Raw genomic sequence first — 56433 nt, 5'->3', positions numbered from 1 at the left:
CGTCACGGGTGGCTCGGGTGCGGGGAACCTTTTCGGAATGCTTGCCAACCACACTGCGGGTAATTTCACCATCACCGATTTCCGTGCTGCTGATAACAAGTTTTTCCTTTATTTTTATAGCCCTGCCAACCTGACTGCGGCTGCACAGAATATTCTGAATACCGCGACGATCTCGGGAGGCAATACCTCAGTGATGATCGACGGTGATGCGAAAATTACTTTCCTTGGTGTGACCGATCTGAAGGTCTCTGACTTTTCGATAAGTTAAGGGCAAGAGGGGTGAGAGCTTGCGGCTCTCATCCTTCCAGCCGCTGAAGGATAGATATGGGCCTCCGGTTCAGATAGATTTTAACCAAGGGCGTTCAGAATTATATCAGAAAGATGCATTGTTCTGGCGCGGCGATGCCGAATGATCTCGCTTTGAATGTGAGCGCCGTGCAAGTGTTACCCCTTTGGGGCGGCAGATCCTACTTGCTTGTGGAGTTCGTCGTACACCGCTCGATGGAAACTGGCGACGCTCAAACGACGCGATGATCGCGCGGTTTGTTCAGGCTGGGGCGATTATAAGCGAGCCGCGGGTGCAAAAATGTGACTGCTTTCTCAGAGCGAGAACGTTCTTTGCGACTTGTCGAGAGCAAAGTGGCGGAGAGAGTGGGATTCGAACCCACGGTACGCTATTAACGTACACACGCTTTCCAAGCGTGCGCCTTAAGCCGCTCGGCCATCTCTCCAGCGCGGGCGGACCATATCAGTTTCTCTCAGGTGCGCAAGTACCCACAGACGCGCTTCGGGCGTTTTTGATGAAGTTTCGAATCAGCTCTGGTGATTTCTGGCCCGGAGCAGTTTCCACCCCAGATGAAACATCCACAGCCTGTGCCCCGGAGGCAACGATGGCGTCGGCAACGCTCTCCGGGGTGAGGCCGCCTGCGAGCATCCATGGAGCGGGCGCCTGCCAGCTGCGCATCAGGCGCCAGTCAAGGGTCACCCCGTTACCGCCCGGGCGCGTCGCGCCCGCCGGTGGACGGGGTTCGATCACATATCCATCGATGTCGGCTTCGGTCGGCAGGTCCCCTGTGCCGCTCACGGCGCGGGACAGCCAGACGGGCAGAGAAAAGCGCTCGCGGATGCTGCGCGCGCGTTCAGGTGTGTCGTAGATCTGCAGGACCGAGAGGGGCATCTCGGTCAAAGTTGCGGCGATCTCTTCATCCGTTGCCTTGACGAAAAGTCCGACCGTCTCAGGTAAAGGGGTGGAGATCGAACTCACCAGGCGTGCCGCTTGGACAGGGGTCACAAAGCGTGGTGAGCGGGCAAAGAAGACGAAGCCAATCCATTCTGCCCTCTCGTCACAGGCGGCTCTGAGCCCCTGCACCTCGGTCAGGCCACAGATCTTGACGCCTCTTTTCACGCCAATGCCAGTTCCGCCTGAATGGCCGCGGCAGCCTTTGCGGGATCCGGGGCCTGTGTGATCGGGCGACCGACCACAATCCAGTCAGCGCCTGCCTGGGCTGCTTGCCTGGGTGTCATAATGCGCTTCTGGTCATCCGCGCTGCTTCCTGCTGGACGGATGCCGGGTACGACTAGAACGGGTGCCTCGCCCAGTGCGTCGCGCAGGGGCGCAATTTCCTCGGCCGAGCAGACAAGGCCATCAGCGCCAGCCGTCATCGCGAGGCGGCCAAGGCGTACGACCTGCTCACGTGGTGTCGCGGCGACACCGATCTCGTTCAGCGCTACGCTATCCAGGCTTGTCAGTACCGTGACGGCAAGAAGGATAGGACGGTGCAGGGGCGGATAGGCGGCGTCGATCGCCTGGCGCGCCGCCCGGATCATGGCGGAGCCTCCGCTGGCATGAATGGTCAGCAAAGATGCGCCGATTGGGGCGAGGCTCGCCAGCCCCTTGGCGACCGTGTTGGGGATATCGTGCAGCTTGAGATCGAGGAAGAGCGTCCTGTCACCGGCCACGTCCCTGATAGCGGACAAGCCTTGCGCATAGGTAAATTCCATCCCGAGCTTGATTGCATCGACCGATCCGTCCAGCGCGCGCGCCCAGTCTCGGGCCTGTCCAAGATTCTGTGTGTCGAGGGCGGCAATCAGACGGGTGCGTTTCATGAGGTCTCGATCGGTATTAGCTGAGGGGATCGTAGCGGTTGCGGCTTGCGGGAGCGACCTGCCGCTCAGACAGCGGGGGCTGAGGGAACGGGGGCTGTATCATAGGGAGCGCGGCTGGGATCCGTACCCACGGTCAGGCGGTCGATGCGCTGATGCAGATCGAGTACCTGGGTTTCGAGGGCGCGCACCTGCTGCTCTGCCTTGCGGGCGCGTGAGCGCTGCTTGAACTCGCCGATCAGCATAACAAATCCGCCAATCAGGAAGCTGGCCGCGCCGACGCCGAGTACCAGCATGCCGACCGAGAACTGCCAGCCATAGGAGACGATCCAAAGCGGCTGGGCGTCGGGATTGCTCAGGGCGAAGGTGATGAGGGCCACGAGAAACACGACGATAACAAGAAGGCGCACCATCAGGGTAGTCTCCGCAGAACGGGTTGTCGGCGCAAGGATCTCGTGCCGCAGATTGAGCGTATCGCCTTACATTGGGTTCCTGCAGGCAGCAAGGTTTGTTGCCAACCCTTGACGATACTGCCCGCAACGTGATCCGCTCGCTGGCACAGGAATGAATATCCGGGGGGCGGCGATCGATGTCTCAACTGCTGATGTTCCGACAGCCTCTGCCTGCGACCGACCGGCTCTGGGCGGTTATCGCCTGGCAGGGGCGCAAAAGCCGGATTGCCAATATCCATGCCAGCCATGAAGCTGCATGGGCAGATTGTGCGTGGCGTAGCCGGCAGGTTCAGGAATACAGGGCATTTCTGGCCGCTGAGCAAAAAGCGCCATTGCGTTATGATGTACGACAGATACGGCGTGCGGAGCTACCAAAGAGCTGGTCTCCGTTGCCCGCACTCGGGTTCATGCGCGGCCAGATCTTTTAGAATCTGTCTTTCCGGACTGTATTAAAGAATGAACGGAAGGCCTGTTTGTCCCCCCTTGGCTGGTCTTGAGCGGCAAGTCATGACAAAAGCGAGGCCTGTAAATGCTTTCTGAACAGTAAGCATTGGCGTGTTCAGGACAGCAAGAGGACGGGATATCATGTCAGAACAGGACGACCAGACAATAGCTGCCCCTGCCGAACGGACCGCCCCCGAGGCCGCCCTCGTCTGTGGAACGCAATATCTCAAAACCTCTGGAACGGTGTCATTCGGTGCCCCCGAGGTATTCTATACCCTGCCACCGCGCCCCCATATGGCGCTCCGGATCGACGTAACAGCGCGTCAGATTGCCGAGGATCAGCCGAATTTTGAGGTGAGCCTCGCAATCTCGGCCACGGGGTATCGGCAGGCGCCGACGCCCGATAATGCGGAGCCTGATCGGCTCTATCAGATCGATATGGTCTATGCCGGGCTGTTTGCCTTGCAGAATGTCCGTCAGGACAGGGTCGAGGCCTTGCTGCTCATTGAGGCGCCGCGTCTCCTGTTTCCTTCGGCGCGTCATCTCCTGCTAAGTTTGATCCGTGAATCGGGCTTCCCGGTCGTCAATATCCAACCAGTCGATTTCGGGGCGCTTCTGCAAAGCCGACGTGCCCAGTCCTGAGCCTGTCGTTCCGATTTCCGACGTCCTAAACCTGGCATAGCAGTCCCATGACCCTGATATCCGATATCGTCTGTGCGTACGGCCCCGGTGACGAGCCCAAGGCCCATACACCGCTTTGGGCGGTCTTCGATCCAGACTGGTACCGGTGGCGCTACCAGGCCTCGATCATCGAAATTGCGGGCAGCCTGCCGGAGGATGACAGGGGACTCTACGCGTTCTGGCAGCGCGACGGCGCGCGTCACGCCCATGCACCCAACCGGTATTTCGACGAAATGTGGTACCGACGGGTTCATCCCGATGTCGAGAACGGAATCCGTATGGGTGTGTTCGATTCCGGGTTCCAGCATTATTGCGAGACGGGCCACAGAGGGCGGTCTTGCCACTGGCTTTTCTCAGAGAGCAATTATTTCTGGCTCAACCAGGATCTGACACCCGCCTTGCTCAGAGAGATGGGCTACAGCAACGGGTTCGACCATTATCTTGCGGTCGGGCAGTCGGAGCGGCGGGTCAGTTCGTGTTTCTTCTCACCCGATGTGTTTCGTTCATCGCTCGTACAGCAGCGCCTTCCGCTCGATTCCGGGATGGGCGATTTCTCGCGGATGATCGATGATCCCGATGCACGGGCACTCCGCAGTTCCTGGTATTTTGACCCGTCCTGGTATCTCGAAACCTACCCGGAGGTTGCGGAGAAGATTGCTTCTCGCGAATTTGCCTCTCCGCTTCATCACTATCTCTCCAATGATGCCCCAACGGTTTTTTCTCCCAATCCCTGTTTCGACGAGAGCTGGTATCTGGAGGCTTATCCCGATGTGCATGACCTTGTGCGGCTTCGCGGATTCCGGAATGGCTACGATCACTTCGTACGCAACGGTCTTTTCGAAGGCAGGAGCCCGTCAGAGGGGGTGAGCCTGCCCGCGACAATGCGTGCGGGCGAAGCGCCGTCCTGGGGAGCTTTGAGCCAGAATGCGTTCCTCGAGCATGTGCGTCGTCTTGGGCAGGAAGTCCCGAAAACCACCGTTGAGACGCCGCATCTGACCCAGTACGAGCAGCTCCATGCGGCCAAGGTCGAGGCCATGCTGCCGCTCCTTGCGCGTACCCCGCTCGACTTCAGATATGTGGGCAGACCTGAGCTCAGCGTGCTGATCAGCGCGCGCGGCGGCGTCCAGCCTCTGCTCACCACGCTGGCCTCGTTGCATGAAGGCAATACGGGCGCGATGCAGGTCATCCTGATCGATGACGAGGCAGGGACGCATAGCGCCGAGATTGCCCGCTATACGCAGGGCATCGACAGGGTCATTACGTCTGAAGACATGCTCTCCAGACGCTGGCAGCGCGGTGGGGCACGCATTCTGGCGCCAGTTACTCTGGTTATCGAGCCGGGCGCGCATCTCTATTACGGGGCGCTCGCGTCAGCGATGAGCCGTCTGGATGCTCACGGCATCATTGGCGTGGCGCCTCAATGCCTTGGGCCGGATCTCAGGGTGATCGAGGCGGGGCTTTCAGTCTCGCGTGACGGAACCTGCCTCGCTCATGCGGTTGGAGCCGAAGCCTTCTCGGCGGAAACGGATTTCCTGCGTCCCTGTGACACCGTGGGTGGCGGTGCGCTCCTGTGCCGGACCGAAATCCTTCAGGCCGTGCCCATGAAGGAGGATGAGGGCGGCTCCCTGCGCAGCATTCTGCATGTCTGGGCGGTATTGGGGCTCAGCCTGCGTCAGGCGAAGCCGGAAGGGAGGATCCTTTATGATCCTTCCTTCCTGTTACGGGTCACGACTCCCGATGATCCTGCCGCGCATCGACGCGATGAGGAGGCGCTCGTCCTGCGTCGTCTCTTTTCTGATCTGCTGCGGGGCAATCCCTATAAGGGGGCGGCTCTGCGCGATACCGTTCATCGTTCCGCACGGTGGGGACGACGCGTCCTCGTGCTGATGGGGGAGTGGCCTGTCGGCCGGGAATGCCCAGCGCGCATCCGGACATTGAGCGATGTTCTGATCGATACCGGGGCGCAGGTGACTGTCTTCTCGCTGACCGGACAGACCCACTCCCAGGGAGCGGGCCAGGACCGCCCTGGCTCTTCCCTGCCTGAGACGGTGGAGTATCGGAGCGGATCGATCGAGCAGCTGGGCGGTCTGATCGAACGGCGTATGCGCGGATTCGATCATGTCTGGATTTGCGGGGGGCAGATTCTGAACCGGGTATTTCCGCTCATCAACGAGAAGGGTGCGCTTTTGCCTGAGGAGGGGTTCACCCTCGATCTGCGCGATATCGAGGCGTTTGGCCTGCTCAACGATCGCAGGCAGGTGGGAGACAGGCCCAGTGAGCAAGATAAAGCACTCTGCGCGGAACAGCTCGCCGACGAACTCCGTAATGCCTGGTTTTGCCAGAATGTAGTGGTAAGGGACAACGCGCAGAAGCAGGGTCTGCAAGAGGCTGGACTTGTCGATCTGACGGTTCTGGGCGATTGGCATGCGCCCTTGGCCGGGAGGCGCTATGAAGCGCGCCGCAACCTCCTTTTTGCGGCGCCCTCCGCAACGGGACAGAGTTACGGCCTGCGTTTCCTCAAATGGTTCGTGCGTGACGTGTTCCCCCGGATCGAGGGACGCGTGGATGGAGCGCCCAGACTGATCATCGGGTGTGACGGGCTGCAATCGATCGATCTCTCCATGATGACCCATTATCACGGGGTCGCGCCACTTCTGGACGGGCGTCATCCCCTGCCATCCCTTGCTGCGGAATGCCGCGTGCTGATCGTGCCTGATGACATGGACGGGGCCGTGGCCTCTCCCTGTTCATTGGCTGCGGCCTCTGCCTTGCCTTCGGTTCAGGGAGGGATGCTTGCGCAACCTGGTGTCGATGTCTCGCCCGTGGTGGCCGACCGGTTTGCAGAGGCGGTCATCAGGCTCTATCAGGACGAGAGCGCCTGGCAGCAGCTTTCGGATGAGGCTTCGGCAGGCGCCGCCGCGAGCAACGCACGGTATCGCGAGACGCTGGCAAGGCTGATGGGACAGGAACAGGTGAGGGAGAGCACACTTGACTGACAATACGGGAAAAGTTCTCGACCGGGTCGATCAGGATCTGGAACAGAGTCTCGAGCGCCTCTTTGCCCTTCTGCGCATTCCCAGCATCTCGGCCCAGCCAAAACATGCGGAGGATTGCCGCAAGGCTGCCGAGTGGTTGCGTACCGAACTGACCGCTCTGGGTTTCGATGCCAGCGTACGCGAGACACCGGGTCATCCGATGGTTGTGGGTCATGATGCGGGCGGGCAAAGCGGCCCGCATGTGCTGTTCTACGGACATTATGACGTGCAGCCTACCGATCCGCTCACGCTCTGGAAGAGCGATCCGTTCGCGCCCGTCATCACCACCGAGGGTGATGGACGTCGCATCATCGTCGCGCGTGGTGCGTCCGATGATAAGGGGCAGCTTCTGACCTTTATCGAGGCCTGTCGGGCCTGGAAAGCAGTGCATGGCACATTGCCGCTGAAGGTCTCGATCCTGATTGAAGGCGAGGAGGAAAGCGGCGGCGCCAATCTCATGCCCTTCCTCAAGGCCAATGCGTCGGAACTCAAGGCGGATGTCGCGCTGATCTGCGATACGGGTATGCCGGATCGTCGCACCCCGGCCATCACCACGGGCTTGCGCGGTCTGGTTGGTGAAGAGGTCGTGATCGAATGCGCAACGCATGATCTGCATTCGGGCATGTTCGGCAACGCCGCGCGCAATCCCATCGAGCTGCTCTGCAAGGCGCTTGGGAGTGTTCGCGATGCCCAGGGACGGGTGACGCTGCCTGGATTTTATGACGGCGTTAGCGTCCCTTCCGAGACAGTGCGCGCCCAATGGCGGGCAATCTTCCCAGATGACGCGCTCACCCTCGCGCCTGTCGGCCTCAGCAAGGCGGCCGGTGAGGAGGGCTTTACGGCGATCGAACAGATCTGGGCGCGTCCGAGCTACGAGATCAATGGCATTTCCGGCGGGTATGAAGGCGATGGATTCAAGACCGTCCTGCCTGCCCGCGCCATGGCCAAAGTCTCGTTCCGCCTCGTGCCGGGACAGGATCCGCAGGCTGTCCGCGATGCCTTCCGTGCCCATATACGTGCCGTTCTCCCCCCGGACGCGAGAGTCAGCTTCACGGAACACGGTGCCTCGACGGGATTTGCCGTGCCGGAGGATGGCCCGCTTCTGCGCACGGCGTTGGGAGCGCTTGGCGAGGAATGGGGGGTGCCAGCCGTCTCCATCGGGTGCGGCGGGTCGATTCCGGTTGTGGCCGAAGTCAAGGAGGCACTGGATATGGATTCCCTGCTCATCGGATTTGCGCAGGATGATGATCGTATCCATTCCCCCAACGAGCAATATGGCGTGGACTCCTTTCACAAGGGTATTCGCTCCTGGGTGCGTATCCTGGACGCCTTCGCTCGGTAACACGCCCGGGGGGCGGCTGTTTTTGCGCCCTGACATCTGATCGGGTCGATAGGAGGCTTCATGCTGCCTGCTCTGACGATGGGGGATCCTGCCGGTATAGGCCCGGATCTGACAATCAAGGCCTGGGAAACGCTCAGAGGACGAAACGAGGCTTTTCTCTGGATTGGCGACCCCGCGCTGCTCGAAGGGCGGGCGCCTTTTGCCGTGGTTGAAAATGTTGATCAGGCCTTGGCAGTTTTCGACGAGGCTCTCCCCGTTCTCCCCTGCCTTCTTCCCGGGAAGGTCATTCCGGGCCAGCCCGATACGGCGATGGCGGGGGCAGTCATCGCCTCCATCGAGCAGGCGACGCGTCTCGCCTTGCAGGGAGATGTGACTGCGGTCGTGACCAATCCGATCAGCAAGCTCGTGCTCAAGCAGGGCGGCTTCGGGTTTCCCGGCCATACCGAGTTTCTCGCCTCGCTCTGTGGCGTGCCGGGGGAGGAGATCATGATGCTTGCCTCCCCCCGCCTGCGCGTGGTTCCGGTCACGGTGCATGTGGGGCTGCGTGAGGCGCTCGATACGCTCTCGACGGTGCGTATTGTCGAGACCGGGCGTGCCCTGGCCCTGGCCTTGCGACGCGATTTCGGGATCACTTCCCCAAGACTCGCCGTGGCGGGGCTGAACCCTCATGCGGGAGAGGGCGGTGTGATGGGCAGCGAGGAGCAAACCCTGATCCAGCCGGCAATCGACCTGCTGCGAGCCGAAGGGATCGCAGCGACTGGGCCCTATCCACCGGACACGCTGTTTACCGATCTGGCGAGGCCGCTCTATGACGCAGCGCTATGCATGTATCATGATCAGGCGTTGATTCCGCTCAAGACGCTGGATATGGCCAGCGGTGTCAATGTGACGCTGGGCCTGCCGATCGTGCGGACATCGCCCGACCATGGAACGGCCTTTTCGATCGCAGGCACCGGAACCGCCGATCCGGCCAGCCTGCTCGCCGCGCTGCAGATGGCGCGCGATCTCGGCGCGAGACGCGCCATGAGCAAGGAGACCTCTTCATGATCCGATTGGGTGTGAATATCGACCATGTGGCGACTGTGAGGAATGCGCGCGGGGGTATGCATCCCGACCCCGTGGGCGCGGCGCTTCTGGCAGCATTGCATGGCGCAGATGGCATCACTGCGCATCTGCGCGAGGACAGACGGCATATTCGTGACGAGGACATGCTGCGCCTGCGCCGTGAGTTGACCGTGCCGCTGAATTTCGAGATGGGGGCCACAGAGGAAATGGTTGCGATGGCCTGTAGCCTGCGCCCTCACGCCTGCTGTCTGGTGCCTGAGCGGCGCGAAGAGGTCACGACCGAGGGCGGGCTGGATGTGCGCGCTCAGGAGGAAGATCTGCGCAGGAAAGTGGCCCGGTTGCGCGATGCCGGTATTCGCGTCTCACTCTTCGTCGATCCCGATCCGGCGCAGATAGAGGCTTCGGCCCGCATCGGCGGCCAGGTTGTCGAGTTGCATACCGGAGCCTACGCCCATGATCCGGGGGAGGCCGAGTTCGGGCGTCTCTATGCCGGAGCGCTGGCCGCGACCGCGCATGGGCTTGAACTTCACGCAGGTCATGGCCTGACCTTTGCCAATGTGGGGCGCGTGGCGGGTCTGCCGGAATTGACCGAGCTCAATATCGGTCACTTCCTGATCGGTGAGGCGATTTTTCTTGGACTCCCCGCTGCGATTGCCCGCATGAAGCAGGAAATCGCGACAGGGGCGCTGTTCAAGGTCTCGGGACGATAACCGGTTTGGTCGGGTCAGTGTAATTGGGCACTGTCTCGCCGGACTGCGTATTATAGGTCGCCGTCGTGCTCTGGTTCGGGGCGGCCGGCGAGTGGAAGGCCGAAACCGGTCCGAACGGGCCGCCGCTGACCTTGCGCATGCTGGCTTCAGGCTGACGGGCGCATCCACGGGTGATGATCGAGCAGATACCGTCCGATCCGATGATCTCGTCATCATCTCCCGTGTAATGGACTTCTGAAACACGGTCATGATCGAGGCGAATGACGGCTTTGCAGGTCGTCCCAGCTCCGCCAAGCGTCACCTGCGTCATGTTCAAGAGTTGTTGAACAGGGATGATCGTCGAGTCACTTGCCGTGGGCAGATTCATCGTTGCAGTATACTGATAGATCTGGGTCGTATTATTGAGAACCTTGGTCGAGGCAGGAATGCCGGCGCAGGCCTGGAGGTCGTTAGAGGTCATGCCGATCATGGCGATCTGGGCACGGTGGGCTTCACGCGAATCGAAATATCCACAGGCGGACAGACCTGCCAGAGGCAGGACGCCCAGGATGAGACGCAGGGTGGAAGTCAAAGATTTTCCTCGATGCGGAATTGGAAAGCACGACGTCCTGCAGGCAGGATTCATGATGCAAACAGAACGACGCGGGAATAGTTCTCTGTGCCTGCTCTTTCCGATCGATTCAACGTCAGGAATGTAACCGTAATGCCTTGAGGCATGATTCGCGTTGCAAGGCGTAAACGATGTCATGGGTGGCCATGACGCCCGGTCCTACCTGATGTTTCCATCGTGCTTCCCCCCCACCGCAGATGATCCGGCCCGAATAGGGGCTGTGCGCGACCGGAGACAGAACGGCCAGTCCGGCCAGGGGGTCTTTTTGCAGCCTTTGGCGCAGCGCTTGCTGCATGGCGCCCTGTTCATGGCGCGGCGCGTAATCGAGCAACGCCCGCAATGTGGCCGAGCTTAATGAGGGGTCATTCTTCGCTATCGTCGTTTCCACCTGCGTCCAGTCATGGCGGAGCGTCAGGTTCCATGCCACGGCGCGTGGGCCGTCGCTCGAAATCTGACCCGAGAGCCGTGTACCGAAATGAGCGGGTGCGCCCGCTGCCATGACGGAAACAGGGATGAGCAAGGTGAGGGCCACGAGGGCAAGAAGGATGCGATGCATGATTCTCCCGGGGCGATGAAGGGTGGCGAGAGCCTGCGAAGGAATCATGGCAGCAGAATGGCCGATCACGGCGGAGAGAGCCGGTGTTGTCAAAGGAGGTTTCGCCCGCAGGCGGGATGCTCTACAGATCGCACAACCTGCCAGAACCCAGGAGTGATCATGGCCACTATCCCTGCTTCGGAACTGACCCGTCTGCAATCGACGCTGCGTCGTCTGCTCGGTTCGCCGAACCTGAACGTCAACCCTCCGGCGCGCGCCGGTCATACGGTTGAGCTCGCTGTCAATGACGAGGTGATCGGCACCGTTCATCGTGACGATGATGAAGGTGAAGTCTCCTACGCGATTCATATCACAGTGCTCGAGGAAGACCTCCCTCCCGCTTGAGACAGGCAACGCGGTGGGCCTTGCCCGGAGCTTCCGGAGGCGCTCATCATGAGCGGAAGGGCGGAAATTCCGTCTCGCCACCAATCAGATTCGTTCATGGGCAGCGGAAGCTCGCCTTTATGGACGGGTTCGGATCCCGGTGAGGCGAGATTGCGGTGACGTGTCGCTCACGCCCCGCCGGGGAAATAGCGCTCCGATGCCACCCCCCGATTCCGCGCCGGGCTGCGCGGACACTCTCTCGGGATACAGACAGATCCTGCCCGGGACCTATTCATGGCCGGTCGTGAGAACGCGCATCAGCTCTATGCGGGCGCCATGCCAGCCTCAGAAGGACAGCGCATTCCATGACCGAAACTCGGCGTCAGACCGTTGCGGTGATTATCCCGTTTTATAACGGCTCCCGTTACATCGAGCGGGCTATCAAAAGCGTTCAGGCCCAGACGATACCGGCAGATGAATTTCTGATCATCGATGACGGCTCAACGAGCGACGAGGCGGAACGCCTTGCAACGATCGCGCTTGCTTATGGCGTCAGAGTGGGACGCCAGGAGAATGGGGGGCAGGGGAGCGCCCGCAATCACGGTGTCTCGCTTACGCAATCCGATCTGATCTGCTTCCTCGATCAGGATGATTTCTTCCTCAAGAATCATATCGAGCTTCTGCTGGGGCACATCCCCGAGCGCGATCCGCATTTCGGATGGGCCTATGGGGAATTGATGGAAGGCGACGAGGAAGGGCATATCGTCGCGACCTCCATCGCCTCACGCTATAGCAAGCATCCCAAGCGCTCCATTGAGGATCTGCTCGAACGTGACATGCATATTCTGCCCTCAGCCTCGATCATCAGCCGTGAAGCCTTTGAGGCCGTTGGCGGGTTCGACTGCCAGTTCATGGGCTATGAGGATGACGATCTGTTCCTGCGCATCTTCCGGGCAGGCTATACGAGCACCTTTTTCGACACGCCAGTGACGGTATGGTGCATCAACAAGAACAGCACCTCCTACTCGATCCGCATGAGTCGAAGCCGGATGCTCTATATCCACAAGCTCTGTGCGCTCTTCGCGGCGGATCCTGAGCGGCGCAGCGTCTATATACGCGACCTGATCTTTCCGCGTTTTTGCAACCTGATTGCGGGTGAGGCCTTCAAATCCATCTACTTCGCGCGCTATCCGCACGAGATCCGGATGGCGCAGCATCGCGACGAGCTGGTGGGCATGCTCGACGAATTTGCCGGGATCATGGGCCAGAATACGCGTCTGCGTATCGAAGAGAGAGCCAGGCTGAAGCTCTTCAGGCTGTGCCTGCGTCCCCAGTCGCGTCGCCTGCTGGTTGTGCCTTATTTCTTTGCCCGTGTACTGCGACGTCTTGGTCTGGGCTTTGGCCGACGAGGCTGAGAGGCCGGTGCCGAGACATAGTCAGGACCGGGCCCGTAGCGACCCCGAGCTCCCGCTTACGCTCGGCTCGGGATCAGATAGCCTTGGGAAGATCGAGGCTGGTGATCTTCCAACGCCATTGTTCGAACTTCATGTGTACGATTGTAGGCTTCTGGCCTGGTGTCATCACCATCCCCGCGTCGAAGCGGGTTGGTGAGGTAAAATGCGCTGATAGGCGCTCGTACAGGCTCTTGATGGAATAGCTCCGGGTAGGGGCTGCCGTACCAACCATCTGGGAGGCCATGGTCATCATCAGTTCAGGTGTGAGATGTGTGTCGATGGCATGGGAAACGGCGCCTGTTGCGAAAGAGGACCCGAAATCCGGCAGATCATCCGCGGCTGGAGGCGGTCCTATAAGCGCATCGATTGCCTCTGCCTTGAGATTTGTACTCAGGGCGCTCCAGTCGATGTGCTGGGCAAGGCTCATCGTGTCATGGCTGCGCAGGGCCGAGGAGATGGACCAGAGAGCGAGATAGGGAGACAGCGCGTAAATGCATGTTAACGCGACCAGCAAGGCGCCGAGTACATGGGGTGTCCGCTTGGCTGAGGGCCACGTCATACGTCCCGAAAACGCGGCGAACTCGAAGGGCAGTCCTGCTGGGTCTCTCATTTTTATTTCTCTGTAACTGGCGAAAGGGACTTGCACGCGCAGGGCTGCGCGCGTCGTTATCGATCAAGCCGGCAACAAGCTTGGTTCCGAATGGCAGAAGCCTCTGTTTTCTTCACTGAACAGGACTATGCTATGGGATCGGAATGGCTTTTGTCATCTAAATCCTGAAGACCTTCAGAGTTTTCTTTTCCAACCGGATTTTCTCTTCCCGATGGCGGCAAATTCCTTGGATCTGAGCTTCACCGATGACGCCCTGCATCGCTATTCGCGGCACATTCTTCTGCCCGAAGTCGGCGCGCTGGGGCAGGCCCGGCTACGCGACTCGTCGGTGCTCGTGATCGGAGCTGGCGGGCTCGGCAGCCCGCTCGCCTTGTATCTCGCAGCTGCCGGCGTGGGGCGCATAGGGGTGGTCGATGACGACCAGGTGGAACTCAGCAATCTTCAGCGACAGATCCTGTTCGACACGGCAGATATTGGACATTCCAAGGTTGATCGGGCGCGCAGCCGTCTTGAAGCGCTCAACCCGGATCTGGTGATCGCGTCTCATTGCCTGCGCGTGGATCGCACTCTGCTGCCCGATCTGATTGACCAGTACGATCTGGTCTGCGACGGCAGCGATAATTTCGCGACCCGCTACGCCGTCGCCGATTGCTGTTGGGCGCAGGGCAAGGTGCTCGTTTCCGGCGCGGTGCAACGCTTCGAGGGCAGTTTGTCTACCTTCACGCCGCCCGGGAGCGGGCGCAAGCAAGGCCCCTGTTATCGCTGTCTGTATCCCGAAGCCGACGAAGGAGCGGCCCTGAGCTGCGGACAGGCCGGAATCTTCGGCGCCGTGACCGGCGTGATCGGCACACTCATGGCGACCGAAGCCCTCAAGGAACTGCTTACTCTGGGGGAAGGGCTGACGGGGCGTGTGTTGCTCTGGAACGCGCTCGACGTGTCCTTCCGTCGGTTCGATCTGCCCCGTGATCCCGAGTGTCCCTGCTGCCGAGAAGGACAGGCTTCATGCGCATGATGGCGATCATCCTGGCCGAACGGTCCTTTGAGCGGGCTCATCACGCTTTTGTGCTCGCTGCTGGCGCGCTGGCTCTGGGGCGCGAGGTCGTGCTGTTTGCCGGGGGACTGGGGGTCGAGAGCCTGTGTCGGGACTGGTCCTGTCTGGAAGGGGCTAGTCTTGACGCACAGTTCCAGGCGCGGGGTGTTGCGGGGTTCGAAACCCTGCGTTCCGCCATTTTCGAGCTCGGCGGGACGGTTCTGGCTTGTGAGGCAGGGCTTCGGGCATCAGGCCTTGAGGCGACCGATCTCATTGAGGCGACCCAGATCTGCGGCGTTACCACCTTTCTCGAGCGCACAGCCGACGCGCAGATTATCAGTTTGTAAAGGCGTCGCCCTCTTGCCCCGCACGTCACAACTTGGCACCCATGCACCCATGAAGACACTCCGCATCGTCTACGGTATCGGGCTGACGATTCTGCTGCCTTTCAGCGCACCAGCAGAAGCCGCGCCCCAGACGACAAAACACGCGACCCATCACCACAAACATCCCGCCAGCGCGGCGCCCACCAGTGTGAAGGGCAAGGCAGCGCCCCATACTGGCGCGCGCAAGGCAAAGTCAGGCGCGGCCAGGCACAAGGGGGCCCATACAGCGACCGAGGCCAGCACGGCCAAGCCGCATCATGGCGCCAAGCATCATGCCCGTGCGGCTGCGGTGGCGGCCGGCGCCGTCGCGGCGGGTGCCGCCGCCGCCGCTTCATCTGCGGCCCCGCCGGCAAATCCGGACGAAGCGGCTGCTGCTGCCGCGCCCGATGCGCCCCCGCAGGATAAGGGTACCAATACTGGCCTGCCGCTTCCGCGCTTTGCCGCAATGCGTGCGGACAAGGTATTCATGCGCAAGGGGCCAGGTCAGCGTTACCCCATCGAATGGGTCTATCATCGTCGGGGCCTGCCGGTTGAGGTCGAGCGCGAATTCGATGTCTGGCGCCTGATCGAGGATTCCGATGGCATGAAGGGCTGGGTGCACCAGGCCACGCTTGTGGGCCAACGCACTTTCGTGATTCCCGGTCAGCCGCCGGAAGGTCATGCCGCCGCGCTCGGTGAGGCCTCGGCCAAATCGGGGGACGTGATTGGCAAGGCCGATGCGCGCGTGCTGGGCTATGTGCCGAGCGAGACAGAGGCCCGGCAGCGCCAGGGGGACACCCTGCTCTACAGTCAGTCAGATGAAAACAGCGCCGTCGTGGCCGTGTTGCAGCCTGGAACGGTGGGGACGCTCAAGCTGTGTCCCCCAGGTTCGACATGGTGCAAGGTGGTGGTCAAGGGCTATACGGGATGGCTTCCCAGACGTGTGTTCTGGGGGCTGTTGCCAGGAGAGACGCTTCAGCCTAGCTGAAGCTATGATATGCAACGTGCAGCAAATGGATCGGAGATCAGTATGACGTCCTCACCTCAAGCAGCTTCGGCGCAGGGTACGGGAGCGAAAAAAGAGGCCGAACAGCGCCGCACGAAGATCGTCGCGACCCTCGGACCGGCCTCCTCCACGCATGAGATGATCCGTACCCTGGCGCTGGCCGGGGCTGACGTGTTTCGCCTGAATTTCTCGCATGGCTCTCATGAGGATCATGCCAAGCGTCATGCGACTATCCGTGATGTTGAGGCTGAACTTGGCCGCCCGCTTGCTATTCTGGCTGATATGCAGGGCCCCAAGCTGCGTGTTGGCACCTTTGCAGAGGGCAAGGTCGAGCTGATCGAAGGAGCGCGTTTCCGTCTGGATCTGGATCGCACGCCGGGCGACGCCCGTCGCGCATGCCTGCCGCATCCCGAGATCATGCGCGCTGCCGAGCCGGGCAGCCGCCTGCTGCTTGATGACGGCAAGATGCGCCTGCGAGTTGTCTCCTGTGACGAAACCCATATGGAGACCGAAGTCGAGGTTGGAGGCTGGCTGTCAGAGCGCAAGGGCGTGAATGTGCCTGACGTTGTGCTGCCGATCCCGGCCCTGACCGAGAAAGATCACAAGGATTTTGCCTTCGCGCTCGACCTTGGTGTCGAATACGTGGCGCTCTCCTTCGTGCAGCGTCCCGAGGATGTGCAGGAGGCGAAGGATATCGCCAAGGGCCGCGCCTGGATCATGACCAAGCTCGAGAAGCCGCAGGCCATGGAGCGTCTGAGCGATATCATCGCGCTTTCGGATGCTGTTATGGTGGCCCGTGGTGATCTGGGTGTCGAGCTTCCTGCCGAGGAAGTGCCGATCGAACAGAAGCGCGCCATCCGCGAAGCCCGTTTCCAGGGCAAGCCTGTCATCGTGGCGACGCAGATGCTTGAGAGCATGATCACCTCGCCCACACCGACGCGCGCTGAAGTGTCCGATGTGTCCAATGCCGTGTTCGACGGCACGGACGCCGTGATGCTTTCGGCCGAAAGCGCCGCAGGCAAGTACCCGCGCGAAGCCGTGGAAGTCATGGCTCGTGTGACGCGCCGCGTCGAGAACGATCTCGAATGGCGCATGCAGGAAGAGGCCCTGCGCCCCGATAGCGATGGCACCACCGGTGGGGCTATCGCCGAGGCCGCGTGGCATGTGGCGCAGTCGATTTCTGCCGCAGTCATCGTTGTCTATCCCCAGAGTGGCCGCGGCGCGCTGCAGATTGCGCGTGAGCGTGCGGACTGCCCGGTTCTGGCCCTGACGCCGGATGACGAGATCGCGCGTCGCCTGAACATGGTCTGGGGCGTGCGTGCCATGTCGGTCGGCCAGGAAACACCTGTCTACGGCGTTGAAGGCGTTGTGGATCAGGCAGTCGGTCTGGCCGTTTCCGAGGGCTATGCCGAGAAGGGCGACAAGCTGGTTCTGCTCGTCGGACTGCCCTTCGGCCAGCAGGGTTCGACCAACACGCTGCGCGTCGTCACGATCTGACCCTTTCCCTGCGGGGCATGATCGGCCCCGCAGAGTCCGTCTCAGGCGGCTTTCCAGTAAGGGAGCCGTCACGAGCGGCTCTCTTGTTTCCAAGTGATTTTGCGAAGCATTCTCAATGACTTGCTGAACTATCGTCTTGGCAACTTTGGCCTGTCCGGGCATGTTAGAGGCGTCATCACGGTTTTGGGAACGCACCATGAGCCAGACGTCACTCCCCCCCGCCATAGAGCCTGATTATCTGGCCCTGCTCGATTCTGATCGCATCTCGGGTCGCACCCGACAGATCATGGAGGAGCGTGCCCAAACGAGCGATGCGGGCTACACGCCGCGTCATCTCTCGCCCCAGGCTTATGAGACACTGAGCGCCCTTACGGCGCGGGTCCTTCCTCAGGCCAGTATTCTGTCCGACGCCTGCGTCAATCTGGCTGCGCGTATCGATGCACGGCTTGGCACCCCGGGCGATGGCTGGCGCTTTGCTATCCTGCCCTCGGATGCCGAGGCTTATGAACAGGCTCTGACCGGTCTGGATGCGGAATCGCGTACTCACGAGGGGCTCGGATTTGCGGCTCTCGATACCGCGCGTCAGGACGGGCTGGTTGGTGCGATGGCGGAGGGAGAGCTTGCGACAGGCAAGCTTGACGGCACGCAGATGCGCGCCTGGTTCGCTGATCTGCGCGCGGACTGTGTTCAGATCTTCATGTCTCATCCTGCGGTGCAGGCGCAGCTCGGCATCGATGCGATTTTCAATGGTGGCGATGGCGTGTTTCAGGGGTTCTCGGCCATGGGCGAGGGGGTGAACGAGCCTTGGGAGCCGGAGATCAGGGGGGCACATCCATGAAAACCCGACGCTACGCGGATCATGAGGTCGTTGATGTTGTCGTTGTGGGCACTGGTGCCGGGGGGGCACCACTGCTTGCAGAGCTGGCCCGTGCCGGGATGAAAGTGGTGGCTCTGGAAGCAGGGCCACGTTTCGATCCGAAGCAGCATACGCCCGATGAGGCAACCGCTTCGGAAATCTACTGGCTGGAGGAGCGCCTTTCTGGTGGGGCAAATCCCATGGCGTTCGGCGGTAATAACAGCGGGACCGGCATCGGGGGATCGATGCTTCATTTTGGCGCTTTCATGCCGCGTATCGACGCACGTGACATGCGATTGCACACGGAAACAGGCAAAGGTGTGGACTGGCCTTTCGATTTCGGCACCCTCCTGCCGTATATCGAGCGGGTCGAGCGCGAGATCGGGGTATCAGGACCCGAGAATTATCCCTGGGACCCGTCCCGTCGCTATGCCTATCCGCCGCCGCAGCGTAATGGCGCGGCTCAGGCCATGGCGCGGGGCTGTGAAGCGCTTGGCATCCGCAGCGCGGATGGACCGACGGCGCTGATCACCCGTGACTGGGGTGATCGCAAGGCCTGCGTCGGCTGCGGTGCGTGTCATCAGGGTTGTCGCAATGGTGCCAAGTCGGGCACGGATGTGACCTATCTTCCCGTTGCGGCGTCAGCCGGGGCCGATATCCGGCCCAATTGCTTCGTTCACGGTATCGAGCGTGACGGCGCAGGTCGCGTGACCGGCGTGGTGTATCGGGAAAACGGCGAGGATCGCAAACAGCGATGCGGGGCGCTGGTTCTGGCCGCGGGTGCGGTAGAGACCGCCCGTCTGCTGCTTCATACCGGGTTGTGCAACCGGAGCGGTCAGGTCGGGCGCAACTATATGGCGCATATCTCGACGCAGGTCTGGGGGCGATTTGACGAAATCATCAGGCCTAACAAGGGCTATCCCTCGCTCACTATTACAGAAGATATGATGCGGCCACGGGACGCCGATTTTGCGGGTGGTTATCTCATCCAGTCCTTGGGCATGATGCCGCTGACCTGGGCGACCGGTGTCGCGCGCGGGCGTGGTCTGTGGGGTGACTCGCTGGCGCGTTACCTGCGTCAGTACAATTTCATGGCGGGGCTGGGGGCGCATGGCGACTGCCTGCCAAATGACGATAATCTCGTGACGCTCTCGGATGAGAAGGGGCGGGCCGGTGTGCCCAAGCCGAAGATCACCTTCAGCTATGGCCCGAACGAGCAGGCGATGCATGAGCATATGGCGCGTACGATGACGGCCATCTGGGAAGCGGCTGGGGCGCGAGATATCTGGGCGATGGATCGTGCGGCCCACATGATCGGGACCTGCCGTATGGGTGCGGACCCCGATCATTCGGTGGTCGACCCCTTCGGACGCAGCCACGACATTGAAAATCTGTGGATCAGCGATCACTCGATCTTCCCGAGTGCAACGGCGGCTAACCCGGCGCTGGCGATCATGGCGCTGAGTTTGAGAACGGCGGACGCGCTCAAGGCGCACTGACCGGAACAGCGATCGAGCGGGCGGTACATAGGTCGGAGAGGAGGTCTTTATGGCCCCCTTTGTCCGACCTGCTGGACTGGCGTGATCCTCAGGACTTCGAGGCGCTTGCCCTGTCAGAGTCAGGCCTGACGGTTTTCTATAAGGGAACGACGTATACGACGACCGCGAGAGATGGTCTCGACGATGGTGTGCTCGTCGCCGTCGCGTATGGCCTGTGCCATGGCGGCGGCATCCTGACTGAACCGGTCGAGCACACTGAGTAGTGCATCGCTGTTGTTCAGGAAGATATCGCGCCACATCGTCGGATCGGATGCCGCGATACGGGTGAAATCGCGGAAGCCGGAGGCGGCGAAGTCCAGCACCTCGGAGCGCATATCCTCGGCAAGCGTATCTGCCGTGCCGCAGATAGTGAAGGCGATCAGATGGGGCAGATGGCTGACCATCGCACAGATCGTGTCGTGGTGATCCACATCCATAACACGGATACGCGCACCCATGGCGCGCCAGAACGCTGAGACGCGTTCTATCTGATCCTGTTCGATGCCGGGTTCGGGGGTCAACAGGCACCAGCGGTCCTCGAAGAGCGTGGCGAACCCCGCATCCGGGCCAGAATGCTCGGTACCCGCCATGGGGTGGGCAGGAATATAGCTGATATCGTTGCGTAGGTGCGGGGTAAGGGCATCGACCACGCTCCGACGTGTGGAGCCGACATCGGTCAGAATGGCTCCCGGCTTCAGATGGGGCATGATTGCCTCGGCGACAGGCGCGATGGCCCCAACCGGGACGCAAAGCATCACGCAATCTGCCTCACCGACAGCTGCAACCAGATCATCGGTGACGATATCACCCAGATCGAGGCAACGCACACGTTCCAGTACGGCTGGATCACGGTCGGAGACGACCAGACGCTCGACCAGACCCGGTTGCGCGCGCAGGCGTCGCAGGACGGAGGAGCCGATCAATCCAGGGCCAATGACGCATAAGGTGCCGAAAAGGCGATGGGTCATGACATTTCGCTCCGCGACGAGGCGTCGCTGTAATCGAGAGAGGGGGCAGCGGCCTCCTGCTTGGACGAACGCAAGCGCCGCATTTCCGAAATCTGCCATAACGCCATGACTGGAATGCCGATGGCGATATCACGGCCACGGCGCAGCAGTGACAAGCCGAGCGAGATTTCAGCCTCGATCCCGAAGAAATAGCCCAAAGCGACATAGGCGGCTTCCTGCACACCCAGAGCGGCCGGAACCAGGAAGGAGGCGGACATCAGGCCACAGACCACGCCCTCGATGGCGATTGCCCCCATGAAGCCGATATGGGCGCCCAGCAGTTCGAGTGAAAGCCAGGTAACGCCCGCTCCGCCGATCCAGCACGCCAGATGGATCAGCGCACCGCCTGCTATACGCCCGGGACGTGCCCAAAGCAGGTCGAGCTCAGCCTGGAAATTATCCATGTTATCGATGAGGGAGTTGCGCCAGCCTTCGGCGATGTGGCGCCCCAGAAAACGTGCAGCATGGTGAATGGCAGCACCGCCGCGTTGCTGGGTCCAGATAAATCCGGCGATGCCGATAGCCAGCAGCCCCATTCCGCCAAGAACCGGCCAGGTAAACTTGTTCGTCCCCGTATGATCGAACAGGCAGGCGAGAGCGACGATGACGAAGACGATCTGGCCCAGAACCTCGGTTGTGATATCCACGATATTGGTAGCGACAGCCGCAGGCCATTGGAGCGGGCCGAGTTTGCGGGTCAAGGTCGGGATACTGCATGTGGCGCGTATACCGATGACCATGCCGCCGAGCTGGGAAAATGGCAGGCAGTTGCCCGCTGCGTCGCGGACGGCGCGTGAGGCGATAGCGCGGAACAGCCCGATCTCCGGGCAGGCGCAGAACCACGAAACACCGAGCCCGATATCGACCAGCACCTGACCGCCGACAATGGCGAGGAAGCCACCGATCCCGATGCGTTGCATCGCGCTGAAGACATGGCCGATCCCGAGCCACGCCATGATTCCCGTCAGAAGCGCGAGGCCCATGAGGGTAAGAATGAGAGTGAGGGTTTTCAAGGCCAGTCTGATCCGAACGACGCAGGGGTTGCGATGGCGCATCGCCCTGTCGGGAAGGGGACGAACGATGCTTCTGCGGCATTGCGAGAATATGTCGCGCTGTCGAGTGTTTGCGGCTGTCTACACCAGACAGTCCGGTTTCGCTACTCCAAGGCTGAATATGACGAAAAAGCCATCACCGGCAGGTTGCTTGTCCTTGCGCGGGCGGTATGGTGCGTTATCGATTTACAATTAATGAAAGCACCAAGGCGTATCATGAGTGAATACACGCTGATTACCGGTGCAACCGGCTTTGTTGGCTCGGCTGTGGCGCGTATTCTCAAGCAGCGCGGACACAAGATCAGGCTGATGGTGCGTGCTGGTGCCGATCTCTCCAACCTCGAAGGGCTCGACGCCGATCTCGTCATCGGTGATCTGACAGCCCCCGAGAGCTTTGCGCCGGCCCTCGAGAATTGCCGCTATCTGTTCCATGTGGCTGCCGATTACCGCCTCTGGGTGCCTGACCCGGCGGTCATGATGCGGGCCAATGTGGAGGGGACGCGCCGGCTCATGATGGCGGCCCTAGAGGCCGGGGTGGAGCGTGTCGTCTATTGTTCATCGGTCGCTGCACTGGGGCTGACGAAGGACGGGACGCCCGCCAATGAGGATACGCCCGTTACCGAGCATGACGTGATCGGCGTTTACAAACTGTCGAAATACCGAGCTGAGCAGGAAGTCCTGCGGCTGGTGAGAGAGAATGGCCTGCCTGCAGTCATCGTCAATCCCTCCACACCGGTCGGGCCGCGCGATATCAAGCCAACCCCTACGGGGCAGATGATTGTCGATGTGGCCTCTGGCAACATGCCAGCCTATGTCGATAGCGGGCTGAACATTGTCCACGTGGATGACGTCGCCGAGGGGCATGCGCTGGCGCTCGAGAAAGGGATCATCGGCGAGAAATACATCCTGGGCGGCGAGAACTACATGCTGGGAGATCTCTTCGCGTTGATTGGCGAGGTGGCCTGCGTCAAGCCCCCGCGCATCAAGCTGAAGCAGTCCTGGCTTCAGCCCGTGGCCATCGTCTCAGAATGGATGGCGCGCGGTTTTGGCATCGAGCCACGCGTCACGCGCGAGACGCTGGCTATGTCCAAGAAGATGATGTTTTTCACCTCTCTCAAGGCGCAGGAGCAGCTTGGTTACGCACCGAGACCTGCGCGTGAGGCTGTGGCCGATGCGGTCACCTGGTTTCGCGAACATGGGCGGATCGCCACGAAATGATCAGGAATGTAATGGCAGCCTCGGCATTGGTAGCCTGGGGCAAATTGCTTTTCGCTCATGGCCGCTTCTGGCGCACCGGGACGCGCCTCACGGCAGCGGCGGCTCCGGAGCAAGCGCTCTGGCCAGATGTTGCCGTGATTGTCCCCGCCCGTGACGAGGCGGAGTCGATCCAGTCCTGTGTGGCGACACTGCTGCAGCAGGATTATCCGGGAAAGCTGAGCGTGGTCGTGGTTGACGATGGCAGCACGGACGGAACTGGCGCTCTCGCCCGCGATGTGCCTGATCCGCACGGGCGCCTCACGGTCCTGACCGGTCGGGAACGCCCGCCTGAATGGAGCGGCAAGCTCTGGGCCGTGCATCAGGGGGAACAGGTCGCGCTCGACAAGATTGGCCCTGAGGGATTCATCTTGCTCACCGATGCGGACATTCTTCACTCGGCGCTTCACCTGCAGACTCTCGTTGAGAAGGCCTTGCGTGACGGGCTCGACATGGTGTCGGAAATGGTGGTGCTGAATTGCGAAAGCGCCGCAGAGCGTCTGCTTGTGCCTGCATTCGTCTATTTCTTTGCCATGCTCTATCCGTTCGACAAGGTGAATGACCCGACCTCTGCCGTGGCCGGTGCAGCAGGGGGGACCATCCTCGTGCGTCGTACCATGCTCGAGCGTATCGGCGGTATCGAATCGGTGCGCGGTGCGCTGATCGATGACTGTTCCCTGGCGAGCAATATCAAGCAGGCGGGGGGAAGGCTCTATCTGGGCCACAGCACGCTTGCATGGTCGATCAGGCCCTATCGCGGCGCGGCAGAGATCTGGCGCATGATCGCCCGCACCGCTTATGTGCAGCTGCGCTACTCGCCTGTGATCCTGCTTTGCACCATTCTCGGCATGGCACTGGTCTGGCTTGCCCCGTTGTATTTTGCCTTGTTCGGGCGCGGACGAGTGCGGGTCATGGGGGGAGCGTCCATGCTCCTGTGCATTCTCTCGTTTCTCCCCACGCTATCGCGCTTCAAGCTATCGCCTTTGCGCGCGCTTACTCTGCCGGTGGTGGCCGCCTTCTATATGGCAGCCACGATCGGCTCCGCTGTCGATCATCATCGCGGCCGCGGGGTCCAGTGGAAAAGTCGTTTCTACACCGAGGAGACTCACGCCTGATGACTGCTGTGAGCAAGACTGTCGATCCTGTCTGGGGTGAACACGATGTGACATCGGCCAAGGGAGCCTCGGACGAGAATTTCCCTGTCGGATCGCTGCTTTTCGCGAGGAACAATCGCGCGCATGTCTCGGCCTACTACAATTTCGCCCGCGTCATCGACGATATGGTCGATAACGCGCAGCTATCCCCTGAAGCGAAGATCGCGCGGCTTCGCGGGATGGAAGCGGTCATCCGTGGGGAGGCCAAGGCTCCTCATCGAGCCGATGCCCAGACTGCCGTTATCCTGCGTCGTCATCTGCTTCAAACAGGTGTGCCGCTGGAGACTGCGACTGACCTGATCACGGCTTTCTGTCAGGATGCGGTCAAGAACCGCTATCGGAACTGGGACGAATTGCTGGGGTATTGCCGTTTCTCGGCCAATCCGGTCGGCCGCTTTTTGCTGCTCTTGCATGGCGAGCGCGCCGAAACGCTTCCTCTGTCGGATGCGCTCTGTAGCGCGCTGCAGGTGATCAATCACCTGCAGGATGTCACCTCCGATCTGAGGACTCTCGATCGTTCCTATCTTCCGCAGGACATGCTCCAGGCGGAGGGGGCAAAGGTCGAAGACGTTCTCCTCGCGCGGAGCAAACCCGGCCTACGCCGCGTTCTTGACCATTTGCTGGACGAGGTCGACCACCTTAATCGCCAGGCCGTTCACTTGCCGGGACTGGTGCGCGATCGTCGCATGCGGGCCTATTGTGCGGTTGTCGTGGCGCTTTCTCACAGCCTCGCCGCCCGTTTGCGTCGCGAGGACCCGGTGGCCGGGCGGGTCAAGTTGGGGCGTGGGGACGCTATGTTCGCGCTGTTACGAGGGGGCAGGGCCCTGATTGGCTGAACCGCGTTCTTAACGGTTTCCATAACGGTTTCGTCCTGCCCTATAGACTGGGGCTTGACCCTCCAAGCCTCAACGTCGTGAGAGGCTATCGCGGAGTGGTGGCCTTTTAAAAAGAGTCATGGGGCGCAGAGCCCCATGACCAGTCGAGTTCAGGCCAGGATCTGATCGAGAGCGGCGCAGAAGGCGTCCATATCTTTCATGGAGCCGATGCTGACGCGCGACATGGTGGGCCAGATATCCCAGTTACGGCCGATTTCCACTTTCTTGGCAGCAAAGGCTGTCTTCATCTGCGAGGCAGGTTTCTTCCAGTCCACGAGGAACATATTGGCCTGGCTGCCGGGCACGATACGGATATTGCGCTTGGCGAGATGGTCGAAGGTCATGCTGCGCGCAGCAATCATCTCGTCGCGGCGGGCCTTGATGGCATCGGTCTGGGTCAGACTCACGGTGCCTGCGGCGAGGGCTACGATGTTCAGCATCGAGGTCATATTCGGGCCGTCATAGCGCATCATGCGCTTGTGCAGGTCCGGACGGGCGAAGGAAAGACCAAGGCGCAGGCCAGCCATGGCGAACATCTTAGAGAAGGTGCGCAGAATGATAACGTCCTTGCCCTGCTTGACCAAGGAGATCGCGCTCGGAGCGCCCGAGAAGTGGATATACGCCTCATCGACAATGATGACCGAGCCAGCGGGCTTGTTGTCGGCCAGCCAGGCGATGTCTTCCAGCGGGGTGACGGTGCCTGTCGGGTTGTTGGGCGAGCAGATATAGTAGGCGCCCGCATGCGGGTCAGCCTTGAGCATGGCCCGCACGTCTGTGGCGTAGCCGTTATGGGCCGAGAGCGGCACGCGGGTGAGCTTGATCTTCATCCAGTCGGCGGTGCGCCAGGCGGCTTCGTAGGTCGGGTTGGCCGTGACCAGTCCACGTTCGGGTGAGCAGAAGGTCACGACCGAACGACAGAGAGGGTCGCTGGAGCCGGGCCAGGGAAGGATGTGCTCTTCAGAGATGTTCTCGACCGAGGAGGCTGTGCGCAGGAGGGTGGAGCGCAGATGATCGGGCTCGTAGCGGTTGCCGAAAGGCACCTGCGCCTGACCGGCGGTGACAGCGCTCGGGAAGGGACCGGTCCAGCATTCATTGCTGCCGATGCGCACCATATCGGGATGACCTACGAACGGATCATCACCAGGCGCCTTGATGGCGGCGAAGGCTGAAGAGCCGAACTGGGTCAGGGCAGCGCTCATGCCGAGCAGCGTGGTCAGGCGACCGAAATGGCGACGTGAATACCCACGTTCCAGCAGGTCTTCCTTGGCTTCCTGTGTGAGGGGCGCGGTCATGAGCGTGTCTCCGGTGGATCAGATACCGGCAAGGAAAAGGCCATTCGTTTCGCTTGTCAAATCATTTTCGAAACGGAATTGCGCCCGAACCCTCAGTATTCATTCTTCTCGCCTTTCAGGGGGATCGACGTCGGAAGATTATTGCCGCCCGCATAGGTGAGGATGAGAATCGTAGGCGTGTCGCCCGACACGCCGCGATGGGCGTCGTCGACGCTTTCAGCAAATGCCTCGCCCTGGTGAAAGACGTGACTTGCGCCGCTTGCCTTGTCCTGGATGGTGAGCTGGCCAGAGAGGACGTATCCCGCATTCGGAACGGGGTGGGTATGCCAGGGCAGGGCCGTGTGCGGCGGAATGGTCAAGCGGATCATGCTCAGCGTAGGAGGGCCGGGCGGGTAATTCGCATAGGGCTTGCCATTCCAGGAGCGGTCGGCCTTGAGCAGATGATCGGCGTGGGCGGAGGCGGTTTGCTGGGCGTGGGCAACGGAGGACGTCAGGGGCACGAGGCTCATGGAGGCCGCTACGGAAAGTGCGAGGCATGCTGCGGTTTTCCCCCGGCGAGGCGGCCAGGGCGCGATAAGGGGCGGAAGTGTCGCGAGAAGCGTCCGAACCGTATAGTGTTTCGGCTTTTGCATTGGGGCGGCAGGGGCAACAGGGCGCATGGTCCATCTCCGTTGGGTAGAGGCATCGGGAACGGAACGCAGGTAGGCCGGAACAGATTTTGCTGTTTGATTTTTTGCGGGTAAAAGGCCCTGCACTTCGATGGTGCCGCGCTGGAACGATGCGGCACTCGGACAAATCTGGCTGGGACAAGGCCGCGCGGCCGAGGCGCCGCGCCAGAGGACACAGGGATGAAGCGGTGAGCGGGTTTCAACAGGAAGCGGTGCTGGGCTGTTCTTCGGCCGATCTGGAGCATGTCCGCTCGATCGTGACCCGTGCCGGAACGTCTTTCGCCAAAGGAATGAAGATCCTGCCTGCCGAGCGGCGCTATGGCATGTTTGCCGTGTATGCGTTCTGCCGGGAAGTGGATGACATCGCCGATGGCGATGTGCAGGTACCCGATCGGGATCTGGCCCTCAAGGAGTGGCATGGACGTCTCGACCGGCTGTTTGAGGGCACCACGCAGGATGCGCTTGACCGGGTTCTGGTCGCCACCATCACGCGCTTTTGCCTCCGCAAGGCGGATTTTGCCGCCGTGATCGACGGGATGGCGATGGATGCTGCCGGTCCGATCGTGGCGCCAGATGAGGCTACGCTCGATCTGTATTGTGACCGTGTCGCCTCTGCCGTCGGGCGTCTTTCGGTACGGGTCTTTGGTGATTCCTCAGCAGAAGCCGATCGCGTGGCGTATCATCTTGGTCGGGCTTTGCAGCTGACCAATATTCTGCGCGATCTGCAGGAGGATGCCGATCGGGGGCGTCTGTACCTGCCGCGTGAACTGCTGCAGCGCTACAATGTGTCGCTGGATCCACAGGAAGCGCTTTATGCGCTGGGTCTCGACCCGCTTGCCCGCATCCTGGCGGCGCGGGCTGCCGATCATTTTCGGGAGGCACGCCGTGCCATGCAGAAATGCGATTCGGTTGCCATGCGACCGGCACGCATGATGGCGGCTTCCTACCGGCCTGTTCTCACGGCGATGCTGCGTCGTGGCTGGCGCCATCCCGAAACCCCGGTGAAGGTCAGCAAGGCTGCGCGCGCATTGCGTTCCCTGCTTGCCTATTATGGCTGAACCATGACGCATGTTCACATCATCGGCGGTGGGCTCGCCGGGCTATCTGCGGCGGTCGATGTCATCGGTCGTGCCGGTGTCACGATTTATGAGGCAGGGCCGGCCTGCGGCGGGCGTGCACGCTCCTATTACGACAAGGCGTTAGGAGCACGGATCGATAACGGCAATCATCTGCTGCTCTCGGCCAACAAGGCGACATTCCGGTATCTGGGGCTGATCGGGGCGGAGAAAACCCTGACCGGGCCGGGAGCGCCTCTCTTTCCCTGGTTCGATCTCTCCGCCAATCTGGGCTGGACATTGAAGCTCTCGAAGGGGCGTGTGCCCTTCTGGGCATTTGCCAGGAATCGCCGTGTGCCTGGCATGAAACTGTCAGAGCTGGCCATGCTCGGGCGTATTCTGAAGGCAGGGCCGGATGCTACGGTCAGCGAATATCTGGGCGATGGCATGCTGAGCCAGAGATTGCTCGAGCCATTTGCGATTTCGGCTCTCAATACGCCTGTGGAGACCGCGAGCGCTGCCCTTCTGGGCGCGATCATGCGCGAGACACTCGCTCTGGGCGGGGCCGCCTGCTGCCCTTGGTATCCGGCAGAGGGCCTCTCGGAGAGCTTTGTAGACCCTGCGATTGCGCATATCATGCGGCTTCAGGGCGAAGTGCGCTGCGGTACGCGCGTGTCGGGGATGGATGTCACCCAGGGGCGCGTCACCGGGCTGCGGATCGGCAATGAGACGATCGCGCTTGGACCTGAAGACAAGGTGGTGTTTGCCGCACCCTCGCCCGTGGCACGGACAGTGCTGGAGGCTCATCTGCCAGGGTTCGAAGCGCCCGATGCGTATGAAAGCATCATCAACGTCCATTATCGCCTGCCGGGGCCGGTTCAGGCGCGCGGCATGCTCAACAAGGTCGGGTTTGTCGGTCTCGTGGGCGGGGTAGCAGAATGGGTGTATCTCAAGGGCGAAATTCTTTCCGTGACTGTCAGCGCGGCAAATCGCTATGCTGATCGCGATAATGACGAACTGATCGCGACGATCTGGTCGGAAATCCGTCAGGCCGTCGGGCCGGTGCTGGTCGAAACCCTGCCGGTTGCCGTGCCGCCTGTGCGTCTGGTCTGTGAAAAACGGGCGACCTTTGCCGCGACCCCGGCACAGGATCGCCTGCGACCGCAGGCCCGGACAGCGCTGGAGAATCTGGCCCTGGCCGGGGACTGGACCCAGACGGGTTTCCCCTCGACCATTGAGGGGGCGATCCGTTCTGGTTCAGAGGCCATCAGGGCTCTGGGCCTCTGACAACGAAACCGAACTGCAAAAAGGACAAGGGCGGGCAATGTTGATCTATTCCGACGTTCTGGAGCGTCACGAAGCCGAAATTCCGGCCGAGGCGGATATGGGCCAGGTGCGTCAGGCTATCGATTCTGCCCATGCCGCGCTGTCCGACAGGCAGAATGACGATGGACATTGGGTTTTCGAGCTCGAAGCCGATGCCACCATCCCGGCCGAATACGTGCTGCTCGAGCATTATCTCGACCGGATCGATGACGCCAAGCAGGCGCGTATTGGCGTCTATCTGCGCCGTACCCAGGGGTCTCATGGTGGCTGGGCGCTTTATCATGATGGCGGCTTCGATCTCTCTGCTTCCGTGAAGGCGTATTTCGCCCTGAAGGCGATCGGGGATGATATCAACGCCCCGCACATGCAGCGCGCCCGCGAGGCCATTCTCGACCGTGGCGGTGCCGCGCGGGCCAATGTCTTTACCCGCATTCAGATGGCATTGTTTGGTGAGGTTCCCTGGCGCGCGACGCCGGTCATGCCGGTCGAACTGATGCTGATGCCCAAGGCGGCCCTGTTCTCGATGTGGAACATGTCCTACTGGTCACGCAGCGTCGTGGCACCCATGCTGGTCCTCCGGACCCTCGAGCCGCGCGCCATCAATCCGCGCAACATCCATATCCAGGAACTGTTCGTCACCCCGCCTGAAGAGGTGAAGGATTGGATTCGCGGACCCTACCGGTCGATCTGGGGTCATGTGTTCAAGAAGGTCGATACGGTGCTGCGCCCCATTGAGCCGCGCTTCCCCGCAGCGCTGCGCAAGAAGGCTGTCAAGGCCGCTCTCGACTTCATCGAGCCCCGTCTGGGCGAGGGCGGGCTGGGAGCGATCTATCCTGCCATGGCCAATGTCGTGATGATGTATCGCGGTATGGGCGTTCCGGATAACGACCCGCGCGTGGAACTGGCCTGGAAGGGCATTCAGGATCTGCTCGTCACCAATGGCGACGAAACCTATTGCCAGCCTTGTGTGTCGCCGGTCTGGGATACGGGTCTTTCCGGGCTTGCCATGGCTGAGGCGGCGTCGGGTCCGGATGCGACACGCCCGAAGGAAACGAGAGAAAAGCTCCAGCGCAGCATGGACTGGCTGCGCAAACGGCAGATTCTGAACGTGAAGGGAGACTGGGCGATCAACTGCCCGGATGTCCGTCCAGGCGGATGGGCCTTCCAATATGAAAACGACTACTATCCCGATGTCGATGATACGGCCGTTGTGGGCATGCTGCTCAATCGCGAGGATCCTGACGGCAACAAGGAAGCAATCTCCCGCGCCCGTGAATGGATCGTGGGAATGCAGAGCACGAATGGCGGCTGGGGTGCGTTCGATATCGATAACGATCTCGATGCGCTGAACCATATTCCGTTTGCTGATCATGGCGCGCTGCTCGACCCTCCCACCGCCGATGTCTCGGCCCGTTGCGTGTCCTTCCTGTGCGAACTGGGGTTTCCCGAGGATCGCCCGGTGATCGAGCGTGGTCTCGATTATCTGCGTCGCGAGCAGGAGCCGGAAGGATGCTGGTTTGGCCGTTGGGGCACCAACTACATCTACGGTACCTGGTCGGTTCTCTGCGCTCTCAATATCGCCGGTGTGCCGCATGATGACCCTGCCGTGCTGCGTGCCGTGGAATGGCTCGAGAGCGTCCAGCGTGAAGACGGTGGCTGGGGTGAGGATTGTGCCTCTTACGAGGGGGCCACACCGGGGGAGTATGACAAGAGCCTGCCGACTCAGACAGCCTGGGCCGTTTTGGGGCTGATGGCAGTCGGGCGTCGCGAGACACCGGTTGTCAAGCGCGGCGTGTCCTATCTCGTTGCGCAGCAGAATGGTCAAGGTGAGTGGGAAGAACAGCCCTATAATGCGGTCGGTTTCCCCAAGGTCTTTTATCTGCGTTATCACGGCTACAAGCAGTTCTTCCCTCTCATGGCCTTGTCGCGTTTCCGCAATCTCGGGTTGAGCAATTCCGGTCGGGTCGAGCACGGTTTCTGACATGCTGGGTATTCTGGTTGGGCTTAAGGCTGAGGCGCGGCTGATCAGGCCGTATAGTCCCGGCTCACCCATCGCGATCAGTGGCGCGACTGCAGAGGGGGCACGTCAGGGTGTCGAGCGGCTTCTCACGGCAGGAGCGACTGCGCTGCTGTCATTTGGTTGTGCGGCGGGCCTTGCTCCTGACCTGAGGCCAGGAGCCCTGATCATTCCGCAATGGGTGCTTGTGGACGGAATGCCGGCGAAGACCGATGGGGCGCTGTCGCGTCGTTTTGGCGTAGGGCACACCGGCGTGCTTCATGGTGGGCTTTTGCATAGCGACGGACTGATCGCCACGGCCGCGGAGAAAGAGCGCCTTCATGCCCGCACGGGTTGTCTGGCTGTCGATATGGAGAGCGGGGTCGTTGCCCGAGCTGGGCTGCCTTTCGCGGTGCTCCGGGTTGTGTGCGATGATTCGCGCCGCGATCTGCCTCCTGCGGCTTGCGATGTGCTGGAAGGCGGCGGTATCTCGCCGCTCAAGCTGGCCGCCAGCCTGCTGCGTAAGCCCGGTCAAATTCCAGCGCTGATGGCGCTGGGACGCGATGCGGGAGCAGCGCATAAGGCCATGGCGGCGTTCCTGGCCCGCCAACCAGCATAGCTCTGGCGCGGCGCTCAACACACCAGCGCAACGTATTGGAATGGCCGCAGGCTCGCAGGCATTGCTTCGCGGCGCGTCATCGCATTGATAGGGATTTTTGACCCCGGTCGTTCATTAATTTTTCAAAAACGACTATAAATCGTGGGCGATACCGGGGAAGTTTTGCATCACGCTCCCGGTATCGCCCACATTATGGACGAAAATATTGTGTTCAAAAATAGGCGAACACTGCGTTTGTAAAAATATTTTAGGTTCTAAGCGTAATAATAGGGAAAAATATAGGAGGAATGGAGGCTGCAGCAGATGCGCCCTACCAGCGCGGTGCCTCATGTCTTGCCGTTGCAGAGCCGGTGATACGACCTGAGCGGGGACGCGCATGGGTCGCGGGTTCTCCTGGGGGCGTACGGCATGGCTGAGGCGGTGCAGGAAGTCACGATTGTCTGAAGCTGACTGGTTTCACGTGCGTGGTGCGTGTGGGCGTGGCACGATCGATACCGTGATTTTTCCTGATCCGTCACGGCGTCCCATGCAAAGGCGGGTCATCCGAGGCAGTGTTCGTATCGAAGCGGGGTTTTCCCACTCCCGGCGCTCAAGGTCGAGGCGTTTCGCCGGGTTGTGTCGGAGGCGTGCTTTGCGCTGCCAAGCCAGAGGGCGAGGGAGTATCGATCATGTCCATCAAGCCATTCACATTCGAGACGGTGCCCAAGATCACCATGGAGTGGGGGGGCGCCGGTCGGATTGGCGCCACCCTGCGTACTCAGTGGGCTATACGCCGTGTGTTGTTCGTCACCGATTCCGGTCTGACGCGCTCAGGGCTTGTCGCGCCGCTGATCGAGTCGCTTCAGGAGGCAGGATTCGAGGTGACGCTTTACGATCAGGTTGTCGCCGACCCTTCTGAAGCGATCCTCCAGAATTGTGTGGTGGCCGGACAGGCGGCAAACATTGAGGCTGTGCTCGGTGTGGGCGGTGGGTCATCCCTGGATGTGGCGAAACTCGCCGCAATCCTGATGGGTGCGAAGCAGCCTCTTTCCGAGATGTATGGGGTCGATCAGGTCAAGGGGGGGCGGCTGCCCTTGATTCTGGTCCCGACGACGGCGGGTACAGGCTCGGAGGTTACGAATGTCGCGGTGATTACGCGGGAGGGCACTCACAAATCAGGGGTCGTTTCTGCACCGCTTTTCGCTGATCAGGTCTTTCTGGATGCTGAGCTGACACTCGGTCTGCCTGCGTCCCATACGGCTGCGACTGGTGTGGATGCCATGGTCCATGCGATCGAGGCCTATACAGGACGCGTACGTAAAAATCCTGTTTCGGATCATCTTGCACGTTCGGCTCTGGCTCTGCTCTTCCGCCATCTGGTTACAGCCTGTCGTGAGCCCCGTCATCGTGGCGCACGCGAAGCCATGCTGCTGGGTGCCATGCTGGCAGGGCAGGCTTTTGCAAACTCGCCCGTTGGGTTGGTCCATGGCATGGCCTATCCTCTGGGCGGGTATTTCCATGTGCCTCACGGTCTGTCCAATGCGCTGATGCTTGCCCCTGTCCTGCGTTTCAACGCGCGCGCATGTGCAGCGCTCTACGCCGAGCTTGGCGATGCCATCGGCCTTCCCTCGGAGGGAGACGTGTCCACGCGTGCCGAGGCCTTTATCAGCGCACTGGAGGCTCTGATGGACGCGGCCCAGATGCCACGACGGCTCCGTGATGTCGGTGTGACTGAGGAGTATCTCCCAATTCTCGCCGCTGATGCCATCACCCAGCACCGTGTTCTGGTGAACAACCCGGTAGCTATCACCGAAGAGGAAATGGTGGGACTGTATCGTCAGGCCTTCTGAACCCTCAGGCGGAATATGTGCTGCCGCAAGCGCCATTCCGCGGAACGCGCAAGAATTGAGCGCGAGAGTGAAGGGCTGGCGTCCTGAGCCAGCCCGGGGGCTCCTTGCAGGGGGATCAGCCCTGCGGTGCAAGATATCGTTCGACCAGACCGACGAAGAGCGCGGCGCCGGGAAGTATATTGTCGTCGTTGAAATCGAAGCCGCCATTATGAAGTGGCACGCCGTTGCAGCCCTCGGTGCCATTGCCGATAAACCAGTAGCAGCCATTGGGGTGCGCCTCGAGCATGAAGGCGAAATCCTCGCTTCCCATGAATGGCGGGCAATCATGACAATGATCCGCCCCGACGATGTCCTGTGCCGTGGCGCGCGCGAAATCGATCGCGCGTGCATTGTTGTTCAGTACCGGACTGCCATTGAGATGCTCGATGGTGGCCGCGCATTCGAAGGTTTCGGCAGTATGGGTGGCAATGGCGCTGATGCGGTCGAGGACGCGCTGGCGCACATCTGCAGTCATGGTCCGCACGGTCAGAAGAAGCATGCCTTTTTCGGGAATGACATTGGCGGCACTCCCCGCGTTGAGGGCGCCGATCGTGACGACGGCGGGCGCGAACGGGTCGATATTGCGCGAAACGATGCTCTGCAATGCCATGACGAGTTGTGCGCAGGCGAGGACCGGGTCTTTCGCTTTCTGGGGCATGGCCCCGTGTCCACCCTTGCCCGCGATCGTGATCTTCACGGTGTCCGAAGACGCCATGGCGGCGCTTTTGTGGAAGTAGAAGTTGCCGCTCGGAAAGCCCGGCATGTTGTGCTGGGCAAACAGGATATCGCACGGATATTTGGCAAAGAGTCCGTCATCGATCATGCGACTGCCACCGCAAAGCAGTTCTTCGGCAGGCTGGAAGATCAGGTGCAATGTGCCGTCGAATGGGCGTTTTTCCGCAAGATATTTTGCGGCGCAGAGCAGCATCGTGGTGTGCCCGTCATGGCCACACATATGGGATACGCCTTCCTGAGCGCTCTGCCACGCCACGCCGGATTTTTCGAGGATCGGCAAGGCATCCATTTCGGCGCGTAGACCAATGACCTTCCCGCCGGCTCCCTGGCGCAGGGTCGCCACAAGTCCGGTACCGGCGAAGCCACGCTCAATCGTATAGCCCCAGTCCTGCAACTTGGTCGCGACAATGTCGCTCGTCCGCTTTTCAGCGAACCCCAGTTCTGGATGGGTATGGAGATCATGGCGTAGCGCGACGAATTCCTCGCGCAGAGGGGCGAGGGCCTTGAGCAGGGGAGAGGCGGTTACGGGGGATGACATAGGGGCAAGCCTTTTTCATTGCTGCGGGACTCCTGGCGGGGCGTCCCTGCTTGCCTGTGTCAACGATCTTCGGGAGGCCGCGTTACGTTCCCCCTCCTTCACAACATGACGAGCACGGCCGTGATGCCAGGGCCGCGCCTTGCGCCTAGCCGCCTTGTCCGATCCCGGTGTGGCTCGTCAGCACGAGATAGAAAATGAAGACAGCGTCCAGTCCGAGGACCATGGGCGTGAGGCGGACAAACTGCCGGGTGACCAGCAGCAGCAGAGAATAGAAGAGCAGGCCAAGAGCGAGGCTGATCATGAAATTGCCGGTCAGGACGGCAATGAGAAGCATGAAAGCAGGCGTCAGGAGTGCCTCCTGAGAGCTGTTGGCGGCCTGTCCGAGCGCCGAGAGCATGGAGAGCCCTACCAAGATGAGAACAGGGGCCGTAGCTTCGGCGGGTATCATCACGATCAGGGGCCAAAGTACGGAGGACGCCGCGAAAAGCAGGGCGACGGTCAGCGCCGTAAGTCCCGTGCGGCCACCTGCCTCGACCCCGACCAGGCTCTCGACATAGGCGGAGACGGTGCTGGTCCCGAGCGCGGAACCGATGATGCTGGCCGAGCCATCGGCCGCGAAGGCCGCTCGACCGAGGAGGGGGGTGCCATCCGGCTTGGTCAGTCTCGCACGGTTGGCCACGCTGTACATTGTGCCTGTCGCGTCGAAGAAATCGCTGATCAGGAAATAGAGGGTGATCGGCAGAAGCAGATCGAGATGCGAGAAGAAATCACCAAAATTGAACGGGAAAAGAAGATGGGTCGGATAATGCGGCCAATCCATGAAATGCTCGGGCAGGCTTGCCACGGTGTGACCGTTCTTGTGGACAAACAGGCTGGCGAGAGTCACCGCAAGAATGGCGATCAGCATTCCAGCCGGAACGCGTAACACGAGGAGGACGCTGGCGAGGAACAACCCGAACAGGGTGAGCAGAACCGAGGGATCGGTCAGCGCCCCGAAATGAAATCCATCGGGCGCACCTACGGCCAGCCCGCCCGTGACCATGCCCAGGCGGGCGATGAAGATCCCGATCGCGACCTGAATGCCCAGAACGATCGGTTCGGGAAAGGCCTGGATGATGCGATGGCGCAGACGTGTCACAGAAAGGGCGGTGAAGGCGATCCCCCCGAACAGGACGATCGTGAATGCCGTGCGTACGTCGACATGCATCTGATGTACGACGATCTGCGCGAAAATGGCGTTGCTGCTCATGGCAGGCGCGAGAGCGATCGGCATGTTGGCAAAAAGGGCCATCAGCAAGGTGCCGCAGATGGCCGCTGCGATGGTCGTCATGATCATGTCATGCGGAAGAAGGCCCGCCTTGGCCATGATCGCCGGATTGACGGCCATGATATAGGCCATGGCACCGAAGGTCGTGAGTCCCGCCAGGATTTCACGCTGGATTGTCGAGCCTCGTTGAGCAATCCGGAAGCGGCGATCCAGCCAGGTAGTGAGGGGAGAGGGGGTCACGGGATGGCGGCTCCGGGCAGGGGTCAGGCGTCGCGCCCTTCTAGGGGGGGAGTGGCCCTGGCGACAAGAGCCTTGGCCTGTCTGCAAGGGGCAGGCTGGATGAACCTACTGAATGGCACGATAGCTGTCGCGCAGACCGGCCTGAAGCGGGGCCAGAGAACCATCGGAGTTCTCGGGAAGCAGGCCAAGCAGCATCATGGTCAAAGGATAGACATCCACATTATCAATCGTGGGCAGTACCCGATGCGACTGGAAAGCAGGACCGGACGCTATGAAGCTGGCCAGCATGTCCGGAGAGGCATTGTCATAGCCATGGCCTCCGGCATTGACGTGTTCATGGGGTTCGCGGGTGAGCGTCCAACCGGTCTCGGCGAGACAGAGCCAGGCCGGTACACGTGGGTTGGTGCCATAATGAAGCCGCTCTGGAATATGGGCGCGCGGCCAGCAGGTGACATGGTCATGAGGCGCAGAAAGCGCGCGTGCCAGATCCCGTTCATGACCCGGCACGGGGTTGATGCCGGCATAGGGGCCCGAGGTCACGACCGACATGCTTCCTGAGGGGGCGAGGTTCGTCAGGGGAATGACACGCTGCGGGCTGAGGGCTGCCATCCCGTGATCGGAGACGATGAGGATGTTCGCAGCGATATGACGCTTCGCCAGACCAGTCAGAAGGGTGGCAAGGGCAGTATCGACCTCTTGCGTGGCCGCTCTGGTCTGGGGAGAGAAAGGACCCGTCTTGTGCCCGGCATGATCGACACCGTCGAAATAAAGCAAGGATAGAGCAGGGCGTTTCTCCACGGGGCTGTCGAACCATGAGAGTACGGTTTCGACCCGTTGGGCAGGACTGCGCCTTGCGTCGAAATGGTACCAGATATCCGGGCGTGTATTGAGGATGGGGACATCCGAGCCCGGCCAGAACATGGAGGCTGTCATCAGACCATGCATCTGGGCGGTGACCCAGGCGGGGGTTCCGTTATCCCACCAGCGGGGATCATCGAGCCCTGTCTTCTGGCTCACGCTGAAGGTCTCGCCGGGAATATCCGGATCGGTCATGGTATTGCCGATCACGCCATGATGGTCAGGGCGTAGACCGGTGACGAGTGTATAGTGATTGGGAAACGTTACCGAGGGGAAAGACGGGCGCATGGGGGCAGATACGCCTCTGTCTACCAGAGCATCCAATGTGGGGGTTTGGCCCGCGTGCAGGTAGTCAGGCCTGAAACCGTCGATCGAGATAAGGATGACCGGCGGCAGGCCGGAAGCCGTCTCGGCGCGGGGCGCGGAAGGTGCGGTCTCGCAACCAGCCAGACACAGGACAAAGCTCAGAAGAAAAGGGAGGCGCGCCATAGAGCCAGACTGGCAGGATGGCGCGCGCCGATCAATCGTCTTGATCGCCTCAGTTCTGTTTCAGACGGTTCTGCCAGACCGAGTGGACCTCTTTGCGGCTCAGCTTTCTCGCCGGAACCGCATGCCCCTGAGCAGAAGGCGTTACCGTTGGGGCGCCGCTGCCCGTCGTGGCACCGGGCTTGATCCCGGCAGCAGGCGCCGCATTAGCCTGGCCGAGGGCGTCCTCACAAGCGCTCCCCTTGCCAACGCCAAACTGGATGGTGGGCAGCAGGGCTGCGGGCGGGAAGGCGATGGCGAGCCCTGCGGTGGCCGCCGCACGACCGATGATTTCGGCACCGGGCATGATGTTCGGGCTCTTGAGCGGGCCTGTGATGTTCACCCGGCCCGGGAAGGACAGAATGTTGAACGAGGTCGAACGCGTGGTGACGTGATAATCCAGCGTTTCGTTGCGCATGTTCACGGTGCCACCACCGAGTGTCCGGGTGTTGTTTGTCATGAGCAGGAGCGAATTCGTGCTCAGGATACCCTGACGCAGGGGCATGTCGGCAATGAAGCATTTGAGGTCGGAACGCTGCGGAATGCCCAGTGCGGAGAGAATGGCGCTGCCTACCTTGAGGCCCATCAGGTCGGGGAGCAGCGCTGATACATCGCCGCCGTGATCGACCACCAGCGTTACGCCGCCATCGCCATTCGCCAGAAGCGAAGCGATGGAATTGCCGGTCGCAGCGAGGGTAATGTGGCCGCCAAGCGTGCCCTGTCCCTTGAAGGTTTCGGTCGCTTTCATCAGGCGCTGGATCGACAGGCGGGAGACATCGACCTTGAAATGGGTCTTGAACTGGCCGTTTGCCGTGGGGTCAAGCGCACCGGAGAGGCCGAGCGTTCCGTCGCCGACGGCGAAATTGAGCTTGTTGATGGTGATCGATCCATCCTGCACCGCGATATCGGCAAGGATATTATCGAGCGGCATGTCCTTGTTCTCGATGCGATCACCCTTATAGACCAGATGGGCATTGACCGAGTTGAGCTTGGGTACATTGATCGGGGTTGAGGGCAGGATACGGTCGCTCGCTGAGGCTGCCTTGCTCTCCTGATGCCCGGGCTTGGCACCGATGAATCCGCCCAGATCCTTGAGATCCACATGATGCGAGAAGAGATTGGCATCAACTGTGATCGGCTTGGTCTGCGGGTCGACCGATATGGTACCGCCGATGTCGGATGACCCCATCTTGCCGGCGAAATTCGTGAAGCGGATATGGGCGGCTGTGTAATCGAGGTTACCCGAAACGCTGTACGAGGGCGTCTGGGGGATCGGGATACCGGTCAACCCGTAGAGCAAAGCCATATCGGGTCCGGCGAAATGCAGGACGAGCTTTGTGCCCTTGAAGTGCAGCGGATCATCCACTGTACCGCGAAGCGTCACATAGGTTGGACCGTTTTCGAGACGCGCATCGATTGGATAGGGACGGCTCGAATTCGTAAGGGTCAGAAGGGATCCCCCAACGATATGGCCGCTGATTGGCGCCTGGGCGTAGCGCCCCTTCAGGTCGATGACAATGCTGCCATCCTGGTCGCCTTTGGACGGGGTGGTGTGCAGAAGCACGTGCATGTCCGTCTTCAGCTTGGCCAGGGCCACACGGATATCACCATCAGTGATGATCACGTCGCCGATCTTGGGCAAAGGGGCGGCCTTGCTCTGAGTGGCAGGTGCGGGCTTCGCGTCGGGATCGGTGAAGCTGTAATTGTTCCTGCCATTTGCCAGAGATACGATATCGCCTCTGGGCGTATCGAGGGCAATCAGGGGGATTTCGAGCCCTTTATTCGTCAGGTAGTTCCAGACATTGACCGAGACGGTGGCCTTGCGCGCGCTGGCGAAAAGCTCTTTCTCGCCCTCGAACCCTTCCGGCTGACGAATCTGCAGATCATCCACCGAAACGGTTGTTGTGAATCCGAGCCGGACATGCAGATGGGCGATGCTGACCGGGCGATGCAGGGCGGCACTGGCACGGCGGTCCACAAGGGGAACGAACCAGTCCCAGTTCCAGAACACGATCAGTAGAATGATGAGTCCGGCGAGTGCTCCTGTGCCTATGGCAAAGGCGTGGCGCACGGGGTGTCGTGGTGCCCTTTGGGGGGATGTTCCGGGTTCTGCCACGTGCGCTGCCTTTCTGCTGTGTCATGGTCGAGGTGGTAGGATGCGCGCTGTGATACCGCGCGCCAGGCGCGGCAGGGCGCTCCCGGACCCCAGACAATCGTCGTCCCGTGATTACGAACTTGCGAGAAAGGAGTTCCGATGGGCGGTGCGCGCCCGGACCGGGCCTAGGGCGTGGTCAACCAGAGGGGGATGAGCCCTGTGTAACGTGTCTCGAGCATGTTGCGGGCAGCGGGGTCGAGATGGGCGATGGCGCAGGCCATGGCCTCCGGCTGAGGCGTACGCAGCAGATCGATCCCGAGACAGAAATCCCGGAAACTGCTTCCCTGACTCCGTAGTGCCTGATAGGCGCGCAACGCTGCGGCGAGGCTATGCTGCGGCGGGACTGGCCGGGGAATGAAGCGCAGGGGCTGACGTGCTTCGAGTGTGATCGCGCCTTCCCCGTCCCGCCCAATGGCATGGGCGGTAAGGGGAGAGAACAGCACGAGTGCGGTCATGTCCCCGGAAGAGTTTTCATCTGACCCGTCTGAGCCGTGTGCGGAGGCAAGGCGGATATCGACCGGATACCAGTTGGTCAGAATCTGGCTGTGGGTGAGCGGAAAGCCTTTACCGCTGTCCGCCAGAAGCAGACCGGTCTGGCCTGGACCGCGCGGCGGCTGGGCGCTCTTATCGGCATCGATCTCCTCGGAGATGAGCCATACCGGCTCGTGTGCCGTCCCGCTCTGGCCGGGAGAGCGCAGAATGAGGGCCTGTGTTTCACGGTCGATGGCGAGGATCTGGCCGTCTTCCGTGCTCAGCATCGCATGGCGCAGGCTTGACGGGGCAGGCACGCTCTCATGGTCACGGATCGCGAAAACGGTCTGAGGCAGAAAGCTGGCGCTATGGTCGCGTATATCCGCGCGGATGCGCCAGAAAAGCGTTTCGAGCATGACATGGGCGATACGCGCCGCATGGTGGCGTGTAGCCGCAAGAAAACGCTGCGCGGCGAGGTCTTCCTCATCGTTGCGATCAAAATGGCCCCACAGATCGGGAACGTCGGTCTGGTTGGTCAGATGCGCGCGCCGACGGGAGTAATGGGTTCTGTTGCGCGCGACATAGTGCAGAATACGCGCCCCCTCCCAGACGGGAGGCGCTTCAGGCGAGAACGCCAGACCAGTGGCATGGACATGCCTGCCGGGGCTGACGGCCCAGTGACAGCCATCGATGAAGTGGTCGTGGACGCATTCGGGGCGAAGAAAGGTCTTGCCCAGTCTGTGATCGGCGAAATCGAGCGGTGCGCGCTTCGTGTAGGCTGCGATGGGGGCTTCACGGGTTCGGGCAGCATGGCCGTTCGCGCCGAAAATCGACCAGTTGAGGGTGACGGCATCGGCATCGGGGAAGCGATCGAGGAATGCGCCTATCCGGTCTTCCGTTTCCGGCAGCACGTATTCGTCGCTCTCGAGGCAAATCACCCAGTCGAACCGGGAGCGGCAGGCTGCAATGGCTTGCGTATAGGCGGTCGAGCGACGATCGCGATAGCTGTCTTCCGAGGTCGGCACACGATGCGCTTCTATCGGATAGAGCTCGGCAGCGGCACGGATGATCTCCCAACTGCCATCGGTCGAGCGATCATCATGGATGATGAGCGTGTCGAACCCTACTGCAAGATGATAGGCGATCCACCAACCGATATCGTCAGCATCATTGCGGATGAAGAGGATGGCGGCAGTGGAAGCCATGACAGAATCCTTTTTTGGTTTTGTTGGACCCTTCAGGGTCAGTCCATCTTGAGCGCGGCAAGGAAGGCGCTTTGCGGGATTTCGACCTTGCCGAACTGACGCATGCGCTTCTTGCCTTCCTTCTGCTTTTCCAGAAGCTTGCGCTTGCGCGAGATATCGCCACCATAGCACTTGGCCGTCACGTCCTTCGACAGCGCGCCAAGCGTTTCACGCGCGATGATACGCGAGCCGATGGAGGCCTGAATGGCAATCTTGAAGAGCTGTCGGGGGATGAGATCCTTGAGCTTGCCACAAATGGCACGGCCACGCGTCTCGGCAACCGTGCGATGCGCGACGAAGGCGAGCGCATCGACCGGCTCCTGATTGACCAGGATGGAGATGCGCACGAGGTCGCTCTCCTCATAGCCATCGATCTGGTAATCGAAGCTGGCATAGCCGCGTGTCAGTGATTTGAGGCGGTCATAGAAATCGAACACGACCTCGTTGAGCGGCAGGCGATAGACGGCCATGGCGCGGTTGCCGACATAGGTCAGATCCATCTGGATGCCTCGACGCTCGCTGCAGAGCGTGAGCACGCTGCCCAGATACTCGTCCTGCACCAGAATGGTCGCCTTGATCCACGGCTCCTCGATCTTCTCGATCTTGCCGGGGTCGGGCATGTCGGCCGGATTATGCAGATCTTCCTGTGTGCCGTTGGTCAGATGCATCTTGTAGACGACGGACGGTGCAGTCGCGATCAGGTCGAGATTGAACTCGCGCGACAGACGCTCCTGGATGATCTCCAGATGCAGCAGACCGAGGAAGCCGCAGCGGAAGCCAAAGCCGAGCGCGGCCGAGGTCTCTGCTTCAAAATGGAATGACGCGTCGTTCAAACGCAGCTTGGCGAGCGAGTCGCGCAGCTTTTCGAAATCATCGGCGTCGATGGGGAAAAGGCCGCACCACACCACGGGAATGGACGGCTTGAATCCCGCCAGAGGCTTGTCGGCAGGGGTACGATCGAGGGTGACGGTATCGCCCACTGCCACATCGGCCACGGTCTTGATGGCCGCGTTGATGTAGCCCATCTCGCCAGGGCCGAGCGTTTCGACCGCCGTCATCTTGGGCAGGAACACGCCCACCTGATCGACATGATAGGTCGAGCCCGCCTGCATCATGCGGATCTTGTCGCCCCGCTTGAGCGTACCTTCCATGATGCGCACCAAGATGATCACGCCGAGATACGGGTCGTACCAGCTATCGACCAACAGGGCCTGGAGCGGCTTGTTGGCGTCGCCTTTCGGCGGGGGCAGGCGTGTGACGAGGGCCTCGAGCACGCCTTCGATGTTCAGTCCGGTCTTGGCGGAGACCTCGACGGCGTCATCGGCGGGGATGCCGACCACTTCCTCTATCTGGGCGCGCACGCGCTCGACATCGGCGGCGGGCAGGTCGACCTTGTTCAGGACCGGGACGATCTCGTGATTGGCGTCGATCGCCTGATAGACATTGGCCAGCGTCTGGGCCTCGACACCCTGGGACGCATCGACGACCAGAATGGAGCCTTCGCAGGCTGCGAGGGAGCGGCTGACCTCATAGGCGAAATCGACATGGCCCGGCGTGTCCATGAGGTTCAGGATGTAGGTCTTGCCATCCTTGGCCGGGTAGGTCAGGCGCACGGTCTGCGCCTTGATGGTGATGCCGCGCTCCTGCTCGAGCTCCATATTATCGAGCACCTGCTCCTTCATTTCTCGTGCCGTAAGCGCACCGCAGGCCTGGATCAGACGGTCAGCCAGCGTGGACTTGCCGTGATCGATATGGGCGATGATCGAGAAATTGCGGATCTGGGAGAGGGGCGTGCCGGTCATGGCGCGATACATAAGCGATTGCGCCGTTCTTGTCATTGGGGAGAAACCGCTGCCAAGCGATTTCTCCCTGACGTTTCCTTGCCCGGACGGGCCGTGTTTTCAGCGATCTGTGAGGCGGAATTCGATACGACGGTTTCGGGTGTAGGCGGCTGCCGTATTGTGCTGATCGAGGGGCTGATAATCCGAGAAACCGGTGGCGGCGAGATGATGCGGATCAACCCCTTCACGGATCAGCACCTTGACCACGGTGATCGCGCGTGCGCTCGACAGCTCCCAGTTGCTCGGGAAGGCCGTATGGATAGGCTGCTTGTCGGCATGGCCGTCCACCCGCAGGATCCAGGGAATATCGGTCGGGATCTGGCTTGAAACCTGTTTGAAGGTATGGGCGAGCGCTGCGATTTCCTTCTCGCCTTCCGGCGTCAGATCGGCGCTTCCCTGGGGGAAGAGAATGGAACTCTGGAATACGAATCGATCGCCGACGATTTCCACGCCTTTCTGGTTCTTCAGGATGTCCTGAAGACGGCCAAAAAACTCTGACCGATAGCGCTTGAGCTGATTCACCTTATCGGCGAGCGCTACATTGAGCTTGTTGCCCAGATCGGTGATCTGCTGGTCGCGCGCACTGACATCTTTCTTGGCGATATCGAGTGCCTGCCCGATGGCCAGGAGCTGCTGGTTCAGCTGCTCGAGCTGCGATTTGAGCTGGGCTATGGTCGCCTGATCGGATTGCGTCGCCTGACCGGCAGCGGCGAGGGCCTGTTCCTTTTCGGCAATGGTGCCATTCAGCGTGGCGAGCTGCTGGGTAAGGGCATCGGCCTGGCGCTTCGCGCTGTCTCTGTCGGTGGTGAGGCTGGCCACCATGGCGTTGAGCTGGGTGTTCTTGGCTTCCGTCATCGAAAGCGTCTGCTGCAGGGCAGCCAGCTGTTGACGCAGCGCATCGAGCGAGTGCGTCCGCTTGCTCAGGGCGACGGAGAGAAATTGCTGGCCGAGTACGAAGACGAGCAGCACGAAGGTGACGACCATGAGCAGGGTAGAAAGCGCATCCACATAGCCGGGCCAGGCATTGAGTTCTCCCCCATGGGAGCTGCGTCGGGAGCGTCGAGCCATGAGAGCCTCCCCGTCTTACTGTGCTGCCGGAGGAATGGAGGTCGAGCCTCCGGGGCTGGTGGCGGCGATAGTGCGGGCCAGAACACGCAGATCATTGCGGATCTCTCCGGCCATCTGCGCCCGCCCGCTATGGAGTTCGTCGATGAGGCGTATGATATGCCCCTCGATGCGGCCGAACTGCTCGCGGCTGTCCTTGGCGTCATTGAAGGCGGCGGTGCCCGGGGTGGTAGCCTCGCCCACATGTTTCAGGAAAGGCCCAAGCAGGGCCTGCTGGTCGGCCACACGACTCATCATCTTCTGGTTGGACTGAAGCAGATCGGTCATGGCCTTGAGGCGCTCCTGCAGTCCGTCCATGACCTGGAGCTGCTGCATGCGGCTTTCCTCGCTGCGCGAGACGACATTCTGCAGGGTCTCGAGGTTCTCGGCGGTCTGTTCGAGGAGGGCCTGCACATAGGCAGGTACGGAAGCATCGCCCCCCTCGATCAGGGCACCGCCCTGCTTGGTAATGCCGACGAGCCATTCCTCGACTTCGTTGAAGAAGCGGTTTTGAGCCTGGCCGGCATTGAGGTCGAGGAAGCCGAGGATGAGCGCGCCTGCCAGACCGAACATCGAGCCCGAGAAAGCGGTGGACATGCCCTTGAGCGGTTCTGCGAGGCCTGATTTCAGCTGGCCGAACATGGCGTCCAGATTGCCATCACCCACGTTCATGCCGCCGATCACCCCGGCGATGGAACTGACCGTGAGCAGCAGCCCGTAGAACGTGCCGAGCAGGCCCAGATAGATGAGCAGGCTGGTCATGTAGCGCGAGATATCACGCGATTCGTCCAGACGACCCGAGAGACTGTCGAGCGTCGCCTGAGCCGATTGGTGCGACAGGCTGAGGCGCCCGGTCGTGGTGCGCGCTGCCAGGTTGCGGGCCAGCGTGCCGAGCAGGCGCGGCGGGGCAGGCTGGGCGAGGCCGGTGCGATTGACGCGCAGCTGGTCCACCCATTTCACTTCCGGCATCAGCCGGAGGACGATGCGCAGATTCCACAGGATACCGATGACGAGTACGCCCAGGATCAGACCGTCGAGCATGGGGTTGGCGAAGAAGGCGGCGTAGAGCGTCTTGCCAAGAAGGGCGGCAACGGCAGCGACAAGGATCAGGAAGATCCCCATGCGCAGAAGATAGAGCGTCGGGCGGGTCATGGCGTGGAGGTCCTCGGTGCGGTTCCGAACTGTGCTTCTGAAGACGGGGCGGGAACGCTCCCTTCGGCAACAATGTCGAGCCGGTCGGGCGGGTTGGAGCCCGGCTGGGCCAGGCCGGTTGCGCGTGGGTAGATACGCGTTGTGGTCACCCCCTCACGGATCAGGATCGAGCGCACGGCAAGCGCGCGCGCAAGCGCGATGCGACGCGGCGTTGAAAGATCTTCTGTCGAGCCACTCGCCGAGGACCAAAGCGTAATCCGCAAGGTGGGCTGCGTGGCGAGCTGTCGGGCTTCGCTCTGTACCGCTTCGATCATGGCCGGGCTCATGCCGCTGCTATTGGCATCGAACAGGACACGAAGGCCTTTCGCCTGTTTTTCGACCTTGCCCTTGGCCTCGGGGTCCGGCTTGATCTCCTCAGGCGGGACGGGAGGATGGGTTGGTACTTTCACGCCGGGAGGTGGAATGACGACCGGGCGCGGAGGTTGAGGGGGAACATCGGGCGGTGCACCGACACGCTGGGCGGCGGGAGCATGGGAGGGTGCAGGGGCCGGTTTGACGACAGCCTTGCCGGTCGGTGCATTCTTTTCTGCGGGGCTCGGGGATGCATCATGCGCCTGCGCTTTATGCGGGGACGTATGGGCAGGCTTATCCGCATGGCTCTTGCCCTGAGCAGGCTTTTTAGCCGCTTTCTGGGCTGCAGGCTTCGACGCGGGTGCCGCTGCGGGCAATGCGTCATCATTGGATGTGACCTGGGCCCTCGAGGGCGCAGAAATCAGCAGGGCAGCCGGAAGACCGGCCGAGAACAGGAGGGAGAGGAGGATCGGCCGTTTCATGACCGGGCGATCCTAATCGCGCTCCCCCTGCGCAAGCAATGGGGAATGAAGCGTTGTTTCCGGCCCGGTTCCCGTGGAGTGCACCTGTTTTTGAACTTCCCCTCCCGGCTCCGGCGCGGAAGGGGGTAGACACGAGATCGGTGTCAGGCCTTGCGTGTGAGGGCGTCGAGCACGATGGTCCGGATAGGACCATGGAGCTGGGCATTGCCCGCAACAAGCGTGACGTCGGTATCGAGGTCGGTGATTTCCAGACCTTCGGGATCAGTCACATAGCCGCCTGCTTCGCGTACGATCAGCAGACCGGCAGCGCAATCCCACGGCTTGAGTCCGATTTCCCAGAAAGCTTCATAGCGTCCGGCGGCCACCCAGGCGAGGTCCAAAGCTGCCGCGCCGAAGCGGCGGAAACCGGCGACATGGGGCATGAGGGCGGCGAGGGTGCGACCGAAAGGCAGGCGACGATCGGCGGGCGTCTTGGCGAACGGAATGCCGGTTGCGATGAGCGATTCCGAAAGATCGCGACGCGCGGAGACGCGGATACGACGCTCGTTCAGGAAGGCGCCGATGCCCTTCTCGGCCCAGAACATCTCATTGGCTGCCGGGTTATAAACCATGGCGGCTGCAATTTCGGTCGATCCATCGGGATGGCGGCGCTGCAGGGCGATTGAAATGGCCCATTGCGGGATGCCGTGCAGGAAGTTCGACGTGCCGTCGAGCGGATCGACGATCCAGCGCCACGTCCAGTTTTCACCGCCAGAATTGCCGCTCTCTTCCATCAGGAAGGCATAGCCGGGGCGGGCGCGGGCGAGTTCCTCACGGATTGTCTGCTCGGCACGCAGGTCGGCCTGAGAGACGAAATCGCCGGGGCCCTTGATGCTGACCTGAAGCTGCTCGACTTCGGCGAAATCGCGCAGGAGGCGCTTTGCTGCCTTTTGCGCAGCATTCTGCATGACGGTCATATGCGGCGAGAGACGCATGGCAATAATCCTGATGAGAAACTGTGAAAGAGCAGGGTCGTCGTGTCTTGGCAAAGCCCGTCACCGGGCCTTGCGATCGGGGGCGCGACAGGAGCGCGTCCCCGGCAGTGGGGTGATCAGGCCTTGGCGCGTTCGACGTACGAAGCGTCATCCGTGCGCACGACCACGCGTTCACCTGCTTCGATGAAGGGCGGAACCATGGTCTTGACGCCGTTGGACAGCAGAGCGGGCTTGTAGGACGAGCTGGCCGTCTGACCCTTCACAACCGGATCGGCTTCGGTGATCTCGAGCGTGACATGCGGGGGCAGGGAGACGCCGACCGGGTCGCCTTCGACCAGCTTCACGTTCAGTTCCATGTTGTCCTGCAGGAAGGGCAGCTGGTCACCGAAGATATCCTTGTGCAGCATGACCTGTTCGAAGGTTTCGGGGTCCATCAGGACGATGTTGTCGCCGTCCGTATAGGAATAGCTGTAGTCCTTGTCTTCCGTCATCAGGCGCTCGACGGTGTCGGCGGTGCGCCAGCGCTCATTGGTCTTGTTGCCCGTGTTCAGATCACGCATCTCGACCTGGATGAAGGCGCCACCCTTGCCCGGTGTGATGATCTGCTGCTTGAGAACCGTCCAGCGACGACCGTCATGCTCAATAACCTGTCCGGCGCGAATCAGGTTTGCCTGCTGCTTCATGGAAGAAAGATCCCGGGAATCGTGATGTGGATACGACGGGTCCGTGCCGCCGTGAAAGGCGGGGTTCTAACGAAGCGGACGCGCAAGAGCAAGCGAGATGGAGTCTGCCCCGGGGCGGCATGTCTTGCCCGCGCGCCAAGCAAGGGCGTTGTTGTGCGTTTGCCAAGCGGAAGCTAGGAGCCGAAGCATGATAATGCGCACCCTCCTGAATTCCCCCCAGCTGGTCGTGGTCTCAATGCTCCTGACCGGGGGCATGACGTCGGGACCGGTATGGGCTGAAGGAGTGCCGGCTTCAGGATCTGCCGCTGTAAGACAGGGTACTCTCATTGGAAGTGATGAGGCTTGCCCGCGGGATTTCTACGAAGGTGTTCCGCCCGTCGTGGCGGCCCCGGTGCCGCTCGCCCGTATGGTCTTTCTCTGCAACACGGATTTTGCGGTTCTGGTATCGGGCGTGACTCATGAACCGATCTGGGTTGCGGAACATCTGACCCGTGAGGGAATACGCCGTGCCCAGCACGCCCTGCGCGAAGGCAAGTTCCATGAAGAGACGCGCCAGCCTGAAGCTGATCGGGCAAGATTGAGCGATTACCAGCGTTCCGGTTTTGACCGGGGGCACATGATGCCCAGTGGTGATGCGCCAGACCGTGCCTCCCAGCAGGAGACATTCTCGCTCGCCAATATGGTACCGCAGACACCCGACCTGAATCGTGGTTTGTGGGCCGGGGTCGAGAAGCGTGTGCGTGAGCGCGTGCTGGCCGAGGGGGAAGCCTATGTGGTGACCGGTCCGGCGTATAGGACGGATATGCCGGTGCGTATTGGTGTGCAGGAACTCCCCGTGCCGAGCTCGACCTGGAAGGCGGTTTATCTGCCTGGCCGTCAGGCCGTCACTGTCTATGTGTGCAAGAATACGGTCACTCCAAGCTGTACCCAGGTGCCGCTTGTCACGCTCGAGCGGGTGACGGGGGTCAATGCGTTTCCGCTGCTCACGGGAGCCCTGCGTGATCATATTACCGAGCTGCCGGACCCGCAGGCCGAGCCTTATCATGTATCGCCGCAATTGCGCCGCCTGACCCTCTCCGTGCTCAGGCGCTTCCTTAATTCCATGCTCTCGGGGTCCTCACCCCTCTGAAGCACGCTCTCGCGAAGGCCCGGTGTCCAGCGTGTGACTCTGGCCATAGGGATCGCGCACGAGGCCGGGATGGGTGTCGGGGCGGTAGTAATCGGGCCCGAGCGGGACTTTGCCCGCGCCTCCCGGGATGTCGAGTACGTAAGTAGGCCAGGCCAGCCCGGTCACGCGGCCGCGCAGCCGGGCGAGCAGCGCGCGCCCCTCATCGATCGGCACATGAAAATGCGCCGTGCCCGGCGCCGGGTCGAGCTGATGCAGGTAATAGGGCTTGATGCGTGCGGTAACGAAAGCGCGCAGCAGCGCCTCAAGCGCTTCCTCAGTGTCGTTGACGCCCCGCAGCAGCACCGACTGGCTGAGGACCGGGATCGCGCGGCTCTGGATCAGTCTCGTGGCGGCGCGGGCCTCAGCGGTCATCTCGCTGGCGTGATTGGCGTGTAGCACCACCCAGAGGGCGCGGTCCGTCTCGAGCGCGTCGAGCAGAGCGGGCGTAATCCGTGCCGGATCGGCCACCGGCACGCGGCTATGCAGGCGTATGGTCTTGATATGGGGCATGGCCGAAAGCGCCCCGATGATATGGCGCAGGCGGCGTGGGCTCAACATCAACGGATCTCCCCCAGTGAGGATGATCTCGCTGATAGCCGGATGATTGGCAATCCAGTCGAGGGCGCGCGTCAGGTCTTCTTCCGAGAGCAGACCACCATCGGGGCCGACATGCTCGCGCCTGAAGCAGAACCGGCAATAGAGCGGGCAGACCAGCAAAGGTTTGAGCAGGGCGCGATCAGCATAACGATGCACGATGCCAGGCACGGGAGAGAGAGCGTCGTCGCCGATCGGGTCGTGGAGTTCCCATGGTGCGGTGTGCAGTTCGGCCGGGGTTGGAACGACCTGACGGGCGATTGGGTCGTCAGCGTGTGTGATCAGGTCATGGAACGCAGGTGGGATGGCCGTCGCAAATTGCCTGGCGACAGCGTCGAGCGCCTCCTTTTGTGCTTCCGGCGCGAGCCCGTGGGCGACGAGTTGTGTAACGCTCCGCAATACGGGCCGGGATGCGGCTGGGGGATTGACCTTTTCTGACATCAGGGCGCTGTACTGCAAGCCTATCAGCTTTCGCAACCAAAGAGCACAGATCATGGCCCGTAGAGACGCGGTTTCAGACAAACTTCCGCTCATGCAAAAACGCATTCTTTTGCAGCGTAGCCTGAGGGCGTTTTTCGAGGCGCGGGGTTATCTGGAGGTTGAGACGCCCTATGCCGTGACCTCACCGGGTGAGGAAATCCACCTCCGATGTTTCCGGACAGAACTGGAAGCACCGGACGGGACACGGATGACGCGGTTCCTGCATACGAGCCCGGAATTCGCCATGAAGCGTATCGTGGCGGCGACGGGACTGCCGGTGTTCCAGCTCGCGCGCGTCTGGCGCAATGGGGAGCAGAGTGCGCTCCATGCGCCGGAATTTACCATGCTCGAATGGTATCGGCCCGGCGCAGGGCTCGTATCGCTCATGGACGAGACTGAGACGCTTCTGCGGCGTCTTCTTCCGCCCGAGGTGACGTATGGCGGGACCTGCTTGCGTATTGATCAGCCCTTCGAGCGCCTGACGATGGCGGAGGCGTTCACGCGTTACGTCGGGGTCGACCTGCTGGCGATAGGGGAGGATGCCCCTCGTCTGGCCAGGGAGGCGCAAACAGTCCTCCGCGCCGGGGAGAACTGGGAAGACCTGTTTTTTCGGCTGCTTCTGGAACGTGTCGAGCCCCGCATCGGGCGTGACAGTCCCACCTTCCTGACGCACTGGCCTGCGGCTCAGGCCGCCCTGTCGCGGCGCGATCCCGAAGATCCACGCGTTGCTCTACGCTTTGAGCTCTACGCGGCCGGGATCGAACTGGCCAATGCGTTCGAGGAACTGACCGATCCTGACGAACAGCGGGATCGCTTCGAGGCGGATCGGGCGCGACGGCTTGCGCTGTACCCGGATCAGGATTGGCCCCTGGACGAGGCATTTCTGCGGGATCTTGAGGGTTTGCCCCCTTGTAGTGGGATCGCGCTGGGATTTGACCGGTTGGCCATGCTGGCAACCGGTGCCCCTCGGCTCTGTGACATTCTGTGGTTTTCTTAAACCTTCGGATAGCCATGAACCTTTTCTGGGGGCAAACTCGTTCTCATGGCCTAGAGTGGCGCCAGCTTCGAACTGATCCGGCAGGCGGCTTCAGCTTCGGAAAGGGTAACAGGATGATGAAGAAAACAGTTTTTCTGTCGTTTGCTGCTTTGCTGACCCTGTCAGCATGCGATGTACCGACGGTTCAACAGCGCAAGGTGCTGGATTCCATGATCGGCAAGACCGACGTGGATGTACTCAGAACCTTCGGCGTGCCCACGCGCACCTATCAGGCCAGCGGCCATGACTTCCTGGCCTATATCGATAACGAGACCAATTACTCGCCCGGCACAGGGGGCTGGGGTTGGGGTTGGGGTGGCGGTCCCTGGGGCGGTTATGGCGGCTGGGGCGGCGGCTGGGGTGGTTATGGCGGCTATGGTGGTGGTTTTGGCGGTTTCCCGCCCAGCTATTACAATACAACCTGTCAGACGACTTTCGAACTGACCAATAGTCGTGTGGTCGGCTGGACCATGCGTGGAGATGGATGCTGAATTCAATGGCGCTGCTGGACACAACAATAAAAAGAACAACCACGATCGGTGGCGCCATACTGGCGCTTACCCTCGCAGGATGCGAGAGCCGCGCGCGCCAGGATCCGTTTCCGAGGGCCAATTCGCTCTCTGCTGCCCAGATGCCTGCGGTCAGCAGCGCTCATATGTATCATGCCTCGACCAAGACAGAGACGTCGAGCCCAGTGGCTTATCATGAGCCACCCACTTTCTCCTTTGCTGACCGGCCTCTGAGCGAGAATATCACGACGGCGTTAGAGCTTGCCGATTATCGTCAGGCGCTGCGTCAGGCGGGCATGTTCCCTAGGCTTGGTCGCAACGGGCCCTTTACGGTTTTCGCGATGCCCAACGAACCGTTCGAGCGCTATGCGGCTCAGATTCCGGGCGGCCTAATGGCGCCTGCCAATGCTCGGCAGCTCCAACAGCTTCTGGGCTACTCAATTATCCGTGGTAATTGGACGCCTCAGAGACTTACCCGGGCGATGGCGCGGCTGAAGTCCGACAAGATCGGCCTCAAGACCCTCTCGGGTGATATGATGATCATTCAGCGTGAGAGCGCAACCGGGCAGTTCGTGTTGTCCAATCAGACCGGGCGCATCGTCAAACTCTGGCTCAACGGCGCGCCTCAATCCAATGGTACGCTCTATATCACCCAGGATATTCTGCCGCCGCGCGGCTGATGATCGCTTCCAGCCGCGCCCCGGCTTCGTCGGCATCGACGAAGCTGAGTGGCACGGCCAGGAAATCGGCATTGGCCTTGATCATGGCCGAGGCCTCTTCTGCGGTTTCAATACCCTCCGCGATAACCGGCAATTCCATCATTTGCGACCACCACGCCACCAGGTCCGGCGCGTTGGGGGCAACTGATATATAATCGGCACCGAGTTCGCCTGCGTGCATGGCGTCATCGCGGCTGGTGCCGCAATAGACACCCAGTTGCAGGTCCCGCCCGAGCTCTTCACGCGCGGTCAGGCACTGGGCGGGGCTGCTCGTGAGATGCACGCCGTCACAGCCGAGTTCACTGGCCAGGGCGGGCAGATCTGTCAGGATCAGGGCGGTCCCGAGAGACTGCACGGTTTCACGAATGGCCTTCACGCAGTGACGAGCGCGGTTCTCCTCGGACGTGCCCAGTCTCAGGGCTGCCGGTGTCCAGCGTTCGAGCACCTTGACCAGATCGTTCAGTTCACGGGACGGGTCGAAATCCGGCATCGTGACGAGATACAGTTCGCAAGGCAGCATGGGCAGGGTCCGTAAAGGTTGGGCGCTCAGCTTTCACGCGCCAGATATCGGGAGAGCTGAGTCAGTCGGTAGGCGTTATAGGGTGGTCTGCCAAGAGTGAGTGCGTCCGGGCGGCTTGTCAAAATCTGGCCTCCGCAAAGGGGAGCGAGAGCCCTGATCGTCTCAAGAGCGGGTCCACGCGCCGTACAGATAACCCAAGCCACGCCCTCGCGTAGAGCCAGCGCCGCCAGGGCAGGTGCCGAACCGGCATCGAAGAGCTTCGGTCCGTGCAGGTCCCGCGTCAAAGCCAGCCACCAGGGCAGGCCCATGATAGGCCCGAGACCCGGGGCGGGAATAACAGCGTAGGGAGGGGTCTCGTCCGGCGGAGGCAGATAGGCGAGGAGTGACCTGTCATAGAGGGCAATCACCCTCCTCGGGAGCAGGGCCTCGGGCTTCATGCTTGACCTCGCGACAGGTTAGGGGCTTCCTTGTGAAAGCGGAAAATGCGGTGATGAAGAGGGTGTTTTGACGGATCAGATCGAGACTGCAAAGGGGTCTGTCAGACCGGAGGCGCGGATCGAGGAAGCGCTCGACCGTATTGCCTATGCCTTGCATCATGCCAGACACGCGCCGGAACAAGGCCCTGACTGGCAGCCATTGGCCGCGAATATAGAGGCTCTGCGCCTTCGGGTTCGAGACCTTGTCGCACGTCTTGATGATGAGGATGAGGCATAATCATGGCCCAGATATCCCTCCGACTTAATGGGTACTCCTATACGATTGGCTGCCAGGATGGCGAGGAGCGCTATCTGCAGGAGCTCGCGAAGCAGGTGGAGCGCCGCATTGAGCGTGTTCGGAGTCTCGGGACACAGGGCGGCGAATCCTGGACTCTGGTCATGGCCGCATTGCTCATGGCCGATGAACTGCATGATCTGGCCAAGGAAATCCTGCCAAGCACCACCAGCGAGCGGGTGCAAAGGGCTGATCGGATCATCACCGAGAACGAGGCGCTTGAGCAGAAGCTTAATTTATTGGCCGAGCGCGCCGAAGGCATTGCAGGTGAGCTTGAGAGTGCCTAGTTAGTGACGGGTGGGACTGCCCGGTACGTCAGGCAACTCAACCCCTGGGCCGATAAGCACTTCCTTAGGGAGCTGGCTCTGTTGTGATCGTGGTCATGATATCTGGCGCCCACCTGCGTGAGCAGGTCCGGGAGGGCTGAAAGACCGACGGCCAGGGTGGTTCCACACATGATGATAGATCAGCAAAAGCAGGATCTGCGGCGCATGATGCGCCAGCGCCGGGCCGATACGGTGGCTCCTCCCCATTCTCTGGATCTCCTGAACAAGCGCCTTGCTGCAGCGTTGCTTGCTGAGCCTGCTGCGCGCGCGATTGGGTGTGTCTGGCCTTTGCCTGACGAGCCGGATCTGCGCCCGCTCTGTCATGCCCTGTTTGCTGCCGGGCGCGACGTGCTTCTGCCAGAGACAACTCCCAAGGGCAGCGCGCTGCTGTTTCGACACTGGGCCCCGACCTGCGCGATGCTCACAGGCCGTTTTGGCACAGTGCATCCTGACGGAGTTATCGGGCGTCCAGATGTGCTGCTGGTGCCTCTTCTGGCTTTTGACAGGTCGTTCAACCGGCTGGGCTATGGCGGGGGCTATTATGACAGGACGCTTGCGGCTCTGGGCTGCCGGGGGATCGGGTTCGCTTTCGCGTGGCAGGAAGTGGCGCATGTACCCATCGGGCCGTATGACGCGCCTCTGGACCGTATTGTTACCGAGCAGGAAATCATCACCCCTAGGGCCGGGAAAGGCAAAGCAGAGTGAGACTACTTTTTCTTGGAGATATCGTTGGGCGTTCAGGGCGGGAGGCCGTGATAGCCCGTCTGCCGGAGTGGCGTGAGTCGCTCAAGCTGGATGTCGTGGTGGTGAATGGAGAGAATGCCTCCCATGGTTTTGGGCTCTCCACCGCGATCGCGACCGATCTGTTCAAGGCCGGGGTTGATGTGATCACGCTGGGCAATCACGCCTGGGACAAGAAGGAATTGCTGCGGGATATCGACTCCGAACCGCGAATCATTCGACCACTCAATTTCCCGCCTGGGACCCCGGGGCAGGGATCTTTCGTGATCGTGCTGCCGAACGGTCGCAAGGTGCTGGTGATCAATGTCATGGGGCGCCTGTTCATGGACCCGCTCGACGATCCTTTCCGCGCCGTAAGCGAGTGTCTGTCGCGTCACAAGCTGGGGATGACAGCCCACGCCATTATCGTGGACCTGCATGCGGAGACAGGCAGCGAGAAAATGGCCTTTGGTCATTATCTGGACGGGAAGGTTTCTCTCGTGGTTGGCACGCATACCCATGTGCCGACCGCAGATTATCGCGTGCTTTCCAAGGGAACGGCCTATCAGACCGATGCCGGAATGTGTGGCGACTATGACAGCGTGATCGGTATGGGAAAGGAGGCCTCTCTGTACCGCTTTGTGCGCAAGCTGCCGGGTGAGCGCCTGCAGCCTGCAGAGGGAGAGGCGACTGTATGCGGGGTTTTCGTCGAGACGGATGACCGTACGGGGCTGGCCACACGGATCGAGGCTGTACGGCAGGGGGGACATCTCAGCCCTTCTTTCCCGGTTTTGTGAGTTTTTTTGGATTAATTTGTTTGTGGTGTGTTGATTGATGGGGGTGGGAATCGGGATTGGCCTATGATTGGCGTGGGTTTTGGGTGTTTTGAGGAAGTGTTTGACAACCCCCCCTGGTTTCCGTAAAAGCCCGTTCACCGCAGCGGACGACGCTGGGGTGGCTGCCTGAAAGACTGAGTAAGATCAGTAGTTTAGGCAGGGTTCTTTGAAAATTGAATAGGAATGGAAGGGATATGTTGGCGGCGCTTTGGTGTTGTCTGAACCAGTGGTTCTGATGATGAGAGTGCTGA

General features: G+C 61.2%; 56 protein-coding genes, 1 tRNA gene and 1 other RNA gene (1 of these 58 only partly in view). 33 read left to right on the top strand and 25 right to left on the bottom strand.

Annotated elements, in window-relative coordinates:
* Positions 1–63 carry the end of a hypothetical protein gene (locus tag C0V97_RS15070; RefSeq protein WP_127103394.1) on the top strand. 2124 nt of this gene lie to the left of the window's left edge, so only the last 63 of its 2187 coding nucleotides appear in the window; its start codon lies beyond the left edge, outside the window; it ends in the stop codon at positions 61–63.
* Complete coding sequence (locus C0V97_RS15065) at positions 38–268, top strand: hypothetical protein (protein ID WP_127103393.1); 231 nt, start codon at positions 38–40, stop codon at positions 266–268. Before C0V97_RS15070 ends, C0V97_RS15065 begins: the two co-directional genes overlap by 26 nt.
* Before the next feature lie 372 nt (positions 269–640).
* Here C0V97_RS15065 and C0V97_RS15060 read toward each other — a convergent pair.
* The 4 genes from C0V97_RS15060 to C0V97_RS15045 form a co-directional block, all read right to left on the bottom strand.
* Positions 641–731 (bottom strand) — tRNA-Ser (locus C0V97_RS15060).
* A 17-nt stretch (positions 732–748) separates the two neighbouring features.
* The gene (locus C0V97_RS15055; protein ID WP_127103392.1) at positions 749–1405 is read right to left on the bottom strand and encodes a phosphoribosylanthranilate isomerase; all 657 of its coding nucleotides are present in this window, start codon (positions 1403–1405) and stop codon (positions 749–751) included.
* Positions 1402–2106, bottom strand: a complete 705-nt coding sequence (gene pyrF / locus C0V97_RS15050; protein WP_127103391.1) for an orotidine-5'-phosphate decarboxylase — start codon at positions 2104–2106, stop codon at positions 1402–1404. The genes C0V97_RS15055 and pyrF overlap by 4 nt, the downstream gene beginning before the upstream one ends.
* Positions 2107–2171: 65 nt before the next feature.
* The gene (locus C0V97_RS15045; RefSeq protein WP_127103390.1) at positions 2172–2516 is read right to left on the bottom strand and encodes a LapA family protein; all 345 of its coding nucleotides are present in this window, start codon (positions 2514–2516) and stop codon (positions 2172–2174) included.
* A 176-nt stretch (positions 2517–2692) separates the two neighbouring features.
* Here C0V97_RS15045 and C0V97_RS15040 point away from each other — a divergent pair, with 176 nt between their 5' ends.
* From C0V97_RS15040 to C0V97_RS15015, 6 genes are all read left to right on the top strand, one after another.
* Entirely contained in the window at positions 2693–2983 is a 291-nt protein-coding gene (locus tag C0V97_RS15040; protein ID WP_127103389.1) for a hypothetical protein, read from the top strand.
* Positions 2984–3140: 157 nt separating this feature from the next.
* A complete protein-coding gene (locus C0V97_RS15035) occupies positions 3141–3641 on the top strand; it encodes a protein-export chaperone SecB (RefSeq protein WP_127103388.1) in 501 nt (166 codons plus the stop codon).
* A gap of 47 nt (positions 3642–3688) precedes the next feature.
* A complete protein-coding gene (locus C0V97_RS15030) occupies positions 3689–6676 on the top strand; it encodes a hypothetical protein (protein WP_127103387.1) in 2988 nt (995 codons plus the stop codon).
* Positions 6669–8057 (top strand): M20/M25/M40 family metallo-hydrolase, encoded by a 1389-nt coding sequence (locus C0V97_RS15025; protein ID WP_127103386.1) that lies wholly within the window; start codon positions 6669–6671, stop codon positions 8055–8057. The genes C0V97_RS15030 and C0V97_RS15025 overlap by 8 nt, the downstream gene beginning before the upstream one ends.
* A 60-nt stretch (positions 8058–8117) precedes the next feature.
* Positions 8118–9104, top strand: coding sequence for a 4-hydroxythreonine-4-phosphate dehydrogenase PdxA (pdxA, locus tag C0V97_RS15020; RefSeq protein ID WP_127103385.1), 987 nt, complete (start codon positions 8118–8120; stop codon positions 9102–9104).
* On the top strand, positions 9101–9832 hold the full coding sequence (locus tag C0V97_RS15015) for a pyridoxine 5'-phosphate synthase (RefSeq protein WP_127103384.1): 732 nt from the start codon (positions 9101–9103) through the stop codon (positions 9830–9832). Before pdxA ends, C0V97_RS15015 begins: the two co-directional genes overlap by 4 nt.
* On the opposite strand, the gene C0V97_RS15010 is transcribed toward C0V97_RS15015, so the two are convergent.
* Both C0V97_RS15010 and C0V97_RS15005 read right to left on the bottom strand, forming a co-directional pair.
* Positions 9813–10403: a hypothetical protein gene (locus tag C0V97_RS15010; protein ID WP_127103383.1), complete on the bottom strand. Its 591-nt coding sequence runs from the start codon at positions 10401–10403 to the stop codon at positions 9813–9815. The genes C0V97_RS15015 and C0V97_RS15010 overlap by 20 nt on opposite strands.
* Positions 10404–10518: 115 nt before the next feature.
* The gene (locus C0V97_RS15005) at positions 10519–10998 is read right to left on the bottom strand and encodes a hypothetical protein (RefSeq protein ID WP_127103382.1); all 480 of its coding nucleotides are present in this window, start codon (positions 10996–10998) and stop codon (positions 10519–10521) included.
* 159 nt (positions 10999–11157) lie between these two features.
* Between C0V97_RS15005 and C0V97_RS15000 the strand changes: the two genes are divergently transcribed.
* Both C0V97_RS15000 and C0V97_RS14995 read left to right on the top strand, forming a co-directional pair.
* Positions 11158–11382 carry a DUF3126 family protein gene (locus tag C0V97_RS15000; RefSeq protein ID WP_127103381.1) on the top strand — a complete coding sequence of 75 codons (225 nt, stop codon included), beginning with the start codon at positions 11158–11160 and terminating at the stop codon, positions 11380–11382.
* Positions 11383–11726: 344 nt separating this feature from the next.
* Positions 11727–12776, top strand: coding sequence for a glycosyltransferase family A protein (locus C0V97_RS14995; RefSeq protein WP_127103380.1), 1050 nt, complete (start codon positions 11727–11729; stop codon positions 12774–12776).
* 73 nt (positions 12777–12849) lie between these two features.
* Here C0V97_RS14995 and C0V97_RS14990 read toward each other — a convergent pair whose 3' ends face one another.
* Positions 12850–13425 (bottom strand): DUF2939 domain-containing protein, encoded by a 576-nt coding sequence (locus tag C0V97_RS14990; RefSeq protein ID WP_127103379.1) that lies wholly within the window; start codon positions 13423–13425, stop codon positions 12850–12852.
* Positions 13426–13636: 211 nt separating this feature from the next.
* On the opposite strand from C0V97_RS14990, the gene C0V97_RS14985 reads away from it, so the two are divergent.
* From C0V97_RS14985 to C0V97_RS14960, 6 genes are all read left to right on the top strand, one after another.
* Entirely contained in the window at positions 13637–14437 is an 801-nt protein-coding gene (locus C0V97_RS14985; protein WP_370265783.1) for a ThiF family adenylyltransferase, read from the top strand.
* Entirely contained in the window at positions 14428–14802 is a 375-nt protein-coding gene (locus C0V97_RS14980; RefSeq protein WP_127103378.1) for a DsrE family protein, read from the top strand. Before C0V97_RS14985 ends, C0V97_RS14980 begins: the two co-directional genes overlap by 10 nt.
* 13 nt (positions 14803–14815) lie before the next feature.
* The gene (locus C0V97_RS14975) at positions 14816–15808 is read left to right on the top strand and encodes an SH3 domain-containing protein (RefSeq protein WP_233582205.1); all 993 of its coding nucleotides are present in this window, start codon (positions 14816–14818) and stop codon (positions 15806–15808) included.
* Positions 15809–15850: 42 nt separating this feature from the next.
* Positions 15851–17323: a pyruvate kinase gene (gene pyk, locus C0V97_RS14970; protein ID WP_127103377.1), complete on the top strand. Its 1473-nt coding sequence runs from the start codon at positions 15851–15853 to the stop codon at positions 17321–17323.
* 196 nt (positions 17324–17519) lie between these two features.
* The gene (locus C0V97_RS14965) at positions 17520–18161 is read left to right on the top strand and encodes a gluconate 2-dehydrogenase subunit 3 family protein (RefSeq protein WP_158625441.1); all 642 of its coding nucleotides are present in this window, start codon (positions 17520–17522) and stop codon (positions 18159–18161) included.
* A complete protein-coding gene (locus C0V97_RS14960; RefSeq protein ID WP_127103375.1) occupies positions 18158–19678 on the top strand; it encodes a GMC family oxidoreductase in 1521 nt (506 codons plus the stop codon). The genes C0V97_RS14965 and C0V97_RS14960 overlap by 4 nt, the downstream gene beginning before the upstream one ends.
* A 119-nt stretch (positions 19679–19797) precedes the next feature.
* On the opposite strand, the gene C0V97_RS14955 is transcribed toward C0V97_RS14960, so the two are convergent.
* Both C0V97_RS14955 and C0V97_RS14950 read right to left on the bottom strand, forming a co-directional pair.
* Positions 19798–20685 (bottom strand): prephenate dehydrogenase/arogenate dehydrogenase family protein, encoded by an 888-nt coding sequence (locus tag C0V97_RS14955; protein ID WP_127103374.1) that lies wholly within the window; start codon positions 20683–20685, stop codon positions 19798–19800.
* Positions 20682–21737, bottom strand: coding sequence for a lysylphosphatidylglycerol synthase domain-containing protein (locus tag C0V97_RS14950; protein WP_233582204.1), 1056 nt, complete (start codon positions 21735–21737; stop codon positions 20682–20684). The genes C0V97_RS14955 and C0V97_RS14950 overlap by 4 nt, the downstream gene beginning before the upstream one ends.
* A gap of 255 nt (positions 21738–21992) precedes the next feature.
* Here C0V97_RS14950 and hpnA point away from each other — a divergent pair, with 255 nt between their 5' ends.
* From hpnA to hpnC, 3 genes are read left to right on the top strand one after another with little or no spacing between them, the layout of a single operon-like run.
* On the top strand, positions 21993–22994 hold the full coding sequence (gene hpnA / locus C0V97_RS14945; protein WP_127103372.1) for a hopanoid-associated sugar epimerase: 1002 nt from the start codon (positions 21993–21995) through the stop codon (positions 22992–22994).
* The gene (locus C0V97_RS14940) at positions 22991–24145 is read left to right on the top strand and encodes a glycosyltransferase (RefSeq protein WP_127103371.1); all 1155 of its coding nucleotides are present in this window, start codon (positions 22991–22993) and stop codon (positions 24143–24145) included. The genes hpnA and C0V97_RS14940 overlap by 4 nt, the downstream gene beginning before the upstream one ends.
* Complete coding sequence (gene hpnC, locus C0V97_RS14935; RefSeq protein ID WP_127103370.1) at positions 24145–25020, top strand: squalene synthase HpnC; 876 nt, start codon at positions 24145–24147, stop codon at positions 25018–25020. Before C0V97_RS14940 ends, hpnC begins: the two co-directional genes overlap by 1 nt.
* Before the next feature lie 149 nt (positions 25021–25169).
* Here hpnC and C0V97_RS14930 read toward each other — a convergent pair whose 3' ends face one another.
* Together C0V97_RS14930 and C0V97_RS14925 are read right to left on the bottom strand one after the other, a co-directional pair.
* A complete protein-coding gene (locus C0V97_RS14930; RefSeq protein WP_127103369.1) occupies positions 25170–26351 on the bottom strand; it encodes a pyridoxal phosphate-dependent aminotransferase in 1182 nt (393 codons plus the stop codon).
* A gap of 92 nt (positions 26352–26443) precedes the next feature.
* On the bottom strand, positions 26444–26860 hold the full coding sequence (locus tag C0V97_RS14925; protein ID WP_127103462.1) for a cupin domain-containing protein: 417 nt from the start codon (positions 26858–26860) through the stop codon (positions 26444–26446).
* A gap of 347 nt (positions 26861–27207) precedes the next feature.
* On the opposite strand from C0V97_RS14925, the gene hpnD reads away from it, so the two are divergent.
* From hpnD to C0V97_RS14900, 5 genes are all read left to right on the top strand, one after another.
* Positions 27208–28077 carry a presqualene diphosphate synthase HpnD gene (gene hpnD / locus C0V97_RS14920; protein WP_233582203.1) on the top strand — a complete coding sequence of 290 codons (870 nt, stop codon included), beginning with the start codon at positions 27208–27210 and terminating at the stop codon, positions 28075–28077.
* A gap of 3 nt (positions 28078–28080) precedes the next feature.
* Positions 28081–29361, top strand: coding sequence for a hydroxysqualene dehydroxylase HpnE (gene hpnE, locus C0V97_RS14915; protein WP_127103367.1), 1281 nt, complete (start codon positions 28081–28083; stop codon positions 29359–29361).
* 97 nt (positions 29362–29458) lie between these two features.
* Positions 29459–31381 (top strand): squalene--hopene cyclase, encoded by a 1923-nt coding sequence (gene shc, locus C0V97_RS14910; RefSeq protein WP_233582214.1) that lies wholly within the window; start codon positions 29459–29461, stop codon positions 31379–31381.
* Position 31382: 1 nt separating this feature from the next.
* Positions 31383–32015 carry a hypothetical protein gene (locus C0V97_RS14905; RefSeq protein WP_127103365.1) on the top strand — a complete coding sequence of 211 codons (633 nt, stop codon included), beginning with the start codon at positions 31383–31385 and terminating at the stop codon, positions 32013–32015.
* A 668-nt stretch (positions 32016–32683) separates the two neighbouring features.
* The gene (locus C0V97_RS14900) at positions 32684–33844 is read left to right on the top strand and encodes an iron-containing alcohol dehydrogenase (RefSeq protein WP_127103364.1); all 1161 of its coding nucleotides are present in this window, start codon (positions 32684–32686) and stop codon (positions 33842–33844) included.
* Between the two features lie 115 nt (positions 33845–33959).
* Here the strand turns inward: C0V97_RS14900 and C0V97_RS14895 are convergent, their stop codons facing one another.
* The 11 genes from C0V97_RS14895 to efp form a co-directional block, all read right to left on the bottom strand.
* Positions 33960–35156, bottom strand: a complete 1197-nt coding sequence (locus C0V97_RS14895) for a M20 aminoacylase family protein (protein ID WP_127103363.1) — start codon at positions 35154–35156, stop codon at positions 33960–33962.
* Positions 35157–35301: 145 nt separating this feature from the next.
* Complete coding sequence (locus C0V97_RS14890; RefSeq protein WP_127103362.1) at positions 35302–36663, bottom strand: NCS2 family permease; 1362 nt, start codon at positions 36661–36663, stop codon at positions 35302–35304.
* A gap of 105 nt (positions 36664–36768) precedes the next feature.
* Positions 36769–38010 carry an ectonucleotide pyrophosphatase/phosphodiesterase gene (locus C0V97_RS14885; RefSeq protein ID WP_127103361.1) on the bottom strand — a complete coding sequence of 414 codons (1242 nt, stop codon included), beginning with the start codon at positions 38008–38010 and terminating at the stop codon, positions 36769–36771.
* Between the two features lie 49 nt (positions 38011–38059).
* Positions 38060–40117: an AsmA family protein gene (locus tag C0V97_RS14880; RefSeq protein ID WP_233582202.1), complete on the bottom strand. Its 2058-nt coding sequence runs from the start codon at positions 40115–40117 to the stop codon at positions 38060–38062.
* Positions 40118–40326: 209 nt separating this feature from the next.
* Positions 40327–41877 carry a glycosyltransferase family 2 protein gene (locus C0V97_RS14875; protein WP_127103359.1) on the bottom strand — a complete coding sequence of 517 codons (1551 nt, stop codon included), beginning with the start codon at positions 41875–41877 and terminating at the stop codon, positions 40327–40329.
* 38 nt (positions 41878–41915) lie between these two features.
* A complete protein-coding gene (gene lepA / locus C0V97_RS14870; protein ID WP_127103461.1) occupies positions 41916–43718 on the bottom strand; it encodes a translation elongation factor 4 in 1803 nt (600 codons plus the stop codon).
* A 99-nt stretch (positions 43719–43817) separates the two neighbouring features.
* Positions 43818–44825, bottom strand: a complete 1008-nt coding sequence (locus C0V97_RS14865) for a peptidoglycan -binding protein (protein ID WP_127103358.1) — start codon at positions 44823–44825, stop codon at positions 43818–43820.
* A gap of 15 nt (positions 44826–44840) precedes the next feature.
* Entirely contained in the window at positions 44841–46013 is a 1173-nt protein-coding gene (locus C0V97_RS14860) for a flagellar motor protein MotA (RefSeq protein WP_127103357.1), read from the bottom strand.
* Positions 46010–46846 (bottom strand): OmpA family protein, encoded by an 837-nt coding sequence (locus tag C0V97_RS14855; protein ID WP_127103356.1) that lies wholly within the window; start codon positions 46844–46846, stop codon positions 46010–46012. The genes C0V97_RS14860 and C0V97_RS14855 overlap by 4 nt, the downstream gene beginning before the upstream one ends.
* Positions 46847–46989: 143 nt before the next feature.
* Complete coding sequence (locus tag C0V97_RS14850; RefSeq protein WP_127103355.1) at positions 46990–47820, bottom strand: inositol monophosphatase family protein; 831 nt, start codon at positions 47818–47820, stop codon at positions 46990–46992.
* A gap of 116 nt (positions 47821–47936) precedes the next feature.
* Positions 47937–48503 (bottom strand): elongation factor P, encoded by a 567-nt coding sequence (efp, locus tag C0V97_RS14845; RefSeq protein WP_127103354.1) that lies wholly within the window; start codon positions 48501–48503, stop codon positions 47937–47939.
* A 187-nt stretch (positions 48504–48690) separates the two neighbouring features.
* Between efp and C0V97_RS14840 the strand changes: the two genes are divergently transcribed.
* Positions 48691–49632, top strand: a complete 942-nt coding sequence (locus C0V97_RS14840; protein WP_158625440.1) for a DNA/RNA non-specific endonuclease — start codon at positions 48691–48693, stop codon at positions 49630–49632.
* Here the strand turns inward: C0V97_RS14840 and C0V97_RS14835 are convergent.
* Positions 49621–50706, bottom strand: a complete 1086-nt coding sequence (locus C0V97_RS14835; RefSeq protein ID WP_127103352.1) for a lysine-2,3-aminomutase-like protein — start codon at positions 50704–50706, stop codon at positions 49621–49623. The two genes, C0V97_RS14840 and C0V97_RS14835, sit on opposite strands and share 12 nt — an antisense overlap.
* A 52-nt stretch (positions 50707–50758) precedes the next feature.
* Between C0V97_RS14835 and epmA the strand changes: the two genes are divergently transcribed.
* The 3 genes from epmA to C0V97_RS14820 all read left to right on the top strand — a co-directional run bounded on the left by epmA (position 50759) and on the right by C0V97_RS14820 (position 52970).
* A complete protein-coding gene (gene epmA / locus C0V97_RS14830) occupies positions 50759–51742 on the top strand; it encodes an EF-P lysine aminoacylase EpmA (RefSeq protein ID WP_127103351.1) in 984 nt (327 codons plus the stop codon).
* A gap of 113 nt (positions 51743–51855) precedes the next feature.
* Positions 51856–52272, top strand: coding sequence for a hypothetical protein (locus tag C0V97_RS14825; RefSeq protein ID WP_370265776.1), 417 nt, complete (start codon positions 51856–51858; stop codon positions 52270–52272).
* A gap of 5 nt (positions 52273–52277) precedes the next feature.
* Entirely contained in the window at positions 52278–52970 is a 693-nt protein-coding gene (locus tag C0V97_RS14820; protein WP_158625439.1) for a fasciclin domain-containing protein, read from the top strand.
* On the opposite strand, the gene C0V97_RS14815 is transcribed toward C0V97_RS14820, so the two are convergent.
* Both C0V97_RS14815 and C0V97_RS14810 read right to left on the bottom strand, forming a co-directional pair.
* A complete protein-coding gene (locus C0V97_RS14815) occupies positions 52939–53529 on the bottom strand; it encodes a thiamine phosphate synthase (protein ID WP_127103349.1) in 591 nt (196 codons plus the stop codon). The genes C0V97_RS14820 and C0V97_RS14815 overlap by 32 nt on opposite strands.
* A 26-nt stretch (positions 53530–53555) precedes the next feature.
* On the bottom strand, positions 53556–53966 hold the full coding sequence (locus tag C0V97_RS14810; RefSeq protein WP_127103348.1) for a hypothetical protein: 411 nt from the start codon (positions 53964–53966) through the stop codon (positions 53556–53558).
* A 67-nt stretch (positions 53967–54033) separates the two neighbouring features.
* On the opposite strand from C0V97_RS14810, the gene C0V97_RS14805 reads away from it, so the two are divergent.
* From C0V97_RS14805 to C0V97_RS14785, 5 genes are all read left to right on the top strand, one after another.
* Positions 54034–54243 (top strand): hypothetical protein, encoded by a 210-nt coding sequence (locus tag C0V97_RS14805; RefSeq protein ID WP_127103347.1) that lies wholly within the window; start codon positions 54034–54036, stop codon positions 54241–54243.
* A 2-nt stretch (positions 54244–54245) separates the two neighbouring features.
* Positions 54246–54587: a cell division protein ZapA gene (locus C0V97_RS14800; RefSeq protein ID WP_127103346.1), complete on the top strand. Its 342-nt coding sequence runs from the start codon at positions 54246–54248 to the stop codon at positions 54585–54587.
* Between the two features lie 10 nt (positions 54588–54597).
* A non-coding RNA gene (ssrS, locus tag C0V97_RS14795) (6S RNA) lies at positions 54598–54754 on the top strand.
* 1 nt (position 54755) lies between these two features.
* On the top strand, positions 54756–55331 hold the full coding sequence (locus C0V97_RS14790) for a 5-formyltetrahydrofolate cyclo-ligase (protein WP_127103345.1): 576 nt from the start codon (positions 54756–54758) through the stop codon (positions 55329–55331).
* Positions 55328–56143 (top strand): TIGR00282 family metallophosphoesterase, encoded by an 816-nt coding sequence (locus C0V97_RS14785; RefSeq protein WP_127103344.1) that lies wholly within the window; start codon positions 55328–55330, stop codon positions 56141–56143. Before C0V97_RS14790 ends, C0V97_RS14785 begins: the two co-directional genes overlap by 4 nt.
* Positions 56144–56433 lie beyond the last annotated feature (290 nt).

This window comes from Asaia sp. W19 (assembly GCF_003994335.1).
GTDB lineage: Bacteria > Pseudomonadota > Alphaproteobacteria > Acetobacterales > Acetobacteraceae > Asaia.
The sequence above is the reverse complement of the archived record's forward strand: the minus strand, read 5'-3'. Positions and strand labels throughout refer to the sequence as shown.

Coding starts and splice junctions, on each gene's coding strand:
- C0V97_RS15065 (WP_127103393.1), top strand. CDS start 38: ATGCTTGCCAACCACACTGCGGGTAATTTCACCATCACCGATTTCCGT.
- pyrF (WP_127103391.1), bottom strand. CDS start 2,106: ATGAAACGCACCCGTCTGATTGCCGCCCTCGACACACAGAATCTTGGA.
- C0V97_RS15045 (WP_127103390.1), bottom strand. CDS start 2,516: ATGGTGCGCCTTCTTGTTATCGTCGTGTTTCTCGTGGCCCTCATCACC.
- C0V97_RS15040 (WP_127103389.1), top strand. CDS start 2,693: ATGTCTCAACTGCTGATGTTCCGACAGCCTCTGCCTGCGACCGACCGG.
- C0V97_RS15035 (WP_127103388.1), top strand. CDS start 3,141: ATGTCAGAACAGGACGACCAGACAATAGCTGCCCCTGCCGAACGGACC.
- C0V97_RS15030 (WP_127103387.1), top strand. CDS start 3,689: ATGACCCTGATATCCGATATCGTCTGTGCGTACGGCCCCGGTGACGAG.
- pdxA (WP_127103385.1), top strand. CDS start 8,118: ATGCTGCCTGCTCTGACGATGGGGGATCCTGCCGGTATAGGCCCGGAT.
- C0V97_RS15015 (WP_127103384.1), top strand. CDS start 9,101: ATGATCCGATTGGGTGTGAATATCGACCATGTGGCGACTGTGAGGAAT.
- C0V97_RS15005 (WP_127103382.1), bottom strand. CDS start 10,998: ATGCATCGCATCCTTCTTGCCCTCGTGGCCCTCACCTTGCTCATCCCT.
- C0V97_RS15000 (WP_127103381.1), top strand. CDS start 11,158: ATGGCCACTATCCCTGCTTCGGAACTGACCCGTCTGCAATCGACGCTG.
- C0V97_RS14995 (WP_127103380.1), top strand. CDS start 11,727: ATGACCGAAACTCGGCGTCAGACCGTTGCGGTGATTATCCCGTTTTAT.
- C0V97_RS14990 (WP_127103379.1), bottom strand. CDS start 13,425: ATGAGAGACCCAGCAGGACTGCCCTTCGAGTTCGCCGCGTTTTCGGGA.
- C0V97_RS14985 (WP_370265783.1), top strand. CDS start 13,637: ATGGCGGCAAATTCCTTGGATCTGAGCTTCACCGATGACGCCCTGCAT.
- C0V97_RS14980 (WP_127103378.1), top strand. CDS start 14,428: ATGCGCATGATGGCGATCATCCTGGCCGAACGGTCCTTTGAGCGGGCT.
- pyk (WP_127103377.1), top strand. CDS start 15,851: ATGACGTCCTCACCTCAAGCAGCTTCGGCGCAGGGTACGGGAGCGAAA.
- C0V97_RS14965 (WP_158625441.1), top strand. CDS start 17,520: ATGAGCCAGACGTCACTCCCCCCCGCCATAGAGCCTGATTATCTGGCC.
- C0V97_RS14960 (WP_127103375.1), top strand. CDS start 18,158: ATGAAAACCCGACGCTACGCGGATCATGAGGTCGTTGATGTTGTCGTT.
- C0V97_RS14955 (WP_127103374.1), bottom strand. CDS start 20,685: ATGACCCATCGCCTTTTCGGCACCTTATGCGTCATTGGCCCTGGATTG.
- hpnA (WP_127103372.1), top strand. CDS start 21,993: ATGAGTGAATACACGCTGATTACCGGTGCAACCGGCTTTGTTGGCTCG.
- C0V97_RS14940 (WP_127103371.1), top strand. CDS start 22,991: ATGATCAGGAATGTAATGGCAGCCTCGGCATTGGTAGCCTGGGGCAAA.
- hpnC (WP_127103370.1), top strand. CDS start 24,145: ATGACTGCTGTGAGCAAGACTGTCGATCCTGTCTGGGGTGAACACGAT.
- C0V97_RS14930 (WP_127103369.1), bottom strand. CDS start 26,351: ATGACCGCGCCCCTCACACAGGAAGCCAAGGAAGACCTGCTGGAACGT.
- C0V97_RS14925 (WP_127103462.1), bottom strand. CDS start 26,860: ATGAGCCTCGTGCCCCTGACGTCCTCCGTTGCCCACGCCCAGCAAACC.
- hpnE (WP_127103367.1), top strand. CDS start 28,081: ATGACGCATGTTCACATCATCGGCGGTGGGCTCGCCGGGCTATCTGCG.
- shc (WP_233582214.1), top strand. CDS start 29,459: ATGGGCCAGGTGCGTCAGGCTATCGATTCTGCCCATGCCGCGCTGTCC.
- C0V97_RS14905 (WP_127103365.1), top strand. CDS start 31,383: ATGCTGGGTATTCTGGTTGGGCTTAAGGCTGAGGCGCGGCTGATCAGG.
- C0V97_RS14900 (WP_127103364.1), top strand. CDS start 32,684: ATGTCCATCAAGCCATTCACATTCGAGACGGTGCCCAAGATCACCATG.
- C0V97_RS14895 (WP_127103363.1), bottom strand. CDS start 35,156: ATGTCATCCCCCGTAACCGCCTCTCCCCTGCTCAAGGCCCTCGCCCCT.
- C0V97_RS14885 (WP_127103361.1), bottom strand. CDS start 38,010: ATGGCGCGCCTCCCTTTTCTTCTGAGCTTTGTCCTGTGTCTGGCTGGT.
- C0V97_RS14875 (WP_127103359.1), bottom strand. CDS start 41,877: ATGGCTTCCACTGCCGCCATCCTCTTCATCCGCAATGATGCTGACGAT.
- lepA (WP_127103461.1), bottom strand. CDS start 43,718: ATGACCGGCACGCCCCTCTCCCAGATCCGCAATTTCTCGATCATCGCC.
- C0V97_RS14865 (WP_127103358.1), bottom strand. CDS start 44,825: ATGGCTCGACGCTCCCGACGCAGCTCCCATGGGGGAGAACTCAATGCC.
- C0V97_RS14860 (WP_127103357.1), bottom strand. CDS start 46,013: ATGACCCGCCCGACGCTCTATCTTCTGCGCATGGGGATCTTCCTGATC.
- C0V97_RS14855 (WP_127103356.1), bottom strand. CDS start 46,846: ATGAAACGGCCGATCCTCCTCTCCCTCCTGTTCTCGGCCGGTCTTCCG.
- C0V97_RS14850 (WP_127103355.1), bottom strand. CDS start 47,820: ATGCGTCTCTCGCCGCATATGACCGTCATGCAGAATGCTGCGCAAAAG.
- efp (WP_127103354.1), bottom strand. CDS start 48,503: ATGAAGCAGCAGGCAAACCTGATTCGCGCCGGACAGGTTATTGAGCAT.
- C0V97_RS14840 (WP_158625440.1), top strand. CDS start 48,691: ATGATAATGCGCACCCTCCTGAATTCCCCCCAGCTGGTCGTGGTCTCA.
- C0V97_RS14835 (WP_127103352.1), bottom strand. CDS start 50,706: ATGTCAGAAAAGGTCAATCCCCCAGCCGCATCCCGGCCCGTATTGCGG.
- epmA (WP_127103351.1), top strand. CDS start 50,759: ATGGCCCGTAGAGACGCGGTTTCAGACAAACTTCCGCTCATGCAAAAA.
- C0V97_RS14825 (WP_370265776.1), top strand. CDS start 51,856: ATGATGAAGAAAACAGTTTTTCTGTCGTTTGCTGCTTTGCTGACCCTG.
- C0V97_RS14820 (WP_158625439.1), top strand. CDS start 52,278: ATGGCGCTGCTGGACACAACAATAAAAAGAACAACCACGATCGGTGGC.
- C0V97_RS14815 (WP_127103349.1), bottom strand. CDS start 53,529: ATGCTGCCTTGCGAACTGTATCTCGTCACGATGCCGGATTTCGACCCG.
- C0V97_RS14810 (WP_127103348.1), bottom strand. CDS start 53,966: ATGAAGCCCGAGGCCCTGCTCCCGAGGAGGGTGATTGCCCTCTATGAC.
- C0V97_RS14800 (WP_127103346.1), top strand. CDS start 54,246: ATGGCCCAGATATCCCTCCGACTTAATGGGTACTCCTATACGATTGGC.
- C0V97_RS14790 (WP_127103345.1), top strand. CDS start 54,756: ATGATGATAGATCAGCAAAAGCAGGATCTGCGGCGCATGATGCGCCAG.